The sequence below is a fragment of the Loktanella sp. F6476L genome, from assembly GCF_023015725.1.
In the GTDB taxonomy this organism is placed as follows: domain Bacteria; phylum Pseudomonadota; class Alphaproteobacteria; order Rhodobacterales; family Rhodobacteraceae; genus Yoonia.
On sequence record NZ_JALKAR010000002.1, the window covers coordinates 387,443 to 444,222 of the forward strand.

Consider the following 56,780-nt stretch of genomic DNA (forward strand, 5'->3'; position numbering starts at 1 on the left):
TCAACAAATCGCACGCGGCGGCCTATGCGGTGGTCAGCTACCAAACGGCGTGGCTGAAAGCGAACCATCCGGTCGAATTCATGGCAGGCGTCATGAACTGCGATATTCACCTGACCGACAAGCTGGCGGTGTATTTCCAAGAGGTCAAAAAAGGCCTGTCGATCGACTACATCCCGCCTTGCGTGAACCGGTCAGAGGCGACGTTCGACGTGCGTGATCAGAAACTGGTCTACGGGCTGGGCGCGTTGAAGAACGTCGGTGTGGAAGCGATGAAACTGATTGTTGACGGGCGCGACGGGCGTGAATTTGTGAATCTGTTCGACTTTGCGCGTCGTGTTGATCTGAAACGCGTCGGAAAACGCCCGCTTGAAATGCTTGCCCGTGCTGGTGCGTTTGACGTGCTCGACGGGAACCGGCAACGGGTGTTCCGGTCGCTCGATCCGCTTGTGGCCTATTCCGCTGCGATCCACGAGCAAAAGACGTCGAACCAAGTGTCCTTGTTCGGCGAAGCAGGCGACGACCTGCCCGAACCCCGCATCGCAAGCGGCGACGATTGGTTGCCCGCAGAACGGTTGGCCGAAGAATTCAAGGCCATCGGTTTCTACCTGTCGGGTCATCCGCTTGATGACTACATGGCCGCGCTGAAACGCAAAGGCGTGCTGACCTTGGACGAGGTCACAGCCAAGGCCGAACGCGGTGCGTGTATCGTCAAGATGGCGGGCACCGTGTCGGGTCGACAAGAACGCAAATCGGCACGCGGCAACCGCTTTGCTTTTGCGCAATTGTCCGATCCGACAGGCCAATACGAGATTACGATCTTCTCGGACACGCTGGAAACTGCCCGCGAACACCTCGAGACAGGGTCGCAGGTCGTCATTCAGGCAGAGGCGACAATGGAATCCGATCAGCTGAAATTGCTCGGCCGGTCCGTCGCCCCCATCGATAACGCGGTGGCGGATGCGGGTAGCAGCGGGTTGCGGGTTTTTCTTGATGCGCCAGACGCCATTCCATCGGTTGCAACGATCTTGGAAAACGCCAGCCGTGACGGTGTGAAAGGCGGACGCGGACCGGTCTATTTCTGCCTGATGGGCGCGGATTTGCCGGGTGAAGTCGAGATCGATCTTGGGCAAAATTTCCCAGTGAACCCGCAAATCAAGGGTGCGCTGCGGTCACTGAACGGGGTGATCGAAGTCGAAGAAGTGTGACGGCACGTTTTTGCCTTATCCAAACAGCTAGATAGACAGGTGCCCGCTAAATCGCGTAAAGACGGCGCTGGGACAAATGGGGATTTTGGGCATGCACCTGCGATTTGCAGCAATTCTAGGCACTTGTGCGTTTGTAGCGGGCTGTTCAGGCGTACCGGCAAGCAACCCTTCCCCAGCAGAACCTAGCATCGAAAGCCTCAGCGACGTTGCGCTTCCCGAAGGGACGTCACAAGAAGACGCGGTCGCCGCGGCACTAGCGCTGGCCGCAACGCCAGCAGAGACGCAAGGCGGCGGTTTCCTATCGGGGCTCTTCAGCGGCAGTGGTGGAAGTACAAATCGCGCTCCTGCGCCGCGCACTGGTCCTGATGCGCAAATCATCCCGTTCGGCGAAAGCGTGGCTTACGGCGAAATTGCGACGGTGTGTGATGCACCCCGTGGCGGTCTAGGAACCGAAGTCGCCAACATCAGCGGCTACAAAATCTACGATTCCGGCGCAAATGGCACATCTATGCGGGCGCATTACATCACGGGATTTGATGACGGATGCGCGCGCCAGTTTTCAGCAGCGCTAAGCCTCACCGGCGATGTGGGGACACATGAAGTGGTGCGTTATCTACCCACGAACCGGAACGTACCTTACAGCGCAACAGACAATGCATACGAAGCGATCAAAGCATCTGTTTGTCGTGTGAGCCACGGCACGCCGTGTGGCGCACGCATAGATTCACTTGCCGCCGACACAACCTTTGTAACAGCCTATGAAAAGTTCGGCGCGCATCCCCGTTGGGTCGAAATCCTGTTGCACGACGGTGAAGTCAAAGCGATCGATTTCAAAGAACGCTAATCGACCCGCGATCAGAGAAATTACACCACCGACTTGTCCGCAGGCATGCCTATGCTGATAGTGACCTTTGATTGACCCCAAAGGAATTTGACATGCGCGCTCTTATTATCTCTGCACTGATCGCCACTTTCCCCGGTTTTGCATTCGCGGATGGACATGCCGATGCGTTGGCAAGGTTGGAAGCTGGCACAGAAAAGATGACCAACAACCTGTTGGATTTCTATGTGTCACGGGTCCCGTCATTGGAAGACGTGCGTCCCGATATGTCGTGGGACGCTGAATTTCGGGACGCAGGGCAGTGTATCTTGGACGGCCTCGACACCGATGGTGGCCCAACAGCAGTTGCGGATTATCTGGCGGCCCTAGAAGAATTTGCTGACGCCGAAATCGTCAATTTCACCGACATGACCACCCAAATGCCTGCTGCGCTTTCCAGCAACGTGGTGTTGGGCCTGTCCAATTCCTGCGGCATGATCCGGGTCGGGACCGAACGCATGGCGGCGAGTGGGTTAAACGACGCATTTGCCCAAGATGGCGTGATGCAAAAGGTGCTCGCCCCCGCAGAGTAGCACCTGTGTGCACCTGCGGGAGCCTCCGGCGGGGATTTGGAAGGACCCAAAGAAGCCAGATGGCGTGGCCAGCTTTAACCATCCACCCGGATTTTAGCGTTTTTTGGGTCATAGGGACTGTCTTCGACAATTGTTGCGTCCCAAAGTTCATTGAGCATCCGCACCTTCAGCGTTGTCCCGACCTCTGCCAGTTCAGGGCGGACGTAGCCAAGGCCGATGGACTTTTCGAAAGCGATTGAGTAACCGCCCGACGTCAAACGCCCGACGCGCGTGCCGTCTTGTGCATATAGCGCCTCGCGTCCCCATGGATCCGCGTCATCCGGTCCGTCGATCAGCAGTGTCACACATTTGGACCGAATGCCTTTTTCGACCATGGCATCTTTGCCATAAAAGTCTTTGTTCAGATCAATGAAACGCGGCAAATCCGCCTCTGCGGGTGTCGCGTCGCGGCCCAGTTCGTTGCCAAACGCGCGGTACGATTTTTCCTGACGCAACCAGTTTTGCGCCCGTGCCCCGACTAACTTCATCCCGTGTTTTTCACCTGCTTTTTCGAGCAGATCGAACAGGTAGTTCTGCATTTCGATCGGGTGGTGCAATTCCCAACCGAGTTCACCCGTATAAGCCACGCGGATCGCGTTCACCGGGCACATACCCAATTCGATTTTTTTGGATGACAGCCATGGAAAACGTTTGTTGGACAGTGCCGTTTCCGGCTCTGCGTCATTGATCACGTCTAGCAGAACGTCGCGCGATTTTGGCCCTGCGATGGCAAAGACCCCGTATTTTGTTGTTACGTCCTCTTCATTGATACGTCCGAATTCCGGCTCTTTCTCCATGATCGCCTTGTAGAGATAATCTTGGTCGTAAGCGTGCCAAGCCCCAGCGGAGACGAGATAAAAATCATCCTCCGCAATCCGCACTATGGTGTATTCTGTCCGCGTGGTGCCGTGCGATGTCAGCGCATATGTCAGGTTGATCCGGCCGACTTTCGGCAGTTTGTTAGTGGTAAACCAATCTAGGAACGCTGCCGCCCCCGGCCCGGAAATCCGGTGTTTGGTAAAGGCTGTCGCGTCGATCAGACCGACGCCCTCGCGAATCGCTTTCGCCTCTTCCACCGCGTATTGCCACCAATCGCCACGCCGGAAAGACCGCGCATCATGGTCGTTGAATCCCATCGGCGCGAAGTAGTTTGGCCGTTCCCATCCATTCACGAACCCGAATTGCGCACCGCGAGCGGCTTGGCGGTCATAAGCGGGTGATGTGCGCAGCGGGCGGCAAGCAGGCCGTTCTTCATCAGGATGGTGCAGGATGTAGACGTGGTCGTAGCATTCTTCGTTCTTGCGCGCCGCGAATTCCGTCGTCATCCAGTCGCCGTAGCGTTTGGGATCGAGTGACGCCATATCGATCTCGGCATCGCCGTCGACCATCATTTGGGCGAGGTAATAGCCAGTACCGCCGGCTGCCGTGATGCCAAAAGAAAACCCTTCGGCGAGCCACATGTTGTGCAAACCGGGGGCCGGTCCGACCAGCGGATTACCGTCTGGCGTGTAGCAAATCGGGCCGTTGAAATCGTCCTTCAGACCGCTTTCTTCGCAGGACGGAATGCGGTGGATCATCGCCATGTACTGGTCTTCGATGCGCTCCAGATCGAGCGGGAACAGGTCAGCACGAAACGTATCGGGCACGCCGTATTCAAACACGGCAGGCGCGTTTTTCTCGTAGACGCCCAAAATCCAACCGCCGCGTTCTTCGCGCACATAGGATTGCGCGTCAGCGTCACGGATCACGGGGTGTTCGACGTTACCTTCGGCGCGGAACTTCACCAGATCGGGATCTTGGTCCATCACGATGAATTGGTGCTCGACGGGAATTGCCGGAATCTTGATGCCGAGTTTCTTGGCCGTCGTTTGCGCATGGTTGCCCGAAGCCGTCACAACGTGTTCTGCTGTGATAACGATCTGTTCGTCAGACGGGATCAGGTTACCGCCTTTTTCGACCATCTTTGTACAGGTGACTTCCCACGCGTCGCCGTTCCAATGGAACGCATCGGCCTGCCATTTGCGTTCGATCGCAACGCCACGTTGGCGGGCACCCTTGGCCATCGCCTGGGTCACGTCGGCTGGATTAATGTAGCCGTCGGTGTTGTGATATAGTGCGCCTTTGAGGTCATCGGTCTTGATAAGTGGCCATTTCGCCTTGATCTGATCGGGTGTCATCCATTCGTATGGCACATCGCAAGTTTCAGCGGTGGACGCATAGAGCATGTATTCGTCCATGCGTTCCTGCGTTTGGGCCATACGCAGGTTACCGACGACTGCAAAACCGGCATTCAGCCCTGTCTCGGCCTCTAGTTCTTTATAAAAGTCGACGGAATATTTGTGAATGTGTGTGGTCGCGTAAGACATGTTAAACAACGGCAGCAAACCCGCCGCATGCCATGTTGAACCGGACGTCAGTTCATCCCGCTCTAACAACATCACGTCATCCCAACCTGCTTTCGCAAGGTGATAGGCAATTGATGTGCCGACTGCACCGCCCCCAACAACCAAGGCTTTGACAGTAATTTTCATGGCGATGCTCCGCAGAATGTACTTTCGCCCAATGTGTCGCAATCGACGCAGGCAAGACAGAACCATCCGACCTTGAAAGTGCTAAAACCGACGTGGTGACAAATTCTTAAAGGTTGTGGCGCTATCGTGGCCACTATGCAGAAATGACACTGGAACGATTTGGTTAAAATTGCAGACTCAACAGACGCCGTCGAAAAGACTATATTAACCTCACTACACGTAAGATGTGGGAAATGAGGAGTAGTTTCATGACACGCTTGCTAACCATGCTGGCGTTAGTCTCAGTCAGTTTGCTGAGCGCTTGCGCTGCGACGCCTGATAGCTATGTGGCTGGTCGGGCCGACAACGATTTGTTGCGCTTTTCCGCCGCTAATTATGCGATTCCATCGGGTCCTGCCCGTTAAGATTCGATCGCTTATGGCTATCTGACGCTGATACACGACCGCGTGCCCGCTTGATGGACACGCGCCCCATTCGCGATTCAGCTCTTTCTTATTCCCGCTCAGTTGGCGCCACACACGAAGTTTTCGTGACTCAAACCCAGCGTCAGGTTAACGTTTGGCCAACAACAAAAATCAAAGCAGGCAGCCCCTAGTGGAACAGGCACAAACATGGCGTGCCCGACGCACCGAATTTATGCATCGCTACCATGCGCGGCGGTCCGCCCGCGCACGTCCGGCGACCGGTTTCGTGTCACAACCGGAACCCAAGACGATTGGCCACTTTGCCCGCGGTCGTCAGCTGATCAGCGGCAATTTTCTGTTTGCCGGATCGTTCGTCCAAGCACCTAACGCGTTGATCTGGGACATTGGCATCGACAACATGCGCGTCGCCGAAGAAATTCAGGGCTGCGCATGGCTTGATGATCTGGCCGCCGTCGGCGACATGCGTGCCCGCGAGCGGGCGCAAGCATGGGTGTCGGAATGGATCGTCCGGTTCGGAAATGGCACCGGCCCGGGTTGGACGCCAGATTTGACAGGTCGACGGCTGATCCGCTGGATCAACCACGGCCTGTTCCTTTTGCGCGGTCAGGACAAAGCCAAGTCCGACACGTTCTTTCGGTCGCTGGGTCAACAAACCTTGTTCTTGGCAAAACGCTGGCGCACTGCTGAACCGGGTTTGGCGCGTTTCGAAGCGCTGACAGGCATCATTTACGCAGGGCTGGCCCTTGAAGGGATGGAGAAATTCGCACCACCTGCGATCAAAGCACTAGCCGAAGACTGTGATACACAGATCGACGCGATGGGCGGGATACCAACGCGAAACCCCGAACATTTGCTTGAGGTTTTCACCCTGATCACGTGGGCGACGCAGGCGTTGACAAATGCGGGCCAGACGCCACCGCGACAATTCACCGACGCGCTAGAACGGATTGCGCCCACGCTGCGTGCTTTGCGACATGCGGACGGTAGCCTTGCCCGATTCCATGGCGGCGGGCGTGGCATTGATGGCCGCCTTGATCATGCTCTGGCCGATTCGCTCGTGCGGGTAACCCCGATGGAACAGCGGGACCTGCATATGGGCTTTGCCCGCATCACCGCAGGCCGGACGTCGATGATCATTGATGCGGATGCGCCACCCGTCGGCCCTGCGTCCAGCGATGCCCATGCCAGCACGCTCGCGTTCGAAGTCACATCGGGCCGCCGTCCGATCATCGTGACATGCGGATCAGGCCGCAGCTTCGGGGAAGATTGGCGTAGGGCTGGGCGCGCCACACCGTCCCATTCAACGCTTTGGATTAACGGTTATTCATCATCCCGCCTCGCCCCGCCAGTAAAAGGCAGCCGCGCGACCGAGCTGTTGCTCGATGTTCCGCAATTGGTGCAATGCGAATTCTCGAACCTTGATGATGGGAAACGGATCGAACTGTCCCATGATGGGTACCGCCAGACACATGGCCTGACGCACGCCCGCACGATTGACATCGCCATTGATGGTCGCGGGATCGTGGGCGAAGATTTGCTGACCACGCTCGGTCCAAACGACGAAAGCCGTTTTGACGCACTGCAATCACGGACCAGCCCCGGCGTGCCCTACACCATCCGCTTTCACCTGCACCCCGACGTCAACGCGACCGTCGATTTGGGCGGTGGTGCCGTATCGTTGATCCTGAAATCCGGTGAAGTTTGGATATTCCGGCACGATGGACAGGCAAGATTGAGCCTTGAACCGTCAGTTTATTTGGAAAATGGCAGATTAAAGCCCCGCGCAAGCCAACAGGTGGTTTTAACCAGCGCCGCAATGGCATATGCGACGCGCGTCCGCTGGTCGTTGGCCAAAGCACAAGACACGCCCGATGCGGTGCGTGATCTGACCCCAAATGACCCGGTGGGCGGTTACGATGACACATCACGGGGACACTGATGACCGATCTCGCACCACTGCGCCGCGCGCTTCTTTCTGTATCTGATAAAACTGGCCTGATTGAATTGGGCCAAGATCTTGCCAAGCGTGGGGTTGAACTGCTCTCCACGGGAGGCTCTGCCAAGGCGCTGCGCGATGCAGGGCTGGACGTGAAAGACGTGGCTGACGTCACAGGCTTTCCTGAAATGATGGATGGACGTGTAAAAACGCTGCACCCGGTTGTGCATGGCGGACTGCTCGCACGGCGCGATCTTGAAGGTCACGTCGCAGCGATGGATGAACACAACATCGGTCCAATCGATTTGCTTGTTGTGAACCTCTACCCATTTGAAGATGCCGTCGCCAAAGGCTCTGATTACGATACTTGCATCGAAAATATCGATATCGGCGGCCCTGCGATGATCCGGTCATCTGCCAAGAACCACGCTTTTGTAACGGTTGTGACCGACGTCGAAGATTACGCCACGTTGCGCGCGGAATTGGACGCGAACGACGGCCAGACCACTTATGCCTTCCGCCAACGCCAAGCGCAGATCGCTTATGGCCGCACCGCTGCTTACGACACCGCTGTCAGCACATGGATGGCAAACGCGATTGGCAACAACGAACCGCGCCGCCGGTCCTTCACGGGTACCTTCGCCCAAACAATGCGCTACGGTGAAAACAGCCACCAGTCCGCCGCGTTCTACACTGACGGAACCAACCGTCCGGGTGTGGCAACAGCGCAGCAGCATCAGGGCAAAGAACTGTCTTACAACAACATCAATGATACTGATGCGGCGTTTGAACTGGTCGCGGAATTCGATCCCGCCAATGGTCCTGCAGTTGCGATCATCAAACACGCGAACCCATGTGGCGTTGGCCAAGGTGCGACATTGCTCGAGGCGTACACAAAGGCGTTTGATTGCGACCGGACCTCAGCATTCGGCGGCATTGTCGCGCTGAACCAACCGCTTGATGAAGACACGGCAAAAGCCATCGTCGAAATCTTTACCGAAGTTGTGATTGCGCCCGGTGCATCCGATGCAGCCAAGGCGATCTTCGCAACCAAGAAGAACCTGCGTCTTCTGACCACTGATGGTCTACCTGATCCACAGGAACAATCGCTGGCCTACCGTCAGGTTGCGGGTGGCATGTTGGTGCAGGACAAAGACACAGACGATCTGCGGATCGAGGACCTGAAGGTTGTGACGAAGGTTGAACCGACCGACGATCAACTCAAGGACCTACTGTTCGCTTGGAAAGTCGCGAAGCACACCAAATCCAACGCCATCGTCTACGTCAAAGACGGCGCAACGGTTGGTGTTGGCGCGGGCCAGATGTCACGTCTCGACAGTGCCCTGATCGCTGCGAAGAAAGCGGAACGTATGGCCGACGCCATGGGTCTGCCACAACCGCTGACTATCGGTTCTGCTGTCGCATCTGACGCGTTCTTCCCGTTCGCGGATGGCCTGATGGAAGCAGCCGCAGCAGGAGCGACCTGTGTCATCCAGCCCGGCGGGTCTATGCGCGATGACGAAGTGATCAAAGCCGCTGACGAGGCCGGTATCGCAATGGTCTTCACCGGCACACGCCACTTCCGGCACTAAGGATAAATCGTATGCGCCCGCTTTTTTGGACAGCTTTCTGGGTCTTCCTGATTGACCAAGTGACGAAATATTACGTCGTACATTGGCTTGGCCTGATCAATGCTCCGGGTGGGCGCATCACCGTCTTTCCACCATTTCTTGAATACCGCATGGCGTGGAACCGTGGGGTCAACTTTGGCCTTGGCGCGGGCTATGACATGCGTTGGGTGTTGATCGGGGTCGCACTTGCGATTTCCGTCGGGGTCATCGTTTGGCTCTGGCGTGCAGGCGGGACACGCAACATGATGATCGCGGCTGGTCTGTTGATCGGCGGGGCCATTGGTAACGTCGTCGATCGGGTTATCTATGGGGCGGTCGCCGACTTCCTGAACATGTCCTGCTGCGGCATCGACAACCCCTATGCATTTAACGTCGCAGACATCGCGATCTTTGCAGGTGCGATTGGCCTCGCGTTCCTGTCAGACGACGGCGGTTCTAAGCCGTCCAAAAAACGCGGCACAAAGAGATCGTGACGCGGGCGCATTCCTGCGCTAAACACGCATCACCAAAGACTTAAGGAACGGCAATGCGTGCAATTATACTGGCAAGCGTCACACTTTTGGCACTTGCCGCATGTTCAAACGGTCCTGCGACTCCGATCCGCGATTTTGGGACGGTCACAATCACCCCTGTTGAAAATAATCTAGAGATCGCAAAAGAACTGGCCCTGCCGCCGACCCTGCAAACTTTGCCGCAACCGACACCGGGTGGCGTGAACAGGGCCGACAATTAGGTTCTACTTGGACCGACGCATCGCCGCCTTGAATTCAGCAAGCCGGAACGCACCAATAATCTGGCCAATAGCGAAATAGCTCACGATCCCCGCGACGACGAGGATCAACAACCCGATCATGCGCAATCCACCCGCAGTCAACAAAGGCTGCAAAGCCCAAGCGACGCCAAACAGGACGACGCCCATCAAACACGCGGCTAAGATAATCCGCCAAATGCGCCGTTTGAAACGCGCATCGAATTGCGCAGATTTGCCCATCCCGCGTGCGCCCCACCACAGCTGACCAACCATCGCCCAGCTTGTCAGTGAAGTACCGACGGCTGCCGCGATAAATCCGATATAGTCGCGCAATCCAAACGCAAGCACAGCGTTCAGGACCATTGCGACAAGAGCATAGTAGAACGGCCGCTTCGTGTCGCCACGCGCGTAGAACAACGGCTGCAGGGCCTTCTGCAGTACGAATGCAGGCAACCCGAGACCGTAGATAGCAACGGCCAAGGCAGTCGCAGCCGTGTCGCTTTGGGTAAACGCGCCGCGTTCGAACAAGACCGATACTAATGGGATCGGGATGACGATCAGCGCGATGGCTGCAGGAATAGTTAATGCCAACGCAATCTCAGACGCGCGGTTAAAGGCATCTTGCCCACCGGCCTCGTCACCCGCTTGCAAGCGGCGGGACAGATCAGGCAACAGCACGACTCCAATCGCAATCGCAATCACACCCAACGGCAGCTGGTACAACCGATCCGCATAGCTTAGCCATGCAATTGCTCCGTCAAAGGTGCTTGCGACCTGACGCCCCACGAGCAGGTTGATCTGCAGTACGCCGCCCGCCAGCACCGCTGGCACCGCAATAATCGCAAGCCGTTTCAGGTCAGGCGTCAAGCGCGGCATCCGCAAGGACATCGGAAAACCCGCCCGTTTCGCAGCGATCCAGACCAGTGCGACCTGCGCGATCCCAGCGAATGGGACAGCCCACGCCAAGGCGCGCCCAAAGCCCACGGTCGCATCGAATTGATAGGCCCCGTCGGTAAAGGTCGCAGGGCCGAACACCCACATCGCCAACATTGTGACAACAAAGAAAATGTTCAACAGGACAGGCGCCGCTGCCGCAGCAACAAAGCGCCCCGTTGCGTTCAAGACGCCTGAAAGAAGGGCCGCTAGCGATATGAACAGAATATACGGGAACGCCACTTGTCCGTAGGCAACGGCGAGCTCAAACCGGACATCACCGCGAAATCCTGCGGCCATCAAGGTCACAAGCGCAGGCATAAAAGCGACAGCGACGCCTGTGAAAATGAGCAGTATGAACCCGAGCCCCGCGAATGCATCCTGTGCGAAGGTCAGCGGATCATCGTCTGCTTCCAGCTTTTTGGAAAACATCGGCACGAAGGCCATGTTGAAAGCACCTTCGGCAAAGAACCTGCGGAACATGTTCGGCAAGGACAGCGCGATCAAGAACGCTTCGGCCACAGGGCCAGTGCCCAAGAACGCGGCCATCATGATGTCACGCGCAAATCCCAAGACACGCGATAGCAACGTCCAAAGGCCGACTGTGAAGAAGCCAGCCATCAATCGAATAGGTTTCACGCAAGCGCCCCCGATCTTTCCGGAAAAATCGTCCGAATTTCCACGAAAATCCGTATCACGTCACAGCCCTTTCCGCGCCCAGTGTAATGGCTTCACGCAGTTTTGCTTCCAGCGCTTGGCGCTTGGCTTCGTTGTGATATTTCAGACCAACCATGTCTTTGACATAGAACGTATCGACGATCTGTTCGCCAAACGTCGCGATGACAGCGGACGCAATATAGACGTGATTATTCGCCAGCGTACGCGTCAAATCATACAACAGGCCCGGCCGGTCGCGGGTATCGACCTCGATAATCGTGTAAATCTCGGAACCTGCGTTATCGAAGGTGATGACAGTCGGCACCTTAAACGCACGTTCACGCTTTTTGATCTTATCACGATCTTTCAGGGCGTCGCGTGCGACCACTTCACCGTGCAGCGTCTTGATGATCATCTGTTGAAGACGCGGCAGGCGGGCCGCTTCGTAAGGATGGCCATCTGCGTCCTGTATCCAAAACGCGGCCGTCGCGTAGCCGTCTTTAGATGTATAACTGCGTGCATCAACGATGTTCGCACCAACCAAAGCCAACGCGCCGGTCATCCGGCTAAACAACCCCGGATGATCCACCATGGCAAAGCAAACGCGTGTCGCATCGCGGTCTTCGTCAAGCATCAGATCAACGGCGATACTATCGTCCGAAATACCAGACAAAAGGTTCGCGAAAACCACATGGGTCGAACCCGGCAAACCTTGCCAATACGGCCCATAATGACGCCCGACTTCGGCTTTTAGATCTTTTGGCTTCCAATCCGTCAAAGCACCACGCAGCGCGCGTTTTGCTTCGGTTTCTCTGGTTTCGCGGTTCAGATCTTCCAGCCCGTTTTCCAACGCATCGCGCGTCGCGGCATACAGATTACGGATCAGCACCGCTTTCCAGTTGTTCCATGTGCCCGGCCCAACGCCCCGAATGTCGCAAACCGTCAACACCGTCAGCAAATCAAGCCGTTCAACGGTCTTCATCGCTTTGGCGAAACCAGTCACTGTACGTGGTTCTGAAATGTCGCGTTTTTGTGCCGTATCGGACAAGAGCAGATGATTGCGGATCAACCATTCGACCAGTTCGCATTCTTTCTTGTTCAACCCCAACCGTGGGGCCACAACACGGGCAATTTTCGCGCCCAATACGGAATGATCTTCTGGCTGCCCTTTGCCGATGTCGTGCAGCAACAACGCGACATACAACACCTTGCGGTTCACGCCCTTCTGCAGAATGCCGGACGCAATCGGCAATTCCTCTATCAGCTCTTCGCGTTCGATCTGTGACAGATGGCTGATGCATTGGATCGTATGTTCATCGACCGTGTAGTGATGGTACATATTGAACTGCATCATCGCCACAATCGGCGCAAATTCGGGGATAAACGCAGCCAGAAGCCCGAGTTCATTCATCCGCCGCAAGCCGCGTTCAGGGTTGCCGTGTTTCAGCATGATCCCAAGGAAAAGTTTGCGCGCAGCTGGGTCATTGCGAACAGAATCGTCGATCAAATGCAGGTTCGCCGCAATCATGCGCATCGCATCTGGATGCAGCAACGTACCCGTACGCAGAACTTCTTCGATGATCCCAAGCATATTGACGGGGTTCGCCAGAAACGCCTCTTCATCGGCGACAGTCAGACGGTTCTGTTCAATCGCATATGGGGCTTTCGCCTTCTTACGCCGTTTGAACAAGCGCAGCAGCATCGGTTCGGCTTTGGTATGTGTGGCCTCAAGTGATGTCAGGAAGATCCGCGTGACTTCCCCAACCTTGGTGGCATGGCGGAAGTAATCCTGCATAAAATGTTCAACGGCACGACGCCCGTCGTGATCCTTGTACCCAAGCTTTTCTGCGACCTCGACTTGCATGTCGAAGGTCAGCTGATCCACCGCACGATTGGCGATGATGTGCATGTGGCAACGGACAGACCAAAGAAAATCTTCAGCCGTTTTGAATGTCTGAAATTCGTCTTCGTTGTAGACACCAAAGGCAATCAGTTCCTTGGCGTTCTGCGTCCCGTGCACGTATTTCCCGATCCAGAACAGGGACTGCAGGTCGCGTAGACCTCCCTTGCCTTCTTTCACGTTCGGCTCAACGACATACCGTTGGCCACCTTGCTTGCGATGACGTTCAGCACGTTCCTCAAGCTTGGCTTCAATAAATTCGGCTTCGGTACCTTTGAACAAGTCTTCCCACAACGAAGTGGCCAGGGACTGCGCCAAGTCTTCATCACCGGCAAGATAACGGTATTCCACCAGCGACGTACGGATTGTGAAATCTTCGCGGCCAAGTCGAATGCAGTCTTTGATCGTCCGGCTGGCATGTCCGACCTTCAGCTTGAGATCCCACAGGATATATAGCATCGATTCGATCAGGCTTTCCGCCCACGGTGTGATCTTATATGGGTTCAAAAACAGCAAATCGACGTCGGAATGCGCGGCCATTTCGCCACGTCCGTAACCGCCAACAGCAATAATCGCGATCCGTTCGGCCTCTGTCGGGTTTGGCAAAGGATGCAGATACGTTTGCGCGATATTCAACACTTCGCCGATAATCTGGTCTGTCAGCCAGCTATAGGCGCGCGTCCCGCGACGCCCCGGAAACGGATCAGCGGCAAAAGCTTCTGCAATGCGTTTACGCCCGGCAACACGCGCTTCGTTTAGGATTTCGACGGTTTGGGTGCGGATGTCTTTGTCGCTATGACCAAGGCTCGCCGCGGCTTCTAACGCTAGACGGACTGCAGGCTGGTCAAAAATCTCAGACGCCGGACAAATCAAATTGTCCGGCGTTTCAAGGTCGTAAGTCGTGTTGGTCGGATCAGAGACCTGATCCGCCAAAGCTCCGTGGGGCTGGCTCAAGGGTAATCACCTGATTGTTGCGTATTTCGGCGATGGCAAGGCCACGCTGGTTCAGACCATTTGGCAGGAACCGGAAGATACCACCAGTCCCTTGAAAGCCTTGGGACGTCGTGAGCGCCCGTTTTGTCAGGGCGTTGGCGTTTCCTTGGGCAACAAGCGCGCCGATGGCTGCAATTCCATCATACGCGAGACCGGCCAGCGGATGTGGCGCATCGCCATAAACAGACGCGTAACGGTTCTGGAACGCGTTGTTCAAACCTTGATCAGGCAACGCAATGATACCGCCTTGGGCAGCAGCGCTCCCCAGAACGTCAGCATTTGCGTCCCAGCGGGTCAAACCCATAAAGCGAGCTTCGTTCGATGTCAGACCAGCGGCGGACAGACCGTCCAGAATAAACGGAAGGTCAGCAGAAGGATCACCTGTGAAGAACACAGCATCGCTACCACCATTGCGCGCCGCAGCAACGATACGTGCAGACGAATCGGATACGCCTTGCTGGGTCAATGGATACCCTTCAATCGCGGTCACTTGGCCCCCGTTCGCACGAACAGCGTTTGCAATCGCGTCACGGCCCAGCTGACCGGGGACGGAATTGCCGTGGACAACCGTGTAGCGGTTGATACCTTGGCGGCCTGCGTACTGGACTAAACGGTTCGCTGTGTTTCCGAATGTAGACCCGAGGATAAAGACGTTACCGCCAGCAATTGTCGGGTTGTTTGAAAACGCGAGGACGTTCACATTACGGTTCGCGACAGACACACCAGCCGCGTTGGCCGCTTCACCAAACAATGGTCCCAAAATAATCTTTGCACCGTCATCAACCGCAGCATTTGCAACGCGTGCGGCCTGCAGCGGATCACCGGCAGTGTTGTACACGCGCAGATCAATCGTCACGCCAGCCAAATCGGAAATCGCCAATCGTGCGGCGTTTTCAAGGCTAGCTGACAAACGACCCTCGTTACCAGACCCACCCGGAACCAAAAGCGCAACCTGAACAGGCGCGTTCGGGTCAATGCGCTGACCGGTGTTTTCATTCACACCAACTTGGCCGGGGACCGTACAGGCCGACACGAACACAAGCGTCAAAAAGATAAACAGCCGGGCTGCCGCCTTGCGGGCGTCGGCGAAACAAGCAAACATAGGAAATCCCCCTCCTGATGGTGACCTCCATCGGGTCAAACATTGGGCAACATCATAGGGCTATGCGCCAAAGGGTCTAGGTATGAATTTTATAGAAAAACCCTTGACGGCGGGTCTTTATTTCGTGGCGACACCAATAGGGTCTGCCCGTGACATGACACTGCGCGGTCTCGACATCCTCGCCAGCGCCGATCTGATCGCAGCCGAAGACACGCGGACGGCCCGCAAATTGATGGAAATTCATGGTGTACCGCTTGGTACACGACAGGTTGTCGCCTACCATGACCACAGCGGGGAAAAGCCAACCGAACGACTTGTGCGGGCTGTAAGTGAAGGAAAATCAGTCGCTTACGTGTCTGAAGCAGGCACACCATTGGTGGCTGATCCGGGATATGAACTGGGCGCTGCGATGATCGCGGCTGACCTGCCCGTCACCACGGCCCCCGGGGCGTCGGCAGTACTTGCCGCGTTGACGGTCTCTGGTTTGGCAACTGACCGCTTTGCATTCATCGGCTTCCTGCCATCAGCAAAGACACAGCGCGAAACAGAGATCGCAGAATTACGCGATATGCCGCTGACACAGGTGTTCTACGAATCCCCAAAGCGTCTTCATGATATGCTAATGTCTTTGCGCGATGTTCTAGGGGGCGACCGCCGCGCGGTGGTCTGTCGTGAGTTGACCAAGAAGTTTGAAGAAACCACGCGCGGGTCTCTTGATGACCTTGTCGCAGATTTTGCCGACCGAAAGGTAAAGGGCGAAATTGTCGTGCTGGTTGATCGTGGGAACGGTGAAAAGATCGGCGAAAACGATGTGCAGGCGGCATTGGTCGACGCGATGCGCACGATGCGAGTGAAAGACGCGGCAACGATGGTTGCGGGTGCGATGGGTCTACCCCGCCGCCAAGTTTATCAAATGGCCCTTGGGCTGGAAAAGGACGACGAATGACATCATCGACGCAACAAGCGATGCGTGCCAGCACCAATCACCATGCAGGATGGGCGGCCGAATCCAGTGTTGCCCGTGATTACAAACGTCGTGGCCATTCTATTGCGCATACACGATGGCGCGGGCGCGGCGGTGAAATCGATTTGATTGTCCGTGATGGTGACAGCCTGATCTTTGTCGAAGTTAAGAAAAGCAAATCCCACGCGACCGCATTGCAACGTGTCAGTCGCCGTCAGATGGACAGGCTCTGTGCTGCTGCGAGTGAATTTGTGGCAAATGAACCGCGCGGGGCGTTAACCGATATGCGTTTCGACGTGGCAACCGTTGATCAAACGGGCAACGTGCGGATTATTGAAAACGCGTTCATGGAAGCGTGATCCGGCCGCCATTGCACAGACCCGTCGCATGGGCCATGTATCTCTCAATTCCATATTGAGAAAAGGCCACAGGTCATGCCCTTGAAAGTAGCGATCCAAATGGACCCGATTGGTCCTATCGATATCAACGCCGACAGCACCTTCCGCATCGCAGAAGAAGCACAGGCGCGCGGTCACAGTCTTTTCTACTACACACCTGACAAACTTGCCTACCGCGAAGGTAAAGTTGTCGCGCGGGGCTGGCCGCTGACCGTTCAGCGGGTCGAAGGCGATCATTTTACACTGGGCGACGAAGTTGAAGTCGATCTTGCCGACTACGATGTCGTTTGGCTGCGCCAAGATCCCCCTTTCGATATGGGGTACATTACCACAACCCATATTCTTGATATGATTCACCCCGATACGCTCGTCGTGAATGACCCGTTCTGGGTGCGGAACTATCCGGAAAAGTTGCTGGTTCTGAACTTCCCTGACCTGACACCGCCAACGATGATTGCGCGTGATTTGGACACGCTCAAATCATTCCGTGCCGCACATGGCGACGTGATTCTTAAACCACTCTACGGCAATGGTGGCGCGGGTGTTTTCAAGCTGAAACAAGGTGATAGCAACCTCGCATCGCTGCACGAAATGTTCTCGGGGATTAATCGCGAACCGCTGATTATGCAGAAATTCCTGCCAGACGTCAGCAAAGGCGACAAGCGGGTGATCTTGGTCGATGGTGAACCTGTTGGGGCGATCAATCGTGTCCCTGCCGAAGGCGAAACCCGATCCAATATGCACGTAGGCGGACGCCCCGAGAAAGTTGAACTGACGGGCCGTGACCGCGAAATCTGTGCGGCAATCGGACCGTTGTTGCGTGAAAAGGGTCAGATTTTTGTCGGGATCGATGTGATTGGTGATTGGCTGACCGAAATCAACGTGACCTCACCGACAGGCATTCAGGAATTGGAACGGTTTGATAACGTCAACATCACGGCCAAAATCTGGGAAGCGATTGAAGCGCGCCGCGCTGCCGCCTGATCACACGTCCTGCGATAACGAGAGGCGGTAGCTTACCGCCTCCGCGACATGTGGGCGACGCACATCCGCTTCGCCTGCCAGATCAGCTATGGTGCGTGCGACGCGCAACACACGGTGATACCCCCGCGCCGAAAGCCCGAACCGTTCCGCGACCTTGACCAACAGCGCCCGCCCTTCGGTATCCGGCGTCGCCACCTGTTCCAAAACGCGCCCTTCAGCTTCGGCGTTTACCCGTACGCCCGCCGCGTCCGCAAACCGTTGCGATTGCACATCGCGGGCGGCGGCAACGCGGGCAGCAATCACCGCAGAGCTTTCGCCGTCTTCTGGCAAGTCCAGATCAGTGTATGCGACCGGGGGCACTTCGACCCGTAAATCAAAACGGTCCATCAAGGGCCCAGAAATGCGACCCATATATTCTTCACCGCAGATCGGCACACGTGCGCAGGCGCGCGCTGGATCTGCCAAATACCCGCATTTGCAAGGGTTCGCGGCCGCGACCAACATAAAACGACAGGGGTATTTCACATGCGCATTGGCCCGCGCGACGATCACCTCGCCCGTTTCGATCGGCTGGCGCAAGGTTTCGAGCACTGACCGTGGGAATTCCGGAAATTCATCGAGAAAAAGTACCCCATTGTGCGCCAGTGAAATCTGTCCGGGTTTCGCCGTTCGCCCCCCGCCGATAATCGCAGCAGTCGACGCTGTGTGGTGCGGTTCTTGGAAAGGGCGCGTGCGATTGATGCCGCCCTCTTCCAACACGCCCGCCAGCGAATGAATCATCGACGTCTCTAACGCTTCTGTCGGTGACATTGGTGGAAGGATACCGGGAATACGTTTCGATAACATCGACTTACCAGAACCCGGCGAGCCGACCATCATCAAATGATGCCGCCCGGCGGCTGCGATTTCCAACGCACGTTTCGCACGTTCCTGGCCTTTCACCTCGGCCAGATCAGAGGCGTTTGCATCAACATGCACTTCGCCCGCGACCGCCGCGTCGAGCACAGCTTGTCCGGTAAAGTGCCGTATCGCCGCGGCCAGCGACTGCGGTGCGATCACTTTTGCCGCGTCGACCCATGCTGCTTCGGGGCCGCATGCGTTTGGGCAGACGAGAACTTTACCTTCAGTCGCTGCAGCCATTGCCGCAGGCAACGCCCCAATGACGGGAACCAGATCACCGTTTAGCGACAATTCACCAAGCGATACCGTGCCCGCAACATCATCGCGCGGCAGGATTTCAAGCGCAGCCAACAATGCCAGCGCGATAGGCAAATCAAAATGCGACCCCTCTTTCGGCATATTCGCGGGCGACATATTGATCGTGATTTTCTTCGACGGCAGCGCGATTGCCATGTGCGTCAACGCGGCCCGCACTCTTTCGCGCGCTTCTGAAACCGCTTTATCTGGCAAGCCCACGATGGCGAAACCCGGCATGCCGGGGCTGACCGCGCATTGCACCTCGACCATTTTTGCGTCGATCCCGTCGAAGGCGACCGTGTAGGCAACTGCTGACATCTTGGTTCCCGTCATTTCCAATACTTATGGTTAACGACAGGACCCTTGCGAAAAGGTTAATTGTTCAACAACGCCATAAATTTCGGCCACGCCTCAGGGTCAGCGACTGTTTTGTCACGACAAAACGCATTGCAGACACCAAACGTTCTGCCGTCCAGTTCCAAGTAATGCGTGACCGGTTTACCTGAATACGGGCATGTTTCGTTTTCTGACGGACCTTGATCGACTGCCCGAGCGGGCAAAGCATCAATCGGCCATGGCTTTGTCTTCAATCCAAAATCGTATGGAAAAGGGTCATAGCGCACAGTCTGCCCCATTGCCCGCCACTGTCGGTTGGACAGGTCTGCGATATGCGCGTCGACATAGGCCTGCGCTGTGACACCCAACGGGATGCCGTAGGTGGTAAAACGGTTCGCGATCGGCGCGTAGAATGCGTCAGCTGCTGTGTATCGCCCAAACAGCCATGGCCCGTCTTCGCCGAACCTATCGCGCGCCATTGACCAGAGTTCGGAAATACGTGCCACGTCGTTCATGATCGCATCGGACGGCTCAAACACGACAAGTGTATGTTCCATGTTGTGCGGGCAATCCGACCGCAATGCCCCGAAGCCGCTGTGCATTTCCGCAATCATGGACCGTGCCATTGCGCGAGCAATTGGGTCTGCGGGGTAAAGGCCTGCTTGCGGATTTTCTTCGGCAAGCGTTTCGGCCATCGCCAAGCTATCCGTCAGTAATCCACCGCTCGGTGTGACCAATGCAGGGACCGTTTTCGCACCCGGCAAATGCGCCATATCTTGCGCCATGGTCCCCGCGTACAAACCGACCATCGTTGTTTTGTAGGGCAAGCCAAATTTCTCAAGCAGAAGCCAGCCGCGCAAAGACCAGCTCGAAAAGGTCCGGTCGCCGATGTAGAGTTCGTAGGTCATGGTTTTGGTCCTTTTACAGCTTAAGCGACGTGATTGATCGTTCCGATTCGCCAACCTCGTAGGGTGAAATGCACATCCGTGACTGACAGGTTATCGATCTTGTGCCCCATCGCTTCGTAAGGTGTTCCGCCGCATTGCGCGATCATCGTCATGATCATGCCCATGTGGCCGACAACGACAATATCTTTCGTTTTGTGGCGGTGAGCCAATTGGGTCAAAGACGCGGTCACGCGTTTTGTCACCGCATTCCAACTTTCGCCGTTCGGCGGTGATAATGTGCCGGGTTGTTCCCAAAACTGTCGGCTGAGAACAGGATCACGTTCCGCGACTTCTGTGTGGTGCAGGCCGTCCCACATCCCAAAATCAAATTCCCGCAGAGTTTTACGATGTGCCAAACGCGTCCTGCCATCCCCGATGGCATCAGCGGTATGCACAGACCGTTGTAGATCAGATGAAACTAGTAGCGCTTGGTCCGGCAGGTAGGACGACAACCGATCCAACGCCGCAGTATCGGTTAAATCCGCAGGCACATCACGCCATCCTGTAAAGGTTTTTTGATGCGTGGGCCCGTGCCGGACCAGCCAAAAGCGGGTCAAACCTTCCCCGCGGGGAAGACGTGCGTTGCGGACACAGGATCGTAAGACCCTTTCAGAACCAGTGGCAGGCCAGAGATCACGGTCATGACGACGTCTGCCCGTGCCGCGATCATCTGGTTCACTTTTCCCTGTGCATTCCGAAACTTACGTGACAAGGCATTGTCCGGCACGATGCCCATGCCGACTTCGTTGGACACAACAACGACATCGCACGCACAGGTTAACAGCGCATTTACCAATGCGTCACATGCCGCATCAACATCATGATCCCCGAGCAGCACATTCGTCAGCCACAGGGTCACACAATCCAGCAGGATGATGTCATCAGCAGACGCCTGATCCAGCACCGACACGATATCGATCTGGGCCTCGATGGTTGTCCAATCGCCCCCGCGCTGCTGCTGATGCTTTTCCAGTTTCGCGCGCATTTCGTCGTCGTAGGGCTGCATCGTCGCGACATATGTTTTGGGCTTACCAGTCGCGCGAACGACCTTTTCTGCAAAGCTAGATTTGCCTGACGCAGCCCCGCCCGTCACAAAATACAAAGTCTTCGGGGATTTTTCTTGCAACTTTTTCTGATCCGCTTGGTTCGACCCTTCGTAGACAGATCAATAGCACGGGAACACCCGCGCGCAATCTGGTAGGGATCAAAACATGGCGTTTGACGGTTTTTCGGATCAGAAGATGACACGCAAGGCAATGAAAGCAGAGCTTTTGGATGCCGAAACGGAACTTGCGTTGGCATATGCGTGGCGAGATGATCGAGACGAACAAGCGCTTCATCGCCTGATCACGGCCTACATGCGCCTCGCGATTTCAATGGCAGGTAAGTTCAAGCGGTACGGCGCGCCGATGAACGACCTGATCCAAGAAGCATCCGTTGGGTTGATGAAAGCCGCCGATAAATTCGACCCAGATCGCGGCGTCCGGTTTTCGACATATGCGGTCTGGTGGATCAAAGCATCAATTCAGGATTATGTCATGCGGAACTGGTCGATGGTCCGGACCGGGTCAACGTCATCCCAAAAATCACTGTTCTTCAATCTGCGTCGTGTTCAGGCCCGTCTTGAACGTGAAGCCGCCGCAGAAGGACGCACGATTGACCGTCACGACATGCGCGAAATGATCGCGCTAGAAGTCGGCGTTCCATTGCATGATGTCGAGATGATGGAAGGCCGGTTGTCTGGGTCCGATTATTCGCTTAACGCCACCCAATCTGCCGAAGACGAAGGTCGGGAATGGATTGACGCATTGGAAGATGATGGTCCGCAAGCCGCTGAAACCGTTGAGAACAATCACGATAATGATACATTGCGGCAGTGGCTGTTGTCCGCCTTGGGCGAATTGAATGATCGCGAACGCTTTATCGTCCGAGAACGTAAAATGCGTGATGATCCGCGGACATTGGAAAGCCTTGGTACCGAACTTGGTCTATCGAAAGAACGTGTTCGCCAGCTTGAAGCTGCGGCCTTTGGCAAAATGCGCAAAAGCCTTGTAGGTCGAAACGAAGAGGTGCATCGTTTCCTCGTATGAGGGTAGCGACATTCATCACTTTTCTAACGGTCTTTCCGGTTTACGCTGGCGAGATCGTTGCGTTTTCGACGTCTGATTTTGACGGGGCGGATATCGTTATTGTTGGCGAAATCCACGATGATCCGACCCATCATCAGGTGCAGGCCGACATCATCGCATTGCTTGACCCAACAGCCATCGTTTTCGAAATGCTGACATCCGATCAGGCAATGCAGATCACTTCGGACACGATCAAATCGCCAGATCTAGGTGACTTACTGGAATGGGAAGCCAACGGTTGGCCTGACTTTGACATGTATGCCCCGATATTCGCGGCTGCCGAAGATGCAAAGATCATTGGCGCCGCCCCGAGTCCGGAAATGGCCGCGCAGGCTCGCGAGGATATTTTGGCCGCGTTCACGGATCAGCGGTTTGGGCTTCACATCCCGTTAGACGAAGACGAACAGGGTACCCGCGAACAGGGCATGCAAGACGGCCATTGTGGGGCTTTGCCTGTGGGAATGCTGCCTTGGTTTGTCGATCAACAACGGTTCAGCGACGCGGTTTTTGCGCGCGCTGCACTGGAAGCGTATGAAACGTTTGGTGGGCCGGTTGTTGTCATCACTGGCAACGGGCATGCGCGTACCGACTGGGGGATGCCTGTTTACCTGAACGCCGCGTCACCTGACACGCATGTCCTGAGCATTGGCCAAATCACCACGCGGTTAGATACCCCGCCATATGATCTGTGGCGTGTCACGCCTCCGATTGACCGCCCCGATCCCTGTGCCGCATTTGAATAACTCACACCGATTGTATCCGTGCCGTCAAAGTCTTACGTTCTGATCAATTGCGGAGGCGGACATGCTGACAAACAAACATATTCTTTTGATCATTGGCGGCGGAATCGCGGCATTTAAGTCGTTGGATCTGATCCGGCGCTTGCGCGAACGCGGCGCGAAAGTGACGCCGGTTTTGACCAAGGCGGGGTCTGAATTCGTCACTCCATTGTCCGTGTCTGCCTTGGCCGCGAACAAGCTATACACCGACCTGTTTGATTTGAACGATGAAGCCGAGATGGGGCACATCGAATTATCCCGCGCTGCCGATTTGATCGTTGTCGCCCCCGGCACTGCTGATCTTATGGCGAAGATGGCAAGCGGTTTGGCGAATGATCTGGCGTCGACACTGCTGCTCGCCACAGACAAACGCGTTCTGGTGGCCCCGTCGATGAACGTGCGGATGTGGGAACACCCTGCAACCCAGCGGAATCTGAAAACGTTGAAGGGCGACGGCATTTTGTTTGTTGGTCCGGGTGAAGGCGATATGGCCTGTGGTGAATATGGCCCTGGCCGTATGGCGGAACCCCTTGATATTGTTGCCGCAATTGACACGGCGTTGTCCGACGGGCCGTTGAAGGGTAAGCACGTCCTTGTGACGTCGGGCCCCACACATGAACCGATTGATCCAGTACGTTACATCGCGAACAGATCATCAGGCGCGCAGGGAACCGCCATTGCACAGGCGCTGGTTACGCTGGGCGCTGATGTGACCTTTGTCACCGGCCCTGCCGATGTGCCACCCCCTGCGGGCGTCAACGTTGTTCCGGTCGAAACTGCCGCAGAGATGCTTGAAGCCGTGCGAAATGCCAAACCCGCCGACGCCGCCATCTTTGCCGCCGCCGTAGCCGATTGGCATGTTTCAAATGCGTCTGATGCGAAGATCAAGAAGGACGCATCCGGATTGCCGGAACTGACCTTTGCGGAAAACCCCGATATTCTTGCAACCGTTTCGCAGATGATGGACGGTCGCCCAGCGCTGGTGGTCGGCTTTGCAGCCGAAACCAATGATGTAATCGCAAACGCCACCGCCAAACGTTTGCGCAAAGGGTGTGACTGGATCGTCGCGAATGATGTGTCGCCCGAAACGGGGATCATGGGCGGTACAGAGAACGCGGTCACGTTGATTTCTGACGCAGGCGCGGATGCTTGGCCCCGTATGGGCAAGGATGAAGTCGCCACCAAGCTCGCCACAAAAATCGCGCTTGAACTGGCTGGATGATGGGACGCAGTGACATGCAGGTAAAGTTGTCATGGCAGCCCGATGCGGATCGCGATCTGCCCTTGCCATCATATCAAACCAAAGGTGCAGCTGGCGCTGATATTTGCGCTAATTTTGGCACGAAAGGCGGGGCTGTGACGCTCGACCCCGGCGCACGTCTACTTGTCCCGACGGGTCTTTCTATGGCGATTCCTGACGGGGTCGAGGTTCAAATTCGCCCCCGCTCCGGACTTGCGTTGAAACACGGTGTGACTTTGGTCAACAGCCCGGGCACGATCGACAGCGACTATCGCGGGCCGGTTGGGGTCATCATGATTAACCTTGGTGACACCCCGTTTGAGGTGACACACGGGATGCGGATTGCACAGATGGTTGTGGCCCCTGTCGTGCAGGCACAGTTTACTCTGGTTGATGACCTAGACGCGACAGAACGCGGCGCAGGTGGATTTGGCAGTACCGGTGTCGTCGCATGATCATGGTCGCCGCAATGGCCGCCGTCTTGTGGGGCACGGGCATGGCGATGGACACGCCCAAACGTACGCGTTGGACGATGATCGGGTTGCTGTTGGTGATCGTGATGATCATCCAGTTGGTATTGCCTGACGGCCATCCGCTGCGCGAAGCCACGGGCGGTGACGTCCGGCTTTGGACATTGATCGTCGCCTTTGGTGGCATCGTATTTGGATATCGCAAGCTGCTGCGCGGCTTGCGGGCCAAGGCATCCCTCCAAGTTGTTCGTGACACCCCTGCGGATAAGTCCAGCGCGATGTTGGAAACCGAACTAGACCGCTACGCGCGCCACATCATGCTGCGCGAAGTCGGCGGCACGGGGCAGATGGCACTACGCCGCGCGAAAGTGCTGGTGATTGGTGCCGGTGGCTTGGGGTCGCCCGCGTTGCTTTATCTGGCGGCGGCAGGTGTTGGCCAGATTGGTGTGATTGACGATGACACCGTCGAGAATTCCAATCTGCAGCGACAAGTCATTCACGCAGACGACCGGATCGGCATGCCGAAAGTGCAATCTGCACTGGACGCGATGCGCGCGCAAAACCCGTTTGTGCAGGTCAAACCCTATCACCGCAGGCTCGACGAAAGTTTCGCCGCTGAATTGTTCGCCGAATATGACATCGTGCTGGATGGCACCGACAACTTCGAAACACGGTATTTGGTGAATGAAACCTGTGTCGCCGGGAGGATCCCTTTGATCTCTGCCGCCCTCACGCAGTGGGAAGGTCAGATCAGCGTCTACGACCCAGCCAATAACGCGCCCTGCTACGCCTGCATTTTCCCCGAAGCGCCCGCCGCCGGCCTTGTGCCGTCCTGCGCAGAGGCCGGTGTGATTGGCCCATTGCCCGGTGTGATTGGGTCGATGATGGCGGTGGAAACCGTGAAATTGATCACAGGTGCAGGCGATCCTTTACGGGGACGACTGATGATCTACGACGCGCTTTATGCAGACACTCGGACTATTGGCTTGAAACGGCGGGATGACTGCGCGGTCTGCGGCGGATCCTCCATCTAATTCGCAGACCTACTGCTGGAAGTCGTACCCTTCGCACCCTAAGTTGACTCCAAAGGAGATCACCATGACCAACCCGTTGCTGACTGACTGGACGACCCCACACGGCCTGCCCCCGTTTGATATGATTTCGGACGAAGATTTCGCCCCTGCCGTGGATGTCGCACTGGATGAAGCCCGCAGCGCTATCGCCGCGATTGCCGAAAATCCCCATGCCCCGACATTCGCAAACACAATCGAAGCGATGGAATTGGCTGAGGTGACACTAGGCAAAGTGCTGGGTGTCTTTTACGGCGTCGCTGGCGCGGACAGCAATCCGGCACGCGAAGCGTTACAGCGCGACTTTGGTCCAAAATTAAGCGCGTTTGGTTCAGAGATCACCGAAAACAAAGCGCTTTTTGCGCGGATCGAGGACCTTTGGACACGTCGTGCCGATCTTGACCTGTCGGATGAACAGTCTCGTGTTCTGATGCTGACCCGTCGCGGTTTTGTCCGGCAAGGTGCGTTGTTAGTAGGCGATGATGCGGTCCGCTTGCGCGACGTGAAATCACGACTTTCGGTGCTGGGGACACAATTCACCCAGAACTTATTGGCCGATGAACGGTCATGGTTCATGCCATTGGCCGAAGCCGACCTAGAAGGTCTGCCAGATTTTGTCATCGCAACTGCCCGCGCGGCCGGATCCGAAAAGGATGCGGGCGGCCCCGTTGTGACCCTGTCCCGATCTTTGATTGTGCCGTTTCTGCAGTTTTCCCCTATGCGCGATCTCCGCAAGAAAGCCTATGACGCATGGGTTTCGCGCGGCGAAAATGGCGGCGAGACGGACAACCGTGGGATCGCGGCGGAAACGCTTGCCTTGCGTGAAGAACGCGCCAAATTGCTGGGGTACGAAACATTCGCAGATTACAAACTCGAAACCGAAATGGCGGGGACCCCCGACGCGGTGCGTGATCTGTTGATGCAAGTTTGGACGCCAGCAAAAGCCGCCGCTGAAGCAGATGCAAAAGTGCTGGAACGGATGCTGCATGCCGATGGTTTTGACGGACCTTTGGAAGCATGGGATTGGCGCTATTATTCGGAAAAACGGAGGCAGGCCGAACATGATCTGGATGAAGCGGCGCTGAAACCGTACCTGCAGCTGGACCGGATGATCGAAGCGCAATTTGCCTGCGCCAATCGGTTGTTTGGACTTGAATTCGCACCGCTCGAAGGTCCTGTGTATCATCCTGACGTGCGCCTGTGGGAAGTTACCCGCGACGGCAAACATGTTGCTGTCTTCATTGGCGATTACTTTGCGCGCGGCTCAAAACGGTCCGGTGCCTGGTGTATGGCGATGCAGTCACAACACCGTCTCGGCGGCGAAGTACGTCCGCATGTTGTAAACGTCTGCAATTTTGCGAAACCGGAAGACGGGCAACCGGCCCTGTTGTCCTATGACGACGCCCGCACATTGTTCCACGAATTCGGCCACGCATTGCACCAAATGTTATCTGACGTGACCTACGAAAGTATCAGCGGCACATCTGTGGCCCGCGATTTTGTCGAACTGCCCAGCCAACTTTACGAACACTGGCTTGAAGTACCCGAAGTCCTGTCCGAATTCGCCACGCACGCGGAAACTGCCGAAGCGATGCCAGCTGATATGCTGCAACGCATGCTCGATGCAGCGACTTACGACATGGGCTTCCAGACGGTTGAATATGTGTCTTCCGCGCTGGTCGATCTGGCGTTCCACGACGGCCCCGCCCCCAAAGACCCGATGCAGAAACAAGCCGAAGTCCTTGAAGGCATTGGTATGCCCCACGCGATCCGTATGCGTCACGCCACACCCCACTTCGCGCATGTCTTTGCAGGGGACGGATATTCCAGCGGCTATTACAGCTACATGTGGTCCGAAGTCATGGACGCGGACGCATTCGCAGCCTTTGAAGAAATCGGCGATCCGTTTGATCCGGATTTGGCGAGAAAATTGGAAAACACCATTCTGTCTTCCGGCGGCTCCGTCGACGCAAAAGAACTCTACAAACAATTCCGTGGGCGACTGCCGGGGGTCGATGCACTGCTCAAGGGCCGCGGTCTTGATGCGGCCTGATCTTCTTTTGGCCTCAAATATCCTGGGGGTTTGGGGGCTAACCCCCAATCCTGCGGGATCAACGAACGCTATCAGTCGCGGACTTCATCCGCATCAACGCCCCAAATCACGGCCTTAGGCGCCCAGCCTTTGTAGCCACCCGCACTCAGGCGGCACCACGTCGGTTCGCATTCATGCAGACGCGCAATAACCCCGAGTTCAAGCTCAACCGTTTCGCGGCTATCGTCACGCGGCTGCGATCGTAGACGCAGGCGATCTTGATCAATAATGACCGATCTTGCGCCGGACAGCATGGTGTAGTGGACCCATCCACCTTGACCTTCACGGTCAATCACGCGCCGCCAATGTCCGTATTCCGCAATCACCTGCAGCGGCATGGAACGGCGTTGAAACACCCAATCGATCCGGTGCGACAGACTAGGCCCACGGCGCACGTTGGCTTCTGAGGCTTTCAGCGACACGTAGCGTGGCAAAGGTAGATTTGTTTCCGGTCCGATGGCAGGCGCGTCCAATGTCCCGCCGGAAACCGGCGTCGCCTCTTGCGCAATTGCACCTGCACCAAGGTGGCAGAGCGCAGCACAGACCAGAAGAATGCGAAAAATCACGGGAAACCTGCCTTTATCACTTACTCATCGCGCGAGGTTCTTGTGCCTCGCGTCGGTTAAATGCACTCTGAACCAAAGCGGTGATCCGTTTCAAGCGATGGGAGAAAAGAATGCCAGGTCAGCGGTTAAGTGTTGTCGTCACGCGACGGTTACCCGAAAGCATCGAAACACGCATGAAAGAGCTGTTCGACGTCACTTTACGCGAAAACGACAGGCCGATGAGCCGCGAAGAACTGGTTGCGGCCGTGCAAACGGCGGATGTTTTGGTCCCTACAGTCACCGATTTCATTGATGCGCCATTGCTGGCGCAAGCTGGTGAAAAGCTGAAACTCATTGCGAATTACGGTGCAGGTGTAGACCGGATTGACGTCGCCACCGCCCGTCAACGCGGGATTTTGGTATCAAACACCCCCGGCACAGTGACCGACGATACGGCCGATATGACCATCGCCTTGATCCTCGCCGTTACCCGCCGCATCCCTGAAGGGCTGCGCGTTATGGGGAGCGGCGATTGGGAAGGCTGGTCTCCAACCGCAATGCTGGGAGGACGTATTTCAGGACGTCGCGTCGGTATTTTGGGCATGGGCCGCATTGGTCAGGCCGTCGCGAAACGTGCCGCCGCTTTTGGTATGCAGGTGCATTACCATAACCGCAAACGCTTGCGGCCCGAGGTCGAAGAGGCACTAGAGGCCACGTATTGGGACAGTCTTGATCAGATGGTCGCGCGAATGGACGTGATTTCGATCAATTGTCCGCACACGCCATCGACCTTTCACTTGATGAATGCGCGACGCCTTAAGCTCATGAAACCTGATGCGGTGATCGTGAATACCTCACGTGGTGAGGTTATCGACGAAAATGCGCTCACGCGGATGTTGCGGGCCGGTGAAATTGCCGGTGCAGGCTTGGACGTCTTTGAACGCGGTCACGAGATTAACCCACGCCTGATGGACCTGCCGAACGTTGTTTTGCTGCCCCATATGGGGTCGGCCACCGTCGAAGGCCGTCAAGAAATGGGCGAGAAAGTGATTGTGAACATCAAGACGTTCGCAGATGGTCACCGGCCGCCCGATCAGGTCGTACCGGGTGTGATGTAACGCAGGCTGCAGCGGTTTCAGCCGCTGTCGGAGCCTCCGGCGGGGATAAGAGACCGTCAAAGAAGCGCAGCGTGGTCTGAGCGTGGTCTGCCTGCTTAGGGTTTGGTCAGTACCGCGATGTAGAACCCGTCCATGCCGCCGAGGTCCGCCCAATAATCCGGGCGCAGGCGGATACCGCCTTCTTCGGTGATCCATGCGGCGTCGATGCCCGGTTTGTTCAGCGCATCGGTATCCACGGTCAGTCCTGCGTGCCGTTCGAGCGCTTCGTCGACTTGGATTTCTCCTTCGTCTGGCAACAACGAACAGGTGCAAAAGACCAGCTTGCCGCCGGGTTTCAGCAACGTCAGCGCGTGATCGATCAGCAGTTCTTGCTGTTCGATCAAGGCCATGAATTCAGATCCGTCTTTTGCATATGGCAAATCGGGATGGCGCCGGATTGTGCCGGTCGCGGAACAGGGCGCATCGAGCAGCACCGCATCAAATCCGTCTTGTTCGAATTTGAACGCGTCCGAGGTCACGCAATTGGCTTTTAGCCCCACACGTTTCAGGTTGTCCTTCACCCGTGTCATGCGGTTGTGGCTAAGATCGACAGCCGTCACATCGGCCCCACTTGCCGCGAGCTGCATTGTCTTACCGCCGGGTGCCGCACAGAGGTCCAGCACCTTCATGCCCGGCTTGGGGTCAAGCACTTGGACCGGAATAGCCGCGGCTGCATCTTGCACCCACCAATCGCCGTTCTCGAAGCCAGGAAGTGCCGATACCTGACCCGCTTCTTTCAGCCGGATCGACCCTGTCGGCAACAGCGTGCCGCCCACAGCCTCTGCAACCGCCTTTGGATCGCCTTTGGCCGTTAGATCAAGCGCAGCCCCCGCGAAATGTGCTGCTTCGATCCCTTCGACCGATTTCCGTCCCCAAGCCGCAACCAACGGCTGGCGCAACCATCCCGGCGTCAGTGGATTGGCACGTTTGGTCCAGCCTTTTTCGCCCTCTTCTGAAATCCGGCGCAGAACGGCGTTGGTCAGCCCCTTGAACGAAGATACATGTTTGTTCTTGCCGATAATTTCGACGTAGGCGTTCACGACACCATGCGCCGCCTCGCCCCCCACAAGTTCGATCACACCTAGGCGCAGCGCATTTTGCACGGTCTCTGGAGGTTCTTTCTTGAGGTAGGGTTTCAGCATCCGATCCGCACGATCCGCACCACGCAAAGCGTCCATCGCCAAGCGTTGCGCACGCGCACGTTCATCCGCAGGTAGATGATCCAGCGCACCGCCACCAATCAGTTCGGACATCAGACGTCCTTCGCCTGTGATCTCTTCAAGCAGATGATGCGCAGCGCGGCGCGGCGGTAGACCGGTTTTGGACATGGTGTCTCACTTGTTTTGAACCCATTTGGCCGTATATCAGAAAGGACACGACGACAAGGATGCCCGATGACCGAGCCTGATCACAAAGACCTGCCGCCTGCCGCCCAGCGCGCCTTGGCTGAAGCCGAAGAACGGCGCAAAGAGGCAGATAAATCCGAATTGCCGCCAGAACTGGGTGGGCGCAAGGGACCAGAACCTGTTCGCTATGGCGATTGGGAGAAAAAAGGCATCGCCGTCGATTTTTGAAGTTTCCAGCGACGGAATAACAGCGCGGTGACGTATTACGGGCAACTTTATTGAAAAGGAGCCCACGATGCGCAGCCTACCTTACCTGTTCCTTGTTGTTGCAGCCGGTTTAAGCCTTGCAACATTCGTCACGTCCGAAACGCTTGCGCAGACGGCGCATCCTGTTGTCCATGAACGCGTATTGGGTCCGGTCTGGCCGTAAGCGGTTTGCCTAACGTAGCTTGAATGATGCAGAATCACCGGCACCTTGATCCGTTGTGAACCGCATTTCTTGACCGTTAAATTCAACAAGCTGGCAATTGTACGGAATAGGGTCCCCACCCCAATTCATTTCGCGGCAAAAATACCCGTTTTGCCAAGACCACGTGCCGGTGATTTCCCAGCCTGCACCGGTGCCCGCGATCTGGCCCGCAGGCGAAACAGCCAAATTCACGCCGTACAGGCGGTTTGACAAGTTTTTGTCGCCAAGCGTCGCAAGAAATGTCGCCTTGTCAGAGATCGCTTGATAGCCTTGCGCAGTCGCAGCCGTAGCGGACAAAACGAAAGCGATTGCCGCTGTCTTGAAAAAGGTCGTCATCAAAAGCTCCTTTGTCGTGCGTTATATAAAATATACGCGCGACACGTGCTTTTGGTTTCATTTTGCCTAGTTTGGCCGACTAAAGCCCCAAAACATCCAGCATATCGTATGCGCCAGGCTTTTGGGTTTGCCCCCAAAGTGCCGCTTTGAGCGCCCCGCGCGCAAATACCTTACGATCCGTCGCCATATGACGCAGCACGATCCGTTCACCGGGGGCTGCAAACAGCACATCGTGTTCGCCGACGATATCTCCACCACGAATAGCGCTAAAGCCAATATCGCCGCGTTTGCGCGCGCCCGTGATCCCGTCACGACCGCTGTCTTTGACGTCGTCCAATGCCACGCCGCGCCCTTCGGCTGCGGCTTCACCCAACATCAATGCCGTCCCTGATGGCGCATCGACTTTGTGATGATGGTGCGCTTCGATCACCTCAATATCGAAGTCTTCATCTAACGCAGCCGCAACTTTCTTGGTCAGCTGTACGAGCAAGTTCACGCCCAACGACATGTTCCCCGCACGCACTACGACCGTATGGTGAGACGCCGCATTGACTGCCGCAATGTCGTCGTCCGTCATACCCGTCGTGCCGATGACATGCACCGCTTTGGCCTGTGCGGCCAGTTCGGAAAACGCAACTGTCGCCGCTGGTGCCGTGAAGTCGATGACAGCTTGGGCTTTCACAAACGCCTCTAATGCGTCGGACGTGACAACCACACCAACGGGTTGCCCGCCCATCGCCGTGCCGACGTCCTGACCGACCCAATCGTGACCATCCCGTTCCAGCGCCCCAACGAGGTGACATGCATCAGACGCCACGATTGTCTCAATCAACATCTGCCCCATACGGCCTGATGCCCCGGTCACGACGATTCCTGGTCCCTGTGTCATACGCTGTCCTTCTTTCTGTTGCCCTCTCTTAGCGTTTCGGGCGGCTGACGCAAAGCTTCGCTTGGCAAAACGGCGGGCAATCACTACATGGGGCTTATGGCAAAGCAAAGTAACAGAGACGGTAAGGCCCCAACCCAACGCATGTTGAAGGTGGGCGAACAGATTAGACGGACATTGTCGTCTGTGCTGCAACGTGGCGAAGTGCATGATCCGGACTTGAACCGGATGATGATCACCGTGGGCGAAGTGCGCATGTCGCCTGACCTGCGCGTTGCGACAGCCTATATTCTACCACTGGGTGGAAAGAATAAGCAGGAAACGCTGGATGCGGTGCGTCGTAATCGCCATGAAATCCGCCATCTTGTGGTCAAAGGTGGATCGCAGAAATTCGCACCGGAACTGCGGTTCGAAATTGACGGGACGTTCGACCAGATGGACGCCACACGTGCATTGCTTGCCGATGAACACGTGCGGCAAGATCTCGACGAATGATCCGCACCCTCGCAGGTCTGTTCATTATTATGGCGCTACCAGCTAGCGCCGTGACCTGCGAAGACATTGATTATGACGGCAACAGTTTCACCGCTTGCACCGTGGATGCGTCGTCGGAAGACTTACGTCTGTTTCATAGCAATGCTGCGGATCACGTAATCGGCAGCTTTGGCGATTTGGCAGATGAATACCCCGACAAAACGCTCGCCTTCGCCATGAACGCGGGCATGTATCATGCTGACCGCGCGCCTGTTGGCCTTTACCTTGAAGCAGGCACCCAGAAATCCGGAATCGTCACATCCGACGGGCCGGGCAATTTTGGGCTACTGCCGAACGGTGTTCTGTGCCTGACGGATAGTGATGCGCAAGTTTATGAAAGCTTCGATTTTGTCGCGAAAACCCCCGATTGCCGCGATGCGAACCAATCCGGCCCGATGCTGGTCATCGACGGGGCGCTACACCCACGTTTCTTGGAAGACGGTTCGTCCAAATATGTGCGCAATGGCGTCGGAACATCGGCGGACGGCAAAACCGCGATCTTCGCGATCTCGAATAACGCGGTGAATTTTCATAGCTTCGGCACCTTTTTCCGCGACTACCTGAAAACTCCGAACGCGCTTTACTTCGACGGTAAAGTCTCGCGACTTTATGCGCCCGACTTAGGACGATCGGATTTCGGTTTTCAGCTTGGCCCGATGATCGGCGTGCTCGAATAGGCCCTTTTCTTTTGGTCTTAAATATCTCGGGGGTTTGGGGGCTGGCCCCCATATTGACCGCCGCCGCGACACAAGCTAGCAGGCGCGTTCAATCACCAAAGGGTTCATCACATGGCACGCAAACGCAAGGGACGCGATATCTCAGGTTGGCTTGTCGTGGACAAACCTGCGGGCATCACGTCGACAACTGTTGTTGGCAAAGTGCGCTGGGCGTTGAACGCGAAAAAAGCGGGACACGCGGGCACCCTCGATCCCGAAGCCACTGGCGTTCTGGCTGTAGCACTGGGCGAGGCGACCAAGACCGTGCCCTATATTACTGACGCGTTAAAAGCATACACATTCACGGTGCGTCTTGGCCAAGCCACAAACACTGATGATGCCGAAGGCGAAGTCATCAAGACATCCGATCTGCGCCCGACAGATGACCAGATCAAAGATGCGCTTGCCCCGTTCATTGGCGACATCATGCAGGTGCCGCCGCAGTTTTCTGCCGTGAAGGTCGATGGCCAACGCGCCTACAAAAAAGCCCGCGACGGCGAAGAGATGGAGCTTGCCGCGCGTCCGCTTTGGGTCGAAGAATTGTTGCTGATTGATCGTCCCGACGAAGACCACGTGCTTCTTGAGATGACCTGCGGGAAAGGCGGCTATGTCCGTTCTATCGCCCGCGATCTGGGTGCCGCACTTGGTTGTTATGGACATGTACTGCAATTGCGTCGCATTTGGTCCGGCCCTTTTGATGTGGAAGACGGCATATCGCTTGACCAAATCGACGCGCTCGCGAAGACCCCGGACCTGGACGCACATTTGCAGCCCTTAGAAGTTGGCCTTGCCGATTTGCCAGAGGTGACCTGCCCCGCCGAAAGTGTTGTGAAACTGCGTAACGGCAATCCGGCCCCTGTGATCGGATCGGGTTTGGAATATGGCGAAGAAGTTTGGGCGTCGCACGATGGCACCCCGATTGCCGTGGGCAAATATCTGGGCGGCACATTGCAGCCATCACGGGTTTTCGTCGCTGATTCGATGTGATTTTCGCGCTTCATGGCGCGAAATGTTACAAGATGTCACGCGCCTCACGCCCCCGTTATGCGATGCCCGTTGTTTGTTTCACGAAATGTTACAGTTTTGGGCGGATCGGTCATCCCTGCGTGATGGGGCTGCACAGAGCCCGCCACATTCGGCAAGTTGTGTTCAACGATACACAGAACACATGACCGAAAGACTTGCCCCATGACCGACATCAAACACTCAGCCTTCACAGTTCTCGCCGCTGGCGCTTTTGCCACCATCGCCTTTGACGCCTTCGGCCAAGGTCTGTCCCCGATGTTTGGATACGCCAAGTTGGCTCCAGTTGGTCTGGCCCAACAAACGCTCAACACTGTTTTCGACAGCGTGCCAAAAGGGACAGCGCACATGTTGCACACGATCACTGGCGTTCTGTTTTACACGCTCGGTTACCTGCTGATCGCACGCCCTGTTCAAAAGATGATCGTCCCGAATTTGCATTGGGGTCTGACCGCCGTCGCTTATGGCGTCGTCTTGTGGGTGTTCGCCCTGTACGTCATGGCCCACCTTGTTGCAGGTAATCCCGCATTCCTTGGCTTTAGCGGCATCACGTGGGTCGCGCTTTGGGGTCACATCTTGTTTGCGGTCGTTGCTGCATGGGTGATCGAAGCGCGCGGTCTGTCCGTGTCCTACGCCAAGACATCAGCCGCGACTGCCTAATCTCTTCTCCCACCTCCCTTCCTACCCTCCTCCCAGTTGCAGGCCGTCTTTGTTCATCAAAGGCGGTCTGTTGCTTTTTGCGGGGTCAACACCGATATCAGACCCATGATCACGAGACACCATTCCGATGGGGCGACACTGTCCTCTGCGACCTATTCAGATTGCGAAACCTATCGCTACGCCCTGACCCGTACTTGGGAAGACACAGGAAAGCGGCTGATGTTTGTGATGCTCAATCCGTCAAAGGCGACCGAGGCGCATAATGACCCGACCGTTGGGCGATGCGAGAACCGTGCGCGGGCATTGGGGTATGGTGCATTTCGTGTCACCAACCTGTTCGCGTTGCGTGAAACAGACCCGATGCAGATGCGGCGACATATTGAACCAAATGGTCCTGATAATGATCAGACCTTGATCGAAGGTGCAGGTTGGGCTGACACCACGATCGCTGCATGGGGTGTTCACGGCGTTCATCTTGGCCGCGACGCAGAGGTTATCACCTTATTTCAAAACAATAATTGCGCCTTTCACGCTCTTGGTGTCACCAAAGCAGGGCACCCTCGCCACCCGCTTTATATGCCCTACAGCGCGATGCCTGCACCTTGGCCCGGATAATCCTGCATTAACCAACAGGCTTGTTCGCACCAGACTCCGATTCCGGCTTTTGCTATTGAAACGGGATCACTTTGGGCCGGGGGCGGTACCGCTTTTCAGAAAGACGAACATGCTTGCTATCATTGCTTTATTCGGGGTCGCGGTTGCGTCGATTGTCATCACTGACGCGGACCATGAAACCGATCCAGAAACAACCGTGGAACCTGCCCCAGAAGACGACCGCATAGGTGCTACGACGCCGCTGCAAGAGGCGTTGATGCCTAGCGAGACGCTTAATAGTGCGGGGATCGGACAAACAATCGCGGGGACTGTGCGCGCCGATCTGTTGTTTGGTGGGACAGGTGACGATGAAATCACAGGTGGTGAAGGTGAAGACACGCTGCATGGCGACAATGGCAATGATACCTTATTTGGCGGGAAAGCGATGGACAGCCTGTTTGGCGACATTGGTGACGACATCTTGGACGGCGGTGACCACGACGATGACCTGATCGGTGGCAGCGGTGACGACACGCTGTATGGCGGCGACGGTGACGATGAACTGCTGGGATCGTTTGGTAACGACACGTTGGAAGGTGGCGCAGGTCAAGATGTGCTGAACGGCGGCGCTGGCGATGATATCGTGATCGGAAATGACGATACCGATAGCGATTTTCTGAATGGCGGTCGTGGCGATGACATTCTGCGCGGCGGCGTTGGGGATACTCTGTCCGGTGGTGAAGGTGCTGATACGTTCGCGATAGACGCTGATCAGGAAGGAACGACCTACATCGAAGATTACGATCCTGATGTGGACGTCATAGAAGTTGTCTATGATCAGAACGGACCGATCCCCGAATTAACCACAAGTCGCACCGATGACGGGCTGGCCCTTTTCGCAGATGGCGACTTTGTTGCCGGATTTGCGAACGTCGAAACGCTTGATCTTGACCGGATTGCATTGGTCGCCGCCTAAAAAACTCTTTTCTTTTTGGCTATTCTTGCCTAAACGCACCCATCCGATCAGGGAATCTCCCTGCCGGATACTCCACGGGCCTTTCTGGACGACATCCCGGATCGCGCCATCAACCCTTTAGATAAGGAGACCCCGATGTCGATTACTGCTGAAGATAAAGCACGGATCATGAAAGAATTCGCCACCAAAGAAGGCGATACAGGTTCCCCAGAAGTTCAGATCGCGATTCTTTCATCGCGCATCGCGACTTTGACAGAACACTTCAAGACCCACAAAAAAGACAACCACGGTCGCCGTGGTCTGCTGAAGATGGTTGCTTTGCGCCGGAAGCTGCTGGACTACACACGTGGTAAAGATGAGGCCCGTTACCAGGACCTGATCAAACGTCTTGGCCTGCGCCGCTAATTTAGCTGCCGCACCACAGATACGGAAAAGCCCACCAATTTTGGTGGGCTTTTTTGGTTTTGGCGCTAAGCCTGCGCCACGTTTTGCGCAATTTCTGCGGCAATCGCTTTAGCATCCACACCGCCGCGCTCCGCCGATATCCGCAGACCAAGCAGGTCAGATTGATAACGCCGCGCCAAATCCTTTGGGGTGCGATCTGACGAAATGTGACCGTCGGTTTGCGCATGCGCGAAAAGGGCAGCGAATTGCGTTTCCATGGCTTTCAAATGAGCGTCAGCTGTTTCGGCCAAGGGGTGGTCATGCGCATGCAATTCCAGAAACGTTTTGGATAACATACAGGCCTTCGCGGGCGCATCTTCGGTTTCAACGACCATCGCCGGAAACCTTTGCAATGCAACGACAGGGCCGTATTCCTGCGCTAGTGCCGCAAGCCGCGCCTTCCCGTCGGACGCATATTTTTCCATGGCAAGCGCAAAGAGCGCGTCCTTTGAACCGAACGCCGCATAAAAGCTACCGGGTTTCATTTGCAATTCAGCCTCAAGATCTTTCAACGACGTACCTGCCCAGCCCCGACGCCAAAACAGGTCGCGGGCACGTTTGATCAGATCATCACGGTCATAATTTGGCTTGCGCGGCATGTGTTCACCAATAGTTGAATGATTGCTCAATTATAGACTTGAGTGATCACTCAAGAAAGCCTAATCAGCAAACGTACGTAATGAAAAGGACCTAAATCATGGCTTTCCCATCCCACGACCTCGATTCCGCACCTGAAGGCTCTAAGCCGCTGTTGGAAAACTCTCAAAAAGCCTTTGGTCGTTTGCCGGGCTTGCACAAGGTTCTGGCGGAAAGCCCGCAGGCGTATGAAGGCTATCAAGTGCTTCACAAGCTGTTCACTGAAACCGAATTTGACGCAGACGAACTGACGGTCGTTTGGCAATCAATCAACGTTGAACATGCCTGCCATTACTGCGTTCCTGCCCACACTGGCATCGCGAAGATGATGAAAGTGTCCGACGAGATCACCGAAGCCCTGCGCAACGAAACACCACTTGCGTCAGCTAAGCTGGAAGCACTGCGTACTTTCACAATCCAGATGGTCCGCGAACGCGGCAATGTGTCCGACGAACAGATGCAGACATTCTTTGACGCAGGTTACGGCCACCGCGCGGTTTTGGATGTGATCCTTGGCTTGGCGCAAAAGACGATGTCCAACTACATCAACCACGTCGCACAAACACCTGTTGATGAAGTGTTCCACCCACTCAAATGGACACGCAGCGACACACCGCTTGAAGTGTAAAATAAGATCGAGCGCCCCTGCGATAAGGCGCGCTCAAACCACTTAGGTCATCCGAATGACGGCTTTATCAATCGCGAGAACGTAGCCTTTACGGGCGATGTTCTTTACCAAAAGTTCGCTCATCATTTGGTTGCCGAGTGTATCGCGCAGGCGTTTGATCCGCGTCGCCCCTGCTGCTTCGTCACACTCAGACGCATCACGACCAGAGATCACACCTTCGATTTCAGCGCCAGACAAGACTTCATCGTCCATCCGTGCCTCTGCCAATACAGACAACGTTTCAATCGCTGCATCCGTAAGCTTAAAAGCAAAGTCGTTCAGATAGACCGCTTTTTCACCTCGGTTGATCTGGAGCGAATTCACTTCGATCCCCGCCCGTTCGATCCGCCCCATCCGGCGGTTCAATGCGATCAACAGCACAAGGAAAGCGACCGCAGCCACCAACAATGCAGTCGAGAACATCAGCAAAACAAAAATAACAAAGCGATACGATGCGAGCGTATCTGCAAAGTTCGTTCCGGTTTGGGCCAGAATTTCAAGCAGCTTGATCTCGGCATTGCCAGTCAGCGTATCGTTTTCGACGAAAATGCGTTCGACCTGTGCATTAAACGCATTCGCGTCAGGCAGGTTGATGAACAGTAGAATAGCCGCGACCGCGAGGATCACGACGATCCCAATGATCCCAGCCACCACAAGGCGGCTGCTGATTTCGCGGGTCTCAGAAGCGGAGGAAGTAGTCACCGGCGCTATCCTTCTTGTCATCCAGTTGCGTATCGTCAAACACGCTCAGTACGTTCAGCAGTTCCCAACCGCCAGACGAAAGTCGCCCAGACAGTTGTGACGCCGCATTACTGACAGAACAGTCACCCTGCACAGCAGCCACACCATAGTGCAGACGCAACGGGTTGTCCTGTTTCGCCTTGTAGTCAGCGTAGCAGGTCGCCTGTGCAGCCCCCGTCAGCATGACCAATGCCGTGATGGAATAAAGTAAGGTTTTCATGCCCTGATCTATGCCCCTGCCCTGCGTGTTATTCAATATCGCCCGACGATAGCCCGCTTGGTATCGCATAACCATCCCCCGTTATTGATGGTCAGTCCTGACACGGCCCACGTTCGGTGCATCCCCGCATCGCAGCCAAAGGAGCAAACGATATGCGTAAGACACTGACAGCCGGCCTGACCGCCCTTTCCCTTGTACTTGTCCCCGCAGCGCCCGTTCACGCAGAAACCAATGACGCGTTGAACCGCGCCATACTTGGCTTGTTGGCGGCAGGCGCAATCGGTTTGGCAATCAACAAGAGCCAAAGCGAAACGCGCAGCATTCCAGTTCAGCAAGACAACCTTCGTTGGACACATGATGACAACAGACGGACCGAACGCGACCAACACCAACACCGCGACAATCGTCGCGCCCTGTCGCAGCGTCGTGTTGATCCGCTGCCAAGCCGGTGCTTCCGTCAGATCGAGCTCGGTAACGGACGTGTTCAGTCTGTATTCACCGAACGCTGCCTTGACCGCCGCTATGCCGATAACGCCAGCCTGCCGCGTCAATGTCTGACGCGCCTTGGTGGACGTGATGGCAGCCTACGCGGCTACGAAGCCAGCTGTCTGCGCGACCGTGGCTTTCGGTCAAATCAACGCTGGTAAGCAATAGAGATAGATGCACCCGCCCGAAGGTCATGTCGGCGGGTGTGTCTTGTGGGGCGAGGGTTTGGACGACCTCTCGCCCCACTTTTGGGTTGAAGGGGTAGGCTGGCTCTGATCTGAAACCTTATGGCCAAGACGATTCCCACGTTTGAATATGAAGAAGACGCAATCAACAGCGGCTATAGTCGCGTTGCGGGCGTAGACGAAGTCGGGCGCGGCCCATTGGCGGGACCCGTCGTTGCAGCCGCGGTTGTGTTGGACCCCGACAATATTCCTGACGGGTTAAATGACAGCAAACAGATGTCCGCCAAGAAGCGCGAGGCGCTTTACGACATCCTGAAAGATGTCGCCGATGTATCGATCGCAGAAGCCAGCGTGCGCGAGATCGAGGAAATCAACATTTTGCAGGCATCGCATTTGGCAATGGTCCGTGCGGTGTCAGGTGTGAAGCAACCTGTTGATTTTGTTCTGATCGACGGAAACGCGGTCCCGCGCGGTCTGAATGTTGCCGCAGGCACTTTAATCAAAGGGGATACGCGGTCATTGTCCATCGCTGCCGCCTCAATTGTGGCCAAAGTGTGGCGCGACCGCCTGATGTTGTCGCTAGCGCAACAGCACCCCGGCTACGGCTGGGAGACAAATGCAGGCTACCCCACACCTCAACACAAAGCGCGGCTAAAAAGCCACGGTGTCACTCTACATCATCGCCGTACATTCGCCCCGGTACACAATATATTGTGGCAAGAAAAAAAATAAAAACACGAATTTTTAAAGATATTTACACAGAATCGTCTGTGAATCATTGTGAACTCAACCAACGAGCGGAACAAATTCGCCGAGGCAGAGGCAGACGATGAAAACCAAAACGAAAGCCCCAAAAGGGGTGTCGGAGGCGGCTACGCTTCCCCTAAACACGATCCTTGATGGCGACTGCATTGAGCGGATGAATGCGCTTCCTGCAGGCTCTGTTGACCTGATTTTTGCGGATCCGCCCTATAACCTTCAGTTGAAGGGCGATCTTCACCGTCCCGACAATTCCAAGGTTGATGCTGTGGATGATGCGTGGGACCAGTTTGATAGCTTTAAGGTTTATGACCGTTTTACAAAGGCTTGGCTGAAAGCCGCCCGTCGCCTGCTGAAACCGAATGGCGCGATCTGGGTCATTGGGTCTTACCACAACGTGTTCCGGATGGGCGCTGAACTACAGAACCAAGGCTTCTGGATTTTGAACGATGTGGTTTGGCGCAAGTCGAACCCGATGCCAAACTTCCGCGGCAAACGCCTGACAAACGCCCACGAGACACTGATCTGGGCTTCTAAAGAAGAAGCGAGCAAATACACCTTTAACTACGAGGCGTTGAAAGCGCTCAACGAAGGTGTTCAGATGCGATCTGACTGGGTGCTTCCGATCTGTACCGGTCATGAACGTCTTAAGAACGACGAAGGCGAAAAAGCACATCCAACGCAGAAGCCGCAATCGCTGCTGCACCGCGTTTTGGTTGCGACAACCAACCCAGGTGATGTGGTTCTTGACCCGTTCTTCGGGACTGGCACAACGGGTGCCGTCGCGAAAATGTTGGGCCGTGATTTTATCGGCATCGAACGCGAAGAAGCATACCGCAAGGTCGCTGAAAAACGCATCAAGAACACACGCAAGTTCGACAAAGAGGCGCTCGAAGTGTCCACGTCGAAACGTGCAGAACCACGTGTTGCCTTTGGCGTTCTGGTTGAACGCGGCATGCTGCGTCCCGGTGAAGAACTGTGGTCCATGAATGGGCGCCACAAGGCTAAGGTCCGTGCAGACGGCACCGTGATCGGGGCAGACATCAAAGGGTCTATCCACCAAGTGGGGGCAGCCTGTGAAGGCGCGCCAAGCTGTAATGGCTGGACCTACTGGCAGTTTAAACGCGACGGACAAAAGGTCCCTATCGACCTGCTGCGCCAGCAGATCCGTTCTGAAATGGCCAAACACAACTGATTTTACGAATACCGCCGGTGCAAGTGGCCCGCCTTCCCTGCAAGGGGAAGGACCGCTTGCACGAACTTCACCCCGCCCTTGTGGCGGGGTTTTTTTTGGTCAATCGTCTGGCTACGCTGTAATGTGCGGGGACTAAGATGACTGATCCAGTGACGGAACTGCGCCATCTTGAGGCTGATCTGATGACACGGGCCAGCGGTATCGCCAGTCAATTGGCGCAACCAGCATCGGACGTCCGCAATACAGCCGTTGATACGCAATGGCAGGGAATTGCCCGACAGTTTGGGCCTTACCAATCCTGTCTTGCCGCTTTGCAAAATGCGCCTGTCACGTTTCATGCCGATCACCAAACATACCTTAAACATGGGGCGTATCGCGCGTCGTTGTGGTTCAAAACAAGGGTGCTCCTTGATCGGATAGCCGCACACACGACGCAGCCACTTGTCACAAAACCAAAGCTGCAAGCGGTTGATCGCAATAGCGATTTAATGTCCTACCTGACCAATTCGCTGCATTATCTGGCCAACCCGATTGCAGAGGATCGTCAGTTTTCTCATGACACGCAGTTTCCGGACATCCCGCTGTCGGGTGACTATTTTGTAAACCTGATGCAAGCCGCCTATCGCGTAAGCCTTGCACAGAGCGGAAAACGGCCCCTTAGGTTTTTGGATGTCGGGTGCGGAGGCGGCACAAAGCTTATGATCGCAGCCCACTTTTTCGAACAGGTTGACGGGTTGGAATACAATAACGCCTTCGCGGCAAATGCGCGGCAGGCCCTGCATTCATCCCAAGCTGAAGGATGTCACGTTATTGATGGCGATGCTTTGGAATTTGACGGATACGGCGATTATGACGTGATCTATTTTTATCGGCCGATCTCTGATCCGCAGATGTTGACAACCATGCAAAATCGGATACTGCGTCAAGCCAAAGAAGGAGCGATCATCATCGCGCCAACTGCGGCACCCATTGCAAAATCCCAAGCCGTCCTTGTCGCCGAAAACATCTACCTTGCGCATGCGACGGCAGAATATGCGACTTCAATCACTGCTAAAGCGGAACAGATAGGCCCCGATTGGCGGTTAGAAAATCCTCAATTTGATCAAGCGCTTGGTTTTTGGCTGCCCCTGATCAAGGCCTGCCACGACAATGGATTTTGCTTACCGCGGTAACGGATTTGTCCCTTGCTTATACGGCAGCCAATCTTCGATTTCTGGGTAGTATTTCTCGCGCCAAGCCAGAACACGGGGGTTCATGATTTTCCGCCAAAGACGCGGCGAAAGTGCCGCCATTGTCATAAGCGGATACCCATAAGGCAGCTGTGGCGCATCGTCGTCATCATAGGTTTGCAGCAATGGGAATCTGCGGTCCGGTTTGTAGTGATGATCAGAATGGCGTTGCAAATTGATAAGCAACCAGTTCGACGCTTTATGCGCCGCATTCCAAGAATGACGCGGCAAGACGTGTTCATATTTACCGTCGCCCAAATGTTTACGTGTTAACCCGTAATGTTCGACATAGTTCACCAGCTCAAGCTGAAAGACAGCCCAGAAAGCTTGGACCAAAAACAAAAAGACGCCCCACCAACCGCCAATAACGGCGGCCAGAACGATGAAGCCAGCCTGCAAAGCCCAATACCGGAAGAACGGATTGGACAGGTCGGTCCATGGTTTTTTCTTGCGCGCCAGCATCGCTTTTTCTGCATTGAAAGCAGATGTATAGCATTCGACCAGCACACGCGGGAAGAACCGCCAGAAGTGTTCATTGTAACGCGCCGTTACAGGATCTTTCGGCGTCGCGACGTAGCGGTGATGCACAAGCAGGTGCTCTGAACGAAAATGCGAATACAAAACGGATGCCAGCAAAATGTCCGCCAGCCAGCGTTCCAATTTTGACTTCTGATGCATTAATTCGTGCGAATAGTTAATCCCGACGGTGCCCGAGATGATCCCGAACCCTGCGAACAACGCCCATTCTTCCAGCCAATTCAGGTGGTCCGTGTTCACCACATAGATCATGGCCCCGAAGATCGTGATCAATTGAATGGGGGTCCAGATCAACGTGATCAGTTTGTACCAATACAGCTGTGCCTCAGGTGTCTGCGGGTCTGCGTTTTCTTCGTTCAAGCCCGTGAAGTAGTCCAAGACCGTAAACAAATACCACGTTGCAAGCGGCAGTAGCAAAAGCGCCCAACCGCCGTAGAGTGCTGCGATCACCGCAAGCGGGATCAGGATCAAAGACAGCCAGAACGGCAACGCAGCCGAAAGCCGGGCCATCGCCGGTATGGAAGGTGCAGTGGTCATCGCAATTCTCACTATCGTTTGACTGTTACACTACATTTAACGGGACTCTGGCTCAATTGTGGCGTCACGTCGCGGAACAAGATCAAAAACCTTGCGCATCGCCGTCGGCAGCGCAGATGGTACAAACGCATGGTGCGGGACAAAATGGCCGCGCGTGGGATCAAGGTTGTCGGGGACGTCCGCCACCATGACCTTCAGCCGCAAATGAAAATGCGTGAAGGTATGTCGCGCCTCTTGCCCGCTGTCTTTCCAATCCGCATCCAAAGGTGGTGCAGGCGTGGGGTCGTCCGACCAATCAGAGCTTGGGAAGGCAAGCATCCCACCGAGCAGTCCCTTTTCGGGGCGCGTTTCCAGCAGCCAAGCACCATCATCGCGACGAGCGACATAGACATAACCCAAACGCACAGGGGTTTTCTTTTTCGGGGTTTTCTTTGGCAGCTCAGCCGCTGTGCCGGCCTGCCGCGCCGCGCAAGGATCACGCCACGGGCAAATTCCGCATGCGGGGTTCTTGGGGGTGCAGATGGTCGCACCCAGATCCATCACGGCCTGCGCGTAATCGCCCGGTCGCCCCCGAGGCGTTAACGCTTCTGCGTATTTCATCAACACTGGTTTGACGCCCGGTAGGGGATCGTGAATGTCGTACATCCGCGCCATCACGCGTTCGACGTTGCCGTCAAGCACGGTTGCGTGTTGGTTAAACGCAATGGCAGACATTGCAGCCGCTGTGTACGGACCGATGCCCGGCAGCTTTAGTAAGTCATCGTAATCGCTGGGGAATACCCCATCATGTTCTGCCACAATCACGCGCGCACATTTCAACAGATTGCGCGCCCGTGCATAATATCCAAGACCCGCCCATGCGGCCATCACATCTGCGTCTTCGGCTGCGGCCAAATCCCTCACAGTGGGCCACAGACCGGTAAACTTGCGGAAATATTCCTTAACTGCTGCAACGGTCGTCTGCTGCAGCATCACCTCTGACATCCAGATGAAGTAAGGATCAGGCCGCTGTCCCGCTTTGCTTTGATCTGGTGGTACGCGCCATGGCATAGCCCGCGCGTGGCCATCATACCACATCAGCAATTCGTCGCTTAGATCACGCAATGTTTATTGCTCCTTTAGCTCAGGGGCTGGCTTGGCCTGCCGCATTGCTTACATTAGAACGGAATGATGAAACAACCACGCCATAAGGGGTCAACCTACGGGTTTTCTCGGGCATCTGGATTGATGCAGAACCGGATTCGCAAAGCCAGCGAAGCCCGTGGTTTTGCCGTCACCCGCCTGCTGACCCATTGGTCCGAGATTGTTGGCGAAGGCACAGCCAAGATCGCGACCCCAGTCAAGGTCAGCTACGGCAAGGGTGGCATGGGCGCGACATTGTCTGTTCTGACGACGGGCGCACAAGCCCCGATGCTGGAAATGCAGAAAGATCAGATTCGCGACAAGGTAAATGCCTGCTACGGCTACCGCGCAATTGCCCGCGTTCGGATCACGCAAACGGCTCCTGTTGGCTTTAAGCAAGGGCAAGTCGCCTTTGACCGCGTGGAGGAAAAACGACCCGAGCCAGCCCCCGTGTACCGCGAGGCGGCAAGCCAGATATCAAACGACGTGACAAGCCCCGCGCTACGCGATGCGCTTGCCGCACTTGGGGCTAACATATTGTCAAAACACAATAAATCTACCAAAGGATAACGACATGAAACGCAGAGACCTTTTGAAGACAGGCGGTGCCGCCGTTGCCCTTTCGGGTGGCTTTGGCACGTTTGTTCAGGCGCAAGAAACCACGATCGAAATCCCTGATATGGTGCTCGGTGATGAAAACGCGCCAATCGAAATGATCGAGTACGCGTCCTTCACCTGCCCACACTGCGCGTCTTTCCATGCCAACGTGTACCCGCAGCTGAAGGCAGACTACATCGACACCGGTAAGGTGAAATTCATCTACCGCGAAGTGTATTTTGACCGTTTCGGCCTGTGGGCATCCATGATTGCACGCTGCGCTGGCGAGGACCGTTTCTTCGCAGTTTCAAACCTCGTCTACGAAAAGCAGCGCGAATGGACCGCAAGCGGCGATCCGGCAATTGTGATTGAAGAACTGCGCAAATTGGCAAAAACAGCTGGCTTGAACGATGAAACGCTTGATGCATGCATGTCCGATGCGGACCAAGCGCAAGCATTGGTTGGCTGGTACCAAGCGAACGCCGAACGTGATGGCATCAACTCTACGCCTAGCTTCCTGATCAATGGCGAAAGCCACGGCAACATGACCTACGAGAACTTCAAGACGATCTTGGACGAAAAGCTGGGTTAACCCTTAAAGACCAATCTGACTGAGGGCTGCTTCAAGTGGCCCCCAGTCGCTGATTTGCAGCCGAACCGGCACTGTCAGCACTTTTGCCCTGAACGCGTCGGGCAAGCGCACCGCATCTTTTTCAGTCGTCACCATCTGCGCGTTCTTCAACCGCGCTTCGGTTTCCAGCCTTGTCATCAACGCGGCGGTTAGCGGTTGATGATCCGACAAAGCTTCACCGTGGATCAGGACAACACCCAAGTCGCGCAAGGTCTGAAAGAACTTTTCAGGATGTCCGATTCCAGCAAACGCGAGTACCGGCAGCCCTTGCCACGGCATACCGGTCGGTAATGGTTCAAGATGGCCTTGGACATGTCCGGACAGGTTAGGCCATTGATCACGAAACCTATTTTGATCGTCCTTCGCACCAATTGACAGAACGATGTCAGCCCGGCTTAGACCAGCCGCAACGGGTTCACGCAAAGGACCGGCAGGGATAACTTTGCCGTTCCCAAAACCCCGCTTAGCGTCGACCACGACAATGGAGACGTCTTTTTCAACGCTTGGATTTTGGAAACCATCATCCAGAATTATGACGTCGGCACCATCGTCCTGCGCCGCTGTCACACCTGCGGCACGATTCTTGTCGACCCAGGTCGGCGCGAAAGCTGCTAGTAACAGGGGTTCGTCACCGACCTCGCTTGCGGAATGGGTCATCGGGTCAACACGGGTCGGACCATTCAGGCTGCCGCCATACCCGCGCGACACGATATGCGGCTGATGCCCCCTTGCAATAAGCCGTTCCGTCAACGCCATTGTTGTAGGCGTTTTTCCGGTTCCGCCCGCGTTAATATTACCAACGCAGATGATCGGAACAGCGGCTTTCATGCCGGACTGTGCAACACGTCGGGCGGTGGCCGCGCCATAAAGTGCACCCAAGGGCGACAGAATGCGTGCCTGCCATGCAGGCGATTGCGCCGATGTGTACCAAAAAAGCGGAGCTTTCATCTTACGCACCCACCCCGTCAAGTTGTTCCAACAACGTTTCGGCCAACCGATTTGTCACGTCAGCCCCGCGTGATGTGACATCCCATGCGGCATGAACAATCCGAGCGGCTTTGTCGGGTGACAAAAGCGTCTCGACAGTTTTTCCGAGATCCGCGAAAGAATTCACAGCAACACAGGCGTCAGCGGCGGCAAGTCTGGATATCTGGGCCTCATACGGCCGGACGAACGGCCCATGCAACACTGCGGACCCCAAAGTCGCGGCTTCAAACGGTTCACGGCATGTCGTGCCCGTCAAAGTCCCGCCAAGGTACGTGATTGGTGCCACGCGATACCATAAACCCAGCTCACCCTCTGTATCAGCAACATAGACCTGCGTCGCTTCGTCAACCTCTTCATCAGCGGAACGAAGGCATACGGAAAACCCGGCTCCGCGCAGCGTTTCTGCCGCCGCCACGCCGCATGACGGATCACGCAAAGAAATAATCAAGAAAAGACGATGCGCACGACGGCTTGCCTGATGATGGGCCTGCGCGATTTGTGAAACCTCGGAAATATCGGCATCCGCCGCGAACCAAATCGAGCGGGCACCAAGCGATTTGGCGATATCCTGACGTTCGTCTTCGAAGTGCGGCAAGGCGGCAGGCGCGCTTTCGAGCGGACCAAGCGTTTCAATGCGGTTTGCGTCGACGCCAGCCCGTACAAGCACGGGTGCGACGTCATCCGCGACTGTCATAATCTTGGCAAACTGGCGCAACATACCGCGTGTCAGCCCAGGCACCCACGTCTTGGTCGTGGGCCGTGCGGTTGCCTGTTCGGCACCAACAAGCACGCAAGGCGTTTTGGCCTGCGCCAGTTCATACAACGTCGTCGCATCAAGTTCCGGACCTAACCACAGCGTCAGGTCCGGTTTCCAATGGTCAAAAAACGCGCGTACCGGTGTGCGCCCTAATGGCGTTTTAAAAGTATCGTCCATCCCATCGGCAGTCGTGATGACCAGATAGATGGGATCGCCATCGGCCTGTAAACGTGTTTCCAGATCCCGAAGAGCATCCATCGGCAAATCGCCATTCACGCGCACCCAAATGACATTGCCTTGGGGGCGTTGCGGTAATTCATGGGTGTCCTGCCCTGTCCTTTCACCGCCGCGGCGTGAGAAATACGCCGCAAGTGAAAGTGACTTATCAGGCATTCAGGTGGTCCATTTAGCCGAGTTCTTCGGTCGATGATGCTGCTGTTTCTTCGTCACGCAGGCGGTGCAAATGTGCGATGAAATAGCGGGTATGTGCATTATCAACGGTGCGGTGCGCGGCCGCTTTCCACGCGTCGTAGGCCGTCGCATAATCTGGGAAAATACCTACGATATCGATATTGTTCACATCGGCAAATGCGCTTTTGGTTGGATCGATCAGCTCTCCGCCGAAGACGAGGTGTAGACGTTGTGTCATAGGGTTAACCTTTTTTGACTTGACCGTGTTGTATCAGACTTATGCGTTTGGTGAAGGTGTCTCAACCGTTGATGCAGCAAATGCCGCCCGCAAAAGACGTGTTACAGGGCTACCCGCTACCACGCCGTTAACCTGTGGATGCGGATTGTTAAAACGCAGCGGTGCCCCCGTTTGATCCGTGACTTCGCCGCCTGCTTCGGTGACGATCAAAGCGCCCGCTGCGATATCCCATTCCCAAGACGGGCGTAGCGTCATCATCACATCAAACCGGCCTTGCGCCGTCAAAGCCATACGATAGGCCAGCGACGACCGAAATTTACGTTCAATACCAGCAGGCGGCGTTTGATCTGCCCAGAATTTATCGGCAAAGCTCGCTTTGTTCGACAACACGGTCGCACCATCCAGATCGTTCTTTTGCGAGACTTCGATCGGGTTCCCGTTCAACGTCGCCCCATCGCCCTTTTGGGCGGCGTAAAGGTAATCGCGCATCGGCAGATAGACGACGGCGGCCATCACTTCGCCGTCTTCAAGCACGGCCAGGGCATGCGCCCAGTCCTGCGATCCCTCGATGAACGCCCGCGTGCCATCAATTGGATCCACAACGAATTGGCGCCGGGTCGCGAGCCGCCCCATGTCGTCTTCAGTTTCTTCAGACAACCAGCCATAATCGGGCCGCGCCCGTTGCAATTCGTGGGCCATCAATTCATTAACGGCCAAATCAGCTTCGGTCACAGGGCCCGCACCGCCACCTTTGTCCCAGACTTTGGGGCGATCAACGACGAAGCGTCGGGCGATATCACCCGACGCTTTGGCCGTCGCGATCAGAAGGTCCAGATCAGTCACCGGCAAGCGTCAGCCCTTCGATCAGGATTGATGGCACCACGTGCGAGAGATGTGCGCGTGCATCGTTCGCCGGAATCATCCGCAGCAGCATGTCGCGCAGATTGCCCGCGACCGTGCATTCGTTGACCGGATAAGTAATTTCACCGTTTTCGACCCAGAACCCAGACGCACCACGTGAATAGTCGCCCGTATTCGGGTTCACAGTCGATCCGATCATCGACGTGATCAGCAGCCCTGTGCCCATGTCGCGGATCAGGTCTGCCCGCGATTTATCGCCTTGCGTCAACGCAAGGTTCGACAGGCTTGGCGATGGAGGTGCGGATGTCCCGCGTGATGCGTTGGCTGTACTGTCGAGCCCCAATTTTCGGGCGTTCGCAAGGTCGAGCGTCCATCCAGTCAGCACACCATTGTCGATGATCGCGCGGCGCTGTGTCGCCAGCCCTTCAGCGTCGAACATACGCGATGAAAAGGCGCGTGGACGCCGCGGGTCTTCGATCAGGGAAATGCCATCAGGCAGCACCTGTTCGCCCAGCGCGTCACGCAGCCAGCTGGACCCACGCGCGATTGCCGCACCATTAACGGCTTGGCTGATGTGCCCGACAAGGCTGCTGGCGATGCGTTCATCAAACAGAACGGGAAAGCTGCCGGTCTTGGGTTTGCGGGCACCAGTACGTTCAACAGCACGCGCTGCGGCTTGGCGTCCAATGTCTTCGGCGTCGCGCAGATCGGCTTGAAAAATACGGCTATCGTAGTCGTAATCGCGTTCCATATCAGCGCCGGTGCCACTGATCGCGACGCAGGACAAACCACGGTCGCTGCGCGTGTAACCACCGGAAAATCCGTTCGATGCAGTAAGTTGGATGCGGCGGCGACTGTAACCTGCGGAGGCGGATTGGACCTGACTGATATCTTTGTTTTCGAGCGCTGCCGCTTCTGCGCGGGCAGCATCGGCTTGTAATTCTGCCGGATCAGGTTCGTCGGTTGGGTCGAACATCTCCAAGGAACTGCTGTCGCGGTCCACGGCCAGTTGAGACGCATCAGCAAGCCCCGCGTGGGGGTCTTCCGGTGCTTCACGGGCCATCGCAACGGCACGTTCGGCCATCTGTTCCAGCGTTGCGGTTTTCGCATCTGATGACGACACACAAGCTTGTCGGTTGCCGACAAACACGCGCATCCCGACATCCACGCCTTCGGACCGTTCTGCCTTTTCCAAGGCCCCTGCCCGCACATCAATCGAGACCGATGTACCATCAACGGCGATGGCATCGACAGCGTCGGCCCCCGCCTTTTTGGCAATTGCGATCATCTGTTCTGTTAGGGTGGAAAGCTGTTGGGTCATGTGTGCCTGCTTTGAATAAGTCGTAAGACAGGTATGCGGCGGGTCGCCCCGCCGCAAGGGGCGCTTAGCGCATGCGTTGGCCGTTCACGATGACATGACCTTCGCCGTTCACGTCCAGACGCGTTTCAAACGCATCTTCGCCTGTCGCTTTGGCAATAAAGCCCATGCCAAGACGCGCCATGCCCGCTTCGTCCGGACCAATAACACCGAAGCCAACCAAACGGTCGATCAACGCGTTTGCACCTTCAACATTCAGGATCGCACTGCCTTCCGGACGCGGGAACCCATCAAAGGTTGTCATGTCGGAATTGTCGACAACAAACGCCCCCGTGGCCAAGGCGCTTGCCCCGATAGCAGAGACCGAAATTTCGTTGATCGTCAGGCTTTCAAGGCTAATGGGTGGTTCCGATTGATTCATCTGCGCTTCAATAGTTTCGAAGTTCAGCGCATCGATTTCTGAAATGACAGTGCCCGCCACATCAATGTTGATCGACGCTGGATCGCGCGGCAGATCACCATTTGGATCAAAAAGACCCCAAAGGTCTTCGCTGATTTCCAAATCAGAGAAATCCAAACGCATGGCAACATCCTGCGGTTCTTCGCTTGGCATCAGTGGGAATCTGTAGCCGCCGACGGCTTTCCCCATGCTGCCAGAAATCGGGAATGGGAAAACGTCCGGAATCAACATGTTGAATTCGACGCCTTCGCCTTCGGCAAACAGGTCAAAGCCGGCGGCATCAATTGAAAAACGACTGGTTGTGCGGCCGGAGGTTTGTGATTGCTCGGACAGGATATCGCCGTCGATTGTCGTGACGGTTTCGCTGGAACTACCTTCCGCATCCGCTGTGCCACGCAGGTACGCGCCTGCCGCCAATGCCGCGGACAAGTTCATGATGTCCGAACCGCCAGCGGGGAACGCTGTCTCAAAAGTCGTGTCATTCGCGCCGAACTGTCCCGTGTTGCTAATCACAGACCCCTCGGCGTCGTTCAACACATAGGCCACGTCAGCGGCACCAGTAGTCATCTCTGTTGTTGTTGTGATCAGGTCGCCCGTCACAACACGTGACGTAGACGAATAACCGGCCCCACTGGCAAGCATTGAAAAGTCGATGTCTTCCTCTGGCACTTCGATATCTTTGACTTCAACCGTCAACGCATCGGCTGATTGCACAAATGTCATGTCGGCAGGGTCGCCTGACACTGTGCCTTGGAAATTGTCTTGCGCGATGCCTAGCGTCAGCGCCCCTGACCCTTCGGACGGCACATCAAATTCGATCCGCACATCAAATGCTTCAGGGTAAGAGATGACGACAGTCCCATCAGACTGATCAACAAAGCGCATGTCAGGCAAACCAACCCGCAACGTCGCGACATCAAACGGGAACCGGTAAAGCAGCGCGCTATCGCTGATCACGGTCTCGTCGCCACTGGTTGTCGGGGTGCCAATAACTTGTGCACCAGTTGATTCATAATATGCGGTGTAGGTCGCCCAAACGTCAGCGCCCGTGACGTCCGCCGCGACGCTTTGCGCCAACATAGCCGTGGCAGATAAAACAGTCGTTCCAAAGAGGTTTCGGCGAAGCATCATATTTTCCTTATATTACAATAGAAAAGGGGTGCGACGGCCGCCCATCGCACCCCCTATTTCGTGGAGCTTACTGGATACGTTGACCATTGGCCATGATGTGACCTTGGTCATTGATCTCGATCTTGGAACTCAGTTCATCGTCGCCGGTCGGCGTGGCGAACATCCCCATGAACATGCGGCCCATTGTGGCCTGTTCAGCAGGCAGCAGCCCCATTTCGACGACTTTGTCGATCAGCGCATTCGCCCCTTTAATTCCGATATTCACTTCGCCCGTTGGACGTGGCAAACCGTCAAAGGTTTCCAGATCGCTGTTGTCGAATGTGAAATCACCAGCGCCCGTGATTTCCGCACCCGCCGCTGCCAGACGCAAACCGATCAGCTGAAGGCTGTTCAATTCACCTGGCGTGTCAGCAAAGGCCATTGCTTCGGCTTGTTCTGGGTCCAAGATATTGAAGAACAATTTGGCCATGCCAGCCAATTCAAGTTCAGCCGTCACAGGTTCACGCGGGATCGTGCCCGTCGGGTCCGCCATGTTCCAGATGTCGTCGCTGACCGTGACTTCGGTCAAAGCGAATTTGAAACCGAACGGTTCTGCCTCGTCTGTACTTTCCAGCGGCATGTAAAAGCTTGTCTCGGCTTGATCCCAAGAAAAGCTAACGGGGAACGGCAGATCTGGCATTTGTGCGCTGACATTCACACCATCAAACGCGAAACCATAGGCCAGATCAGATTGGTTCATGGTGGCGTTGAAACCGCCTTCACCCATTTGAATGCTCGCCGTGCCCGCATCACCATCGACACTAAAGTCAGCGATAAAGCTTGCGCCAAGATATCCCATTGTTGAATCGACGCCAAAGCCGTTCGCGAACCATGTGTCAGGCGCGTCCATATCCAGACCTTCGGGCATATTCATGGTCCCGTCTGCACCCAGCCGTTCCATTTTGCCGCTTACAAGCATGTAGCCATCGCCGCCCGGTTCTTTGACATCAAACAAGACGTCCACGTTTTCAGCGATCATGTCATAAGCCAAGGCACCATCTGCGCTAGTCTGATACGTGCCCGATAGATCGTTCGCCTTCACGAAAATGTCGCCTTCGACATCAGCGGCATCGCCTTTAAATTCGGCAACACGCATCGTGTAGCTATCAGCGCTGATGTCGTAATCCATCGCATCAGGATCGCCGCTAACGGTAATCGCCATGTTTTCCTGCGCAACCTCAAGATCAACGATCAGGTCGTCCTCGATGTTTACCGCAATCAGATAGCTGTCCGGCACGTCAACGGACACGGTTCCATCGCCATTTTCGGTAAAGACAAGCGGGCCCAGGTTGGTCGTCACGCTGCTGTATTCGTCAGACATGGTCATGCTCAGGTCGTTCACGGTCAGCGTCGCGCCGTCTACGACTTCGCTGCCGATAGAAATGTTTTCAGACCCATAGACCTGAATTTGCTTTTGCCAGTCGGCCCACACATCGGCGGCCGTCACATCTGCAATCGCGGCAGAAGAACTCAGAAGGGCAGCCGCACAAACGGCACCACGCAATACAATGACGTCTTTCATAAGATGTCCTTTCAAATAATTTCTGCGCAGAGTGTCGGACGACTTGCACCGATGTGCAAGGTCGGGAATCCTAGACTGGCAAGCAATGGCCAAGGTACTTATGAGATTATTATGGTAGATCAGACACTCAGCGGGAAAACCGCACTTATCACAGGCGCAAGCCGTGGCATCGGTGCGGCCGCCGCGCATGCATTTGCGCAGGCAGGCGCGAACGTAGCACTGGCTGCGCGTAGCACAGATGACATTGACGCTATTGCCAAAGAGATTGGGGATCAGGCCATCGCAATTCCCTGCGACGTCGCGGATCCCGACGCTGTAAAAGCCGCCGTTGATCAGACGATCGATCGGTTCGAGGCGCTTGATATTCTGATCGGGAATGCAGGTATGATCGAACCAATTTCGATGCTTGCCGAGACTGATCTGGCCGCGTTTTCCAAAGCCGTTGATGTGAATTTCAAGGGTGTTTTCTACGGCATGAATGCCGTTCTGCCCCACATGATCGCGCGCGGAAGCGGCACGATTATCACCGTGTCGTCAGGGGCCGCACATGGCCCAATGGAAGGCTGGCCGACCTATTGTGCCACAAAAGCTGGGGCGTACATGTTAACGCGCGCCGCTGATCACGAAAACCGAGACAAAGGCGTCCGCGTGCTTGGTCTGTCCCCCGGCACGGTGGCAACCAAAATGCAGCGCGACATCAAGGCGTCCGGTGTAAATCGTGTGGCAGAACTTGATTGGTCAGACCACATCCCGCCGGAATGGCCCGCGGCGGCCTTGGTCTGGATGTGCGGCGATGCAGCCGACCCTTATCTTGGGACAGACGTATCGCTGCGCGAAGACGAAATCCGTCGCATGGTTGGTCTTATATGATCGATTATCACTACGACGATCATGTTTCGACGATCACAATCAATCGACCCGACAAAGCAAACGCCCTGACCAGCGCAATGCTGCGCGATCTGATCGATGCTGTTGAAAAATCACACGGATCTCGCGTGACGATCCTGACAGGCATAGGCAAGGTTTTCAGCGCAGGGGCGGCGTTGGAAGAAGTACGAAACGGCCTTGCAACTGATCCGGCATGGGAAATTCTTTCGCAATCAATTGCCGATCAAAAGGGCCTGACGATCTGCGCGCTGAACGGCACCTTAGCGGGCGGCGCGTTCGGTATGGCGTTGGCCTGCGATATACGGGTCGCAGTTCCCGATGCACGTTTTTTCTATCCGGTTATGAAAATGGGGGTTTACCCGCAGCCGTCCGATCCCAAAAGGATGGAACACCTCATTGGCCCGTCACGTACAAAGATGATGCTGTTGACCGCGCGCAAAATCGATGCCGAAACAGCCCTACGTTGGGGGTTAATTGATGACATTGCAGCGCCCGGCGACCTGATTGACCGCGCCCATGAACTTGCAGCGCCTGCAAAAGCAGCATCACTTGATCTCGTGGGCGGGATTAAGGACATGATCAAGCGCTGAACCTTGCCTTGCAAGCCAAACGCAGGCAAAACCACTGTGAAATATGAGGGGCGCCCATGGATCCGCAAGTTATTCTCGAACAATTTCTCGGCTATCTTGATCAGGGCATTGCGCTTGCAAAAAGCTGGTTGTTGTCGCCTGCCGCATGGTCCCAGTTTGGCCTGCTGATCGCGTCCTACCTGCTGGCAAGACTCGTCAACCGGATCGTTGCGCCGAAACTGACAAACC

General features: G+C 55.8%; 61 protein-coding genes (2 of these 61 running past the window's edge). 37 read left to right on the plus strand and 24 right to left on the minus strand.

The window, feature by feature from the left end; all coding sequences use genetic code 11:
* The 3 genes from dnaE to MWU61_RS07195 all read left to right on the plus strand — a co-directional run.
* A protein-coding gene (dnaE, locus tag MWU61_RS07185) for a DNA polymerase III subunit alpha (protein ID WP_247127608.1) crosses the window boundary here: on the plus strand, positions 1-1,205 show its end. 2,293 nt of this gene lie to the left of the window's left edge; 1,205 of the gene's 3,498 nt are visible here — the last part of the coding sequence; its start codon lies beyond the left edge, outside the window; the stop codon is at positions 1,203-1,205.
* Between the two features lie 91 nt (positions 1,206-1,296).
* Positions 1,297-2,049: a hypothetical protein gene (locus MWU61_RS07190; RefSeq protein WP_247127609.1), complete on the plus strand. Its 753-nt coding sequence runs from the start codon at positions 1,297-1,299 to the stop codon at positions 2,047-2,049.
* Positions 2,050-2,141: 92 nt separating this feature from the next.
* Positions 2,142-2,618, plus strand: coding sequence for a hypothetical protein (locus tag MWU61_RS07195; RefSeq protein WP_247127610.1), 477 nt, complete (start codon positions 2,142-2,144; stop codon positions 2,616-2,618).
* 74 nt (positions 2,619-2,692) lie between these two features.
* On the opposite strand, the gene MWU61_RS07200 is transcribed toward MWU61_RS07195, so the two are convergent.
* Positions 2,693-5,188 carry an FAD-dependent oxidoreductase gene (locus MWU61_RS07200; protein WP_247127611.1) on the minus strand — a complete coding sequence of 832 codons (2,496 nt, stop codon included), beginning with the start codon at positions 5,186-5,188 and terminating at the stop codon, positions 2,693-2,695.
* A gap of 248 nt (positions 5,189-5,436) precedes the next feature.
* On the opposite strand from MWU61_RS07200, the gene MWU61_RS07205 reads away from it, so the two are divergent.
* From MWU61_RS07205 to MWU61_RS07225, 5 genes are all read left to right on the plus strand, one after another.
* Positions 5,437-5,592 carry a hypothetical protein gene (locus MWU61_RS07205; protein WP_247127612.1) on the plus strand — a complete coding sequence of 52 codons (156 nt, stop codon included), beginning with the start codon at positions 5,437-5,439 and terminating at the stop codon, positions 5,590-5,592.
* 232 nt (positions 5,593-5,824) lie between these two features.
* Positions 5,825-7,552, plus strand: a complete 1,728-nt coding sequence (locus MWU61_RS07210; RefSeq protein ID WP_247127747.1) for a heparinase II/III family protein — start codon at positions 5,825-5,827, stop codon at positions 7,550-7,552.
* On the plus strand, positions 7,552-9,141 hold the full coding sequence (purH, locus tag MWU61_RS07215; protein WP_247127613.1) for a bifunctional phosphoribosylaminoimidazolecarboxamide formyltransferase/IMP cyclohydrolase: 1,590 nt from the start codon (positions 7,552-7,554) through the stop codon (positions 9,139-9,141). The genes MWU61_RS07210 and purH overlap by 1 nt, the downstream gene beginning before the upstream one ends.
* An 11-nt stretch (positions 9,142-9,152) precedes the next feature.
* The gene (gene lspA / locus MWU61_RS07220) at positions 9,153-9,653 is read left to right on the plus strand and encodes a signal peptidase II (RefSeq protein ID WP_247127614.1); all 501 of its coding nucleotides are present in this window, start codon (positions 9,153-9,155) and stop codon (positions 9,651-9,653) included.
* A 53-nt stretch (positions 9,654-9,706) separates the two neighbouring features.
* A complete protein-coding gene (locus MWU61_RS07225; RefSeq protein ID WP_247127615.1) occupies positions 9,707-9,913 on the plus strand; it encodes a DUF3035 domain-containing protein in 207 nt (68 codons plus the stop codon).
* 3 nt (positions 9,914-9,916) lie between these two features.
* On the opposite strand, the gene murJ is transcribed toward MWU61_RS07225, so the two are convergent.
* The 3 genes from murJ to MWU61_RS07240 are packed head-to-tail and all read right to left on the minus strand — an operon-like array spanning position 9,917 to position 15,516.
* Positions 9,917-11,503, minus strand: coding sequence for a murein biosynthesis integral membrane protein MurJ (gene murJ / locus MWU61_RS07230; RefSeq protein ID WP_247127616.1), 1,587 nt, complete (start codon positions 11,501-11,503; stop codon positions 9,917-9,919).
* Positions 11,504-11,558: 55 nt separating this feature from the next.
* Complete coding sequence (locus tag MWU61_RS07235) at positions 11,559-14,354, minus strand: [protein-PII] uridylyltransferase (protein ID WP_247127748.1); 2,796 nt, start codon at positions 14,352-14,354, stop codon at positions 11,559-11,561.
* Entirely contained in the window at positions 14,335-15,516 is a 1,182-nt protein-coding gene (locus MWU61_RS07240; protein ID WP_247127617.1) for a penicillin-binding protein activator, read from the minus strand. Before MWU61_RS07240 ends, MWU61_RS07235 begins: the two co-directional genes overlap by 20 nt.
* An 82-nt stretch (positions 15,517-15,598) precedes the next feature.
* Here MWU61_RS07240 and rsmI point away from each other — a divergent pair, with 82 nt between their 5' ends.
* The 3 genes from rsmI (at position 15,599) to gshB (ending at position 17,862) form a co-directional block, all read left to right on the plus strand.
* Positions 15,599-16,462 (plus strand): 16S rRNA (cytidine(1402)-2'-O)-methyltransferase, encoded by an 864-nt coding sequence (rsmI, locus tag MWU61_RS07245; RefSeq protein ID WP_247127618.1) that lies wholly within the window; start codon positions 15,599-15,601, stop codon positions 16,460-16,462.
* The gene (locus MWU61_RS07250; RefSeq protein WP_247127619.1) at positions 16,459-16,839 is read left to right on the plus strand and encodes a YraN family protein; all 381 of its coding nucleotides are present in this window, start codon (positions 16,459-16,461) and stop codon (positions 16,837-16,839) included. Before rsmI ends, MWU61_RS07250 begins: the two co-directional genes overlap by 4 nt.
* Before the next feature lie 75 nt (positions 16,840-16,914).
* Positions 16,915-17,862, plus strand: coding sequence for a glutathione synthase (gene gshB, locus MWU61_RS07255; RefSeq protein WP_247127620.1), 948 nt, complete (start codon positions 16,915-16,917; stop codon positions 17,860-17,862).
* Here gshB and MWU61_RS07260 read toward each other — a convergent pair whose 3' ends face one another.
* From MWU61_RS07260 to cobU, 4 genes are read right to left on the minus strand one after another with little or no spacing between them, the layout of a single operon-like run.
* The gene (locus MWU61_RS07260) at positions 17,863-19,377 is read right to left on the minus strand and encodes a YifB family Mg chelatase-like AAA ATPase (RefSeq protein WP_247127621.1); all 1,515 of its coding nucleotides are present in this window, start codon (positions 19,375-19,377) and stop codon (positions 17,863-17,865) included.
* Between the two features lie 56 nt (positions 19,378-19,433).
* Positions 19,434-20,303, minus strand: a complete 870-nt coding sequence (locus MWU61_RS07265) for a glutathione S-transferase (RefSeq protein WP_247127622.1) — start codon at positions 20,301-20,303, stop codon at positions 19,434-19,436.
* Positions 20,304-20,323: 20 nt separating this feature from the next.
* The gene (locus MWU61_RS07270) at positions 20,324-20,899 is read right to left on the minus strand and encodes a histidine phosphatase family protein (RefSeq protein WP_247127623.1); all 576 of its coding nucleotides are present in this window, start codon (positions 20,897-20,899) and stop codon (positions 20,324-20,326) included.
* Positions 20,896-21,468 (minus strand): bifunctional adenosylcobinamide kinase/adenosylcobinamide-phosphate guanylyltransferase, encoded by a 573-nt coding sequence (cobU, locus tag MWU61_RS07275; protein WP_247127624.1) that lies wholly within the window; start codon positions 21,466-21,468, stop codon positions 20,896-20,898. The genes MWU61_RS07270 and cobU overlap by 4 nt, the downstream gene beginning before the upstream one ends.
* Positions 21,469-21,553: 85 nt before the next feature.
* Between cobU and MWU61_RS07280 the strand changes: the two genes are divergently transcribed.
* From MWU61_RS07280 to MWU61_RS07305, 6 genes are all read left to right on the plus strand, one after another.
* The gene (locus MWU61_RS07280; RefSeq protein ID WP_247127625.1) at positions 21,554-22,432 is read left to right on the plus strand and encodes an RNA polymerase factor sigma-32; all 879 of its coding nucleotides are present in this window, start codon (positions 21,554-21,556) and stop codon (positions 22,430-22,432) included.
* Positions 22,429-23,214, plus strand: a complete 786-nt coding sequence (locus MWU61_RS07285) for a ChaN family lipoprotein (RefSeq protein WP_247127626.1) — start codon at positions 22,429-22,431, stop codon at positions 23,212-23,214. Before MWU61_RS07280 ends, MWU61_RS07285 begins: the two co-directional genes overlap by 4 nt.
* A gap of 61 nt (positions 23,215-23,275) precedes the next feature.
* Entirely contained in the window at positions 23,276-24,472 is a 1,197-nt protein-coding gene (gene coaBC / locus MWU61_RS07290; RefSeq protein ID WP_247127627.1) for a bifunctional phosphopantothenoylcysteine decarboxylase/phosphopantothenate--cysteine ligase CoaBC, read from the plus strand.
* 14 nt (positions 24,473-24,486) lie between these two features.
* Positions 24,487-24,945, plus strand: coding sequence for a dUTP diphosphatase (gene dut, locus MWU61_RS07295; protein ID WP_247127628.1), 459 nt, complete (start codon positions 24,487-24,489; stop codon positions 24,943-24,945).
* On the plus strand, positions 24,942-25,994 hold the full coding sequence (gene moeB, locus MWU61_RS07300; protein WP_247127629.1) for a molybdopterin-synthase adenylyltransferase MoeB: 1,053 nt from the start codon (positions 24,942-24,944) through the stop codon (positions 25,992-25,994). Before dut ends, moeB begins: the two co-directional genes overlap by 4 nt.
* A gap of 64 nt (positions 25,995-26,058) precedes the next feature.
* A complete protein-coding gene (locus tag MWU61_RS07305; protein ID WP_247127630.1) occupies positions 26,059-28,083 on the plus strand; it encodes a M3 family metallopeptidase in 2,025 nt (674 codons plus the stop codon).
* Positions 28,084-28,154: 71 nt separating this feature from the next.
* Here MWU61_RS07305 and MWU61_RS07310 read toward each other — a convergent pair whose 3' ends face one another.
* Complete coding sequence (locus tag MWU61_RS07310; protein ID WP_247127749.1) at positions 28,155-28,631, minus strand: SH3 domain-containing protein; 477 nt, start codon at positions 28,629-28,631, stop codon at positions 28,155-28,157.
* Between the two features lie 167 nt (positions 28,632-28,798).
* Between MWU61_RS07310 and MWU61_RS07315 the strand changes: the two genes are divergently transcribed.
* Entirely contained in the window at positions 28,799-29,785 is a 987-nt protein-coding gene (locus tag MWU61_RS07315) for a D-glycerate dehydrogenase (protein ID WP_247127631.1), read from the plus strand.
* Between the two features lie 95 nt (positions 29,786-29,880).
* Here the strand turns inward: MWU61_RS07315 and MWU61_RS07320 are convergent, their stop codons facing one another.
* The gene (locus MWU61_RS07320) at positions 29,881-31,152 is read right to left on the minus strand and encodes an RsmB/NOP family class I SAM-dependent RNA methyltransferase (protein ID WP_247127632.1); all 1,272 of its coding nucleotides are present in this window, start codon (positions 31,150-31,152) and stop codon (positions 29,881-29,883) included.
* A gap of 66 nt (positions 31,153-31,218) precedes the next feature.
* Here MWU61_RS07320 and MWU61_RS07325 point away from each other — a divergent pair, with 66 nt between their 5' ends.
* A complete protein-coding gene (locus MWU61_RS07325; RefSeq protein ID WP_247127633.1) occupies positions 31,219-31,398 on the plus strand; it encodes a DUF1674 domain-containing protein in 180 nt (59 codons plus the stop codon).
* 67 nt (positions 31,399-31,465) lie between these two features.
* The gene (locus MWU61_RS19750; protein ID WP_281501982.1) at positions 31,466-31,600 is read left to right on the plus strand and encodes a hypothetical protein; all 135 of its coding nucleotides are present in this window, start codon (positions 31,466-31,468) and stop codon (positions 31,598-31,600) included.
* A gap of 9 nt (positions 31,601-31,609) precedes the next feature.
* Here the strand turns inward: MWU61_RS19750 and MWU61_RS07330 are convergent, their stop codons facing one another.
* Both MWU61_RS07330 and dapB read right to left on the minus strand, forming a co-directional pair.
* Entirely contained in the window at positions 31,610-31,975 is a 366-nt protein-coding gene (locus tag MWU61_RS07330) for a dihydrodipicolinate reductase (protein WP_247127634.1), read from the minus strand.
* A 79-nt stretch (positions 31,976-32,054) separates the two neighbouring features.
* Positions 32,055-32,864 carry a 4-hydroxy-tetrahydrodipicolinate reductase gene (dapB, locus tag MWU61_RS07335; protein WP_247127635.1) on the minus strand — a complete coding sequence of 270 codons (810 nt, stop codon included), beginning with the start codon at positions 32,862-32,864 and terminating at the stop codon, positions 32,055-32,057.
* Between the two features lie 96 nt (positions 32,865-32,960).
* On the opposite strand from dapB, the gene rbfA reads away from it, so the two are divergent.
* The 7 genes from rbfA to rpsO all read left to right on the plus strand — a co-directional run bounded on the left by rbfA (position 32,961) and on the right by rpsO (position 37,769).
* Positions 32,961-33,356 carry a 30S ribosome-binding factor RbfA gene (gene rbfA, locus MWU61_RS07340; RefSeq protein ID WP_247127636.1) on the plus strand — a complete coding sequence of 132 codons (396 nt, stop codon included), beginning with the start codon at positions 32,961-32,963 and terminating at the stop codon, positions 33,354-33,356.
* The gene (locus MWU61_RS07345; RefSeq protein ID WP_247127637.1) at positions 33,353-34,072 is read left to right on the plus strand and encodes a phosphodiester glycosidase family protein; all 720 of its coding nucleotides are present in this window, start codon (positions 33,353-33,355) and stop codon (positions 34,070-34,072) included. The genes rbfA and MWU61_RS07345 overlap by 4 nt, the downstream gene beginning before the upstream one ends.
* Before the next feature lie 111 nt (positions 34,073-34,183).
* Positions 34,184-35,098: a tRNA pseudouridine(55) synthase TruB gene (truB, locus tag MWU61_RS07350; protein ID WP_247127638.1), complete on the plus strand. Its 915-nt coding sequence runs from the start codon at positions 34,184-34,186 to the stop codon at positions 35,096-35,098.
* Between the two features lie 201 nt (positions 35,099-35,299).
* A complete protein-coding gene (locus MWU61_RS07355; protein ID WP_247127639.1) occupies positions 35,300-35,794 on the plus strand; it encodes a hypothetical protein in 495 nt (164 codons plus the stop codon).
* A 105-nt stretch (positions 35,795-35,899) separates the two neighbouring features.
* Complete coding sequence (locus tag MWU61_RS07360; protein WP_247127640.1) at positions 35,900-36,409, plus strand: DUF1643 domain-containing protein; 510 nt, start codon at positions 35,900-35,902, stop codon at positions 36,407-36,409.
* 109 nt (positions 36,410-36,518) lie between these two features.
* A complete protein-coding gene (locus MWU61_RS07365) occupies positions 36,519-37,364 on the plus strand; it encodes a calcium-binding protein (RefSeq protein ID WP_247127641.1) in 846 nt (281 codons plus the stop codon).
* A 135-nt stretch (positions 37,365-37,499) separates the two neighbouring features.
* Complete coding sequence (rpsO, locus tag MWU61_RS07370; protein WP_247127642.1) at positions 37,500-37,769, plus strand: 30S ribosomal protein S15; 270 nt, start codon at positions 37,500-37,502, stop codon at positions 37,767-37,769.
* Positions 37,770-37,834: 65 nt separating this feature from the next.
* Here rpsO and MWU61_RS07375 read toward each other — a convergent pair whose 3' ends face one another.
* The gene (locus tag MWU61_RS07375) at positions 37,835-38,407 is read right to left on the minus strand and encodes a TetR/AcrR family transcriptional regulator (protein WP_247127643.1); all 573 of its coding nucleotides are present in this window, start codon (positions 38,405-38,407) and stop codon (positions 37,835-37,837) included.
* A 98-nt stretch (positions 38,408-38,505) separates the two neighbouring features.
* Here MWU61_RS07375 and MWU61_RS07380 point away from each other — a divergent pair, with 98 nt between their 5' ends.
* On the plus strand, positions 38,506-39,072 hold the full coding sequence (locus MWU61_RS07380; RefSeq protein ID WP_247127644.1) for a carboxymuconolactone decarboxylase family protein: 567 nt from the start codon (positions 38,506-38,508) through the stop codon (positions 39,070-39,072).
* Positions 39,073-39,114: 42 nt separating this feature from the next.
* On the opposite strand, the gene MWU61_RS07385 is transcribed toward MWU61_RS07380, so the two are convergent.
* A complete protein-coding gene (locus MWU61_RS07385; RefSeq protein ID WP_247127750.1) occupies positions 39,115-39,765 on the minus strand; it encodes a hypothetical protein in 651 nt (216 codons plus the stop codon).
* A gap of 25 nt (positions 39,766-39,790) precedes the next feature.
* Entirely contained in the window at positions 39,791-40,072 is a 282-nt protein-coding gene (locus tag MWU61_RS07390) for a hypothetical protein (protein WP_247127645.1), read from the minus strand.
* A gap of 152 nt (positions 40,073-40,224) precedes the next feature.
* Between MWU61_RS07390 and MWU61_RS07395 the strand changes: the two genes are divergently transcribed.
* From MWU61_RS07395 to MWU61_RS07410, 4 genes are all read left to right on the plus strand, one after another.
* Positions 40,225-40,719 carry a hypothetical protein gene (locus tag MWU61_RS07395; RefSeq protein WP_247127646.1) on the plus strand — a complete coding sequence of 165 codons (495 nt, stop codon included), beginning with the start codon at positions 40,225-40,227 and terminating at the stop codon, positions 40,717-40,719.
* 126 nt (positions 40,720-40,845) lie between these two features.
* Positions 40,846-41,475 (plus strand): ribonuclease HII, encoded by a 630-nt coding sequence (locus MWU61_RS07400; protein ID WP_247127647.1) that lies wholly within the window; start codon positions 40,846-40,848, stop codon positions 41,473-41,475.
* A gap of 97 nt (positions 41,476-41,572) precedes the next feature.
* Complete coding sequence (locus MWU61_RS07405) at positions 41,573-42,697, plus strand: site-specific DNA-methyltransferase (protein ID WP_247127648.1); 1,125 nt, start codon at positions 41,573-41,575, stop codon at positions 42,695-42,697.
* A 137-nt stretch (positions 42,698-42,834) separates the two neighbouring features.
* Positions 42,835-43,869, plus strand: coding sequence for a class I SAM-dependent methyltransferase (locus tag MWU61_RS07410; protein WP_247127649.1), 1,035 nt, complete (start codon positions 42,835-42,837; stop codon positions 43,867-43,869).
* Here the strand turns inward: MWU61_RS07410 and MWU61_RS07415 are convergent.
* Positions 43,858-45,000, minus strand: a complete 1,143-nt coding sequence (locus MWU61_RS07415) for an alkane 1-monooxygenase (RefSeq protein WP_247127650.1) — start codon at positions 44,998-45,000, stop codon at positions 43,858-43,860. The two genes, MWU61_RS07410 and MWU61_RS07415, sit on opposite strands and share 12 nt — an antisense overlap.
* Before the next feature lie 36 nt (positions 45,001-45,036).
* Entirely contained in the window at positions 45,037-46,104 is a 1,068-nt protein-coding gene (mutY, locus tag MWU61_RS07420) for an A/G-specific adenine glycosylase (protein WP_281501985.1), read from the minus strand.
* A 66-nt stretch (positions 46,105-46,170) separates the two neighbouring features.
* Between mutY and MWU61_RS07425 the strand changes: the two genes are divergently transcribed.
* A complete protein-coding gene (locus MWU61_RS07425; RefSeq protein ID WP_247127651.1) occupies positions 46,171-46,692 on the plus strand; it encodes a DUF721 domain-containing protein in 522 nt (173 codons plus the stop codon).
* Positions 46,693-46,696: 4 nt separating this feature from the next.
* A complete protein-coding gene (locus MWU61_RS07430) occupies positions 46,697-47,311 on the plus strand; it encodes a DsbA family protein (protein ID WP_247127652.1) in 615 nt (204 codons plus the stop codon).
* A gap of 3 nt (positions 47,312-47,314) precedes the next feature.
* On the opposite strand, the gene lpxK is transcribed toward MWU61_RS07430, so the two are convergent.
* The 7 genes from lpxK to MWU61_RS07465 form a co-directional block, all read right to left on the minus strand.
* Entirely contained in the window at positions 47,315-48,298 is a 984-nt protein-coding gene (gene lpxK / locus MWU61_RS07435; protein ID WP_247127653.1) for a tetraacyldisaccharide 4'-kinase, read from the minus strand.
* A gap of 1 nt (position 48,299) precedes the next feature.
* A complete protein-coding gene (locus tag MWU61_RS07440) occupies positions 48,300-49,487 on the minus strand; it encodes a glycosyltransferase N-terminal domain-containing protein (RefSeq protein ID WP_247127654.1) in 1,188 nt (395 codons plus the stop codon).
* Between the two features lie 13 nt (positions 49,488-49,500).
* A complete protein-coding gene (locus tag MWU61_RS07445; protein WP_247127655.1) occupies positions 49,501-49,743 on the minus strand; it encodes a DUF4170 domain-containing protein in 243 nt (80 codons plus the stop codon).
* 39 nt (positions 49,744-49,782) lie between these two features.
* Positions 49,783-50,592: a 3'(2'),5'-bisphosphate nucleotidase CysQ gene (locus MWU61_RS07450; RefSeq protein WP_247127656.1), complete on the minus strand. Its 810-nt coding sequence runs from the start codon at positions 50,590-50,592 to the stop codon at positions 49,783-49,785.
* Complete coding sequence (locus MWU61_RS07455) at positions 50,579-51,925, minus strand: TldD/PmbA family protein (protein ID WP_247127657.1); 1,347 nt, start codon at positions 51,923-51,925, stop codon at positions 50,579-50,581. The genes MWU61_RS07450 and MWU61_RS07455 overlap by 14 nt, the downstream gene beginning before the upstream one ends.
* Positions 51,926-51,989: 64 nt before the next feature.
* Positions 51,990-53,510 (minus strand): DUF2125 domain-containing protein, encoded by a 1,521-nt coding sequence (locus MWU61_RS07460; RefSeq protein WP_247127658.1) that lies wholly within the window; start codon positions 53,508-53,510, stop codon positions 51,990-51,992.
* Between the two features lie 70 nt (positions 53,511-53,580).
* Complete coding sequence (locus MWU61_RS07465) at positions 53,581-55,074, minus strand: DUF2125 domain-containing protein (protein ID WP_247127659.1); 1,494 nt, start codon at positions 55,072-55,074, stop codon at positions 53,581-53,583.
* A gap of 111 nt (positions 55,075-55,185) precedes the next feature.
* Here MWU61_RS07465 and MWU61_RS07470 point away from each other — a divergent pair, with 111 nt between their 5' ends.
* The 3 genes in view from MWU61_RS07470 to MWU61_RS07480 are tightly spaced (at most 56 nt apart) and all read left to right on the plus strand, a layout consistent with a single transcriptional unit that may run on beyond the window.
* On the plus strand, positions 55,186-55,944 hold the full coding sequence (locus tag MWU61_RS07470) for an SDR family oxidoreductase (RefSeq protein WP_247127660.1): 759 nt from the start codon (positions 55,186-55,188) through the stop codon (positions 55,942-55,944).
* Complete coding sequence (locus MWU61_RS07475; protein ID WP_247127661.1) at positions 55,941-56,552, plus strand: enoyl-CoA hydratase/isomerase family protein; 612 nt, start codon at positions 55,941-55,943, stop codon at positions 56,550-56,552. Before MWU61_RS07470 ends, MWU61_RS07475 begins: the two co-directional genes overlap by 4 nt.
* Before the next feature lie 56 nt (positions 56,553-56,608).
* Positions 56,609-56,780, plus strand: the 5' end (the start) of a protein-coding gene (locus MWU61_RS07480) for a mechanosensitive ion channel domain-containing protein (protein WP_247127662.1). The gene runs 1,136 nt beyond the window's last position; the window shows 172 of its 1,308 coding nt (coding positions 1-172); its start codon is at positions 56,609-56,611; its stop codon lies beyond the right edge, outside the window.

Coding starts and splice junctions, on each gene's coding strand:
- MWU61_RS07330 (WP_247127634.1), bottom strand. CDS start 31,975: ATGACGACCTTTTTCAAGACAGCGGCAATCGCTTTCGTTTTGTCCGCT.
- rbfA (WP_247127636.1), top strand. CDS start 32,961: ATGGCAAAGCAAAGTAACAGAGACGGTAAGGCCCCAACCCAACGCATG.
- moeB (WP_247127629.1), top strand. CDS start 24,942: ATGATCATGGTCGCCGCAATGGCCGCCGTCTTGTGGGGCACGGGCATG.
- rpsO (WP_247127642.1), top strand. CDS start 37,500: ATGTCGATTACTGCTGAAGATAAAGCACGGATCATGAAAGAATTCGCC.
- MWU61_RS07210 (WP_247127747.1), top strand. CDS start 5,825: ATGCATCGCTACCATGCGCGGCGGTCCGCCCGCGCACGTCCGGCGACC.
- MWU61_RS07325 (WP_247127633.1), top strand. CDS start 31,219: ATGACCGAGCCTGATCACAAAGACCTGCCGCCTGCCGCCCAGCGCGCC.
- MWU61_RS19750 (WP_281501982.1), top strand. CDS start 31,466: ATGCGCAGCCTACCTTACCTGTTCCTTGTTGTTGCAGCCGGTTTAAGC.
- MWU61_RS07425 (WP_247127651.1), top strand. CDS start 46,171: ATGAAACAACCACGCCATAAGGGGTCAACCTACGGGTTTTCTCGGGCA.
- MWU61_RS07205 (WP_247127612.1), top strand. CDS start 5,437: ATGACACGCTTGCTAACCATGCTGGCGTTAGTCTCAGTCAGTTTGCTG.
- purH (WP_247127613.1), top strand. CDS start 7,552: ATGACCGATCTCGCACCACTGCGCCGCGCGCTTCTTTCTGTATCTGAT.
- MWU61_RS07395 (WP_247127646.1), top strand. CDS start 40,225: ATGCGTAAGACACTGACAGCCGGCCTGACCGCCCTTTCCCTTGTACTT.
- MWU61_RS07200 (WP_247127611.1), bottom strand. CDS start 5,188: ATGAAAATTACTGTCAAAGCCTTGGTTGTTGGGGGCGGTGCAGTCGGC.
- MWU61_RS07265 (WP_247127622.1), bottom strand. CDS start 20,303: ATGACCTACGAACTCTACATCGGCGACCGGACCTTTTCGAGCTGGTCT.
- MWU61_RS07365 (WP_247127641.1), top strand. CDS start 36,519: ATGCTTGCTATCATTGCTTTATTCGGGGTCGCGGTTGCGTCGATTGTC.
- MWU61_RS07195 (WP_247127610.1), top strand. CDS start 2,142: ATGCGCGCTCTTATTATCTCTGCACTGATCGCCACTTTCCCCGGTTTT.
- MWU61_RS07465 (WP_247127659.1), bottom strand. CDS start 55,074: ATGAAAGACGTCATTGTATTGCGTGGTGCCGTTTGTGCGGCTGCCCTT.
- coaBC (WP_247127627.1), top strand. CDS start 23,276: ATGCTGACAAACAAACATATTCTTTTGATCATTGGCGGCGGAATCGCG.
- MWU61_RS07460 (WP_247127658.1), bottom strand. CDS start 53,510: ATGCTTCGCCGAAACCTCTTTGGAACGACTGTTTTATCTGCCACGGCT.
- MWU61_RS07455 (WP_247127657.1), bottom strand. CDS start 51,925: ATGACCCAACAGCTTTCCACCCTAACAGAACAGATGATCGCAATTGCC.
- MWU61_RS07190 (WP_247127609.1), top strand. CDS start 1,297: ATGCACCTGCGATTTGCAGCAATTCTAGGCACTTGTGCGTTTGTAGCG.
- MWU61_RS07440 (WP_247127654.1), bottom strand. CDS start 49,487: ATGCCTGATAAGTCACTTTCACTTGCGGCGTATTTCTCACGCCGCGGC.
- MWU61_RS07355 (WP_247127639.1), top strand. CDS start 35,300: ATGACCGACATCAAACACTCAGCCTTCACAGTTCTCGCCGCTGGCGCT.
- MWU61_RS07390 (WP_247127645.1), bottom strand. CDS start 40,072: ATGAAAACCTTACTTTATTCCATCACGGCATTGGTCATGCTGACGGGG.
- MWU61_RS07345 (WP_247127637.1), top strand. CDS start 33,353: ATGATCCGCACCCTCGCAGGTCTGTTCATTATTATGGCGCTACCAGCT.
- dapB (WP_247127635.1), bottom strand. CDS start 32,864: ATGACACAGGGACCAGGAATCGTCGTGACCGGGGCATCAGGCCGTATG.
- MWU61_RS07315 (WP_247127631.1), top strand. CDS start 28,799: ATGCCAGGTCAGCGGTTAAGTGTTGTCGTCACGCGACGGTTACCCGAA.
- rsmI (WP_247127618.1), top strand. CDS start 15,599: ATGAATTTTATAGAAAAACCCTTGACGGCGGGTCTTTATTTCGTGGCG.
- gshB (WP_247127620.1), top strand. CDS start 16,915: ATGCCCTTGAAAGTAGCGATCCAAATGGACCCGATTGGTCCTATCGAT.
- MWU61_RS07320 (WP_247127632.1), bottom strand. CDS start 31,152: ATGTCCAAAACCGGTCTACCGCCGCGCCGCGCTGCGCATCATCTGCTT.
- MWU61_RS07470 (WP_247127660.1), top strand. CDS start 55,186: ATGGTAGATCAGACACTCAGCGGGAAAACCGCACTTATCACAGGCGCA.
- MWU61_RS07410 (WP_247127649.1), top strand. CDS start 42,835: ATGACTGATCCAGTGACGGAACTGCGCCATCTTGAGGCTGATCTGATG.
- MWU61_RS07405 (WP_247127648.1), top strand. CDS start 41,573: ATGAAAACCAAAACGAAAGCCCCAAAAGGGGTGTCGGAGGCGGCTACG.
- lspA (WP_247127614.1), top strand. CDS start 9,153: ATGCGCCCGCTTTTTTGGACAGCTTTCTGGGTCTTCCTGATTGACCAA.
- MWU61_RS07430 (WP_247127652.1), top strand. CDS start 46,697: ATGAAACGCAGAGACCTTTTGAAGACAGGCGGTGCCGCCGTTGCCCTT.
- MWU61_RS07375 (WP_247127643.1), bottom strand. CDS start 38,407: ATGCCGCGCAAGCCAAATTATGACCGTGATGATCTGATCAAACGTGCC.
- MWU61_RS07285 (WP_247127626.1), top strand. CDS start 22,429: ATGAGGGTAGCGACATTCATCACTTTTCTAACGGTCTTTCCGGTTTAC.
- lpxK (WP_247127653.1), bottom strand. CDS start 48,298: ATGAAAGCTCCGCTTTTTTGGTACACATCGGCGCAATCGCCTGCATGG.
- MWU61_RS07360 (WP_247127640.1), top strand. CDS start 35,900: ATGATCACGAGACACCATTCCGATGGGGCGACACTGTCCTCTGCGACC.
- MWU61_RS07305 (WP_247127630.1), top strand. CDS start 26,059: ATGACCAACCCGTTGCTGACTGACTGGACGACCCCACACGGCCTGCCC.
- MWU61_RS07415 (WP_247127650.1), bottom strand. CDS start 45,000: ATGACCACTGCACCTTCCATACCGGCGATGGCCCGGCTTTCGGCTGCG.
- MWU61_RS07225 (WP_247127615.1), top strand. CDS start 9,707: ATGCGTGCAATTATACTGGCAAGCGTCACACTTTTGGCACTTGCCGCA.
- MWU61_RS07250 (WP_247127619.1), top strand. CDS start 16,459: ATGACATCATCGACGCAACAAGCGATGCGTGCCAGCACCAATCACCAT.
- MWU61_RS07240 (WP_247127617.1), bottom strand. CDS start 15,516: ATGTTTGCTTGTTTCGCCGACGCCCGCAAGGCGGCAGCCCGGCTGTTT.
- MWU61_RS07400 (WP_247127647.1), top strand. CDS start 40,846: ATGGCCAAGACGATTCCCACGTTTGAATATGAAGAAGACGCAATCAAC.
- MWU61_RS07475 (WP_247127661.1), top strand. CDS start 55,941: ATGATCGATTATCACTACGACGATCATGTTTCGACGATCACAATCAAT.
- MWU61_RS07380 (WP_247127644.1), top strand. CDS start 38,506: ATGGCTTTCCCATCCCACGACCTCGATTCCGCACCTGAAGGCTCTAAG.
- MWU61_RS07260 (WP_247127621.1), bottom strand. CDS start 19,377: ATGTCAGCAGTTGCCTACACGGTCGCCTTCGACGGGATCGACGCAAAA.
- truB (WP_247127638.1), top strand. CDS start 34,184: ATGGCACGCAAACGCAAGGGACGCGATATCTCAGGTTGGCTTGTCGTG.
- dut (WP_247127628.1), top strand. CDS start 24,487: ATGCAGGTAAAGTTGTCATGGCAGCCCGATGCGGATCGCGATCTGCCC.
- MWU61_RS07445 (WP_247127655.1), bottom strand. CDS start 49,743: ATGACACAACGTCTACACCTCGTCTTCGGCGGAGAGCTGATCGATCCA.
- MWU61_RS07280 (WP_247127625.1), top strand. CDS start 21,554: ATGGCGTTTGACGGTTTTTCGGATCAGAAGATGACACGCAAGGCAATG.